Raw genomic sequence first — 56273 nt, 5'->3', positions numbered from 1 at the left:
GTCGCCCGGCGGGCGCTGACCGACGGCGACGTCGCGGTCGTGATGACGATGGGTGCCCTCCACGAAGGTCACGCGACCCTCATCGAGACCGCCCGGCAGCGCGCCGCCCACGTGGTCGTCACGATCTTCCTGAACCCCCTGCAGTTCGGGCCGCGGGAGGACCTGTCGCGCTACCCACGCACGTTCGACTCGGACATGGAGATCTGCCGCCGGGCCGGCGTGGACCTCGTCTTCGCGCCGACCCCCGACGTGATCTACCGCGACGGCGACCCCGGGGTGCGCATCTCGGCCGGCCCGCTCGGCAACGTGCTCGAAGGCCAGGCCCGACCCGGCCACTTCGACGGCATGCTGACCGTGGTCGCGAAGCTGTTCCACCTCACCCGCGCCGACTCGGCCTACTTCGGCCAGAAGGACGCCCAGCAGCTCCTGCTGATCCGCCGGATGGTCCGTGACCTCGACTTCCCGGTGCGGGTGGTGTCAGTGCCCACGGTGCGCGAGGCGGACGGGCTGGCGATGAGCAGCCGCAACACCTACCTCACCGACTCCGACCGCGAGACGGCGCTCTGCCTCTCACAGGGGCTGCGCGCGGGTGCGGCGGCCGCAGCCGAAGGCCCCTCGGCGATCCGCCGCGCAGCCCGCACGGTCCTGGTGCGCGAGCCGCTGGCCCTGATCGACTACCTCGTCCTCGTGCATCCCTACACCCTCGAGGACGTGCCCGAGTGGTACCGCGGTGAGGCGCTGTTGGCGGTCGCCGGTCGCGTCGGCACCACCCGGCTGATCGACAACCTGCCGATCAAGGTCGGTCCGGGCGGGGGAGCCCTCGAGGTGTTCACCGATGTCGACTCCGCAGGGGTGTGACCATGCAGCGCTTCATGCTCTACGCCAAGATCCACCGGGCGACGGTCACCCAGGCAGACCTGCACTACGTCGGCTCGCTGACGATCGACCGCGACCTCATGGACGCGGCCGGGCTGCTGCCCGGTGAGCAGGTCGACGTCGTCGACGTCGACAACGGCAACCGCCTCACGACCTACGCGATCGAGGGCGAGCGGGGTAGCGGGATCGTGTGCATCAACGGCGCCGCCGCCCGGCTGATCTCGCCCGGTGACACCGTCATCATCATCGCGTATGCCGCGATGGACGACACCGAGGCGCGGACCTTCGAACCACAGGTCGTCTTCGTCGACGAGCACAACCGGATCGTCGAGGTCGGCCACGACGGCGGCGACGTCCCCGAGGGGTTCGGGCTCAAGACCTCCGCGGTCACCCGCCGCCACCATGACTGACCTGGTGGTCCCGCGCCGTCTGGTCGCGGGCGAGCCGGGGTGGACCACCTCCGCCGACGTCGTCGTGGTCGGCTCCGGCATCGCCGGGCTGACGACCGCGCTGCGGCTGCGCCAGCGGGTCGACCGCGTGCTGCTGGTGACCAAGACGGTGCTCAACGAGGGCTCCACCCAGTGGGCCCAGGGCGGCATCGCCGCGGCGCTCGACCCGGGGGACTCACCCGAGGAGCACCTGCACGACACCTTGGTCGCGGGCTGCGGCATCTGCGACGTCGCCGCGGTGACCGCGCTGGTGCACGAGGGCCCGGCCCGGGTCCGCGAGCTGGTGGCCCTGGGCGCGGAGTTCGACCGCGACGCCGAGGGTGAGATCAAGCTGACCCGCGAGGGCGGGCACCACAAGGACCGGATCGCCCACGCCGGCGGCGATGCCACCGGCAAGGAGATCTCGCGCGCGCTCATCGCGGCCCTGCACCGGGTGCAGGACGACCCCGGCATCGAGGTCATCGAGCACGCCCTCGTGGTGGACCTGTTGCAGGACCAGGACTCTCGCGTCTGCGGGGTGACCTTGCACGTCATCGGCGAAGGCCAGATGGATGGTGTGGGGGCCGCCACGTCGCGCGCCGTCGTCCTGGCCACTGGCGGCCTCGGCCAGGTCTACTCGGCGACCACCAACCCGTCGGTCGCGACGGGTGACGGCATGGCGGCCGCCCTGCGGGCCGGGGCGGTCCTCGCCGACGTCGAGTTCGTGCAGTTCCACCCGACCGTGCTCTGGCTCGGCGAGGGGTCGAGCGGGCAGCAGCCGCTCATCTCCGAGGCGGTGCGTGGCGAAGGGGCGTTCCTCGTCGACCGCGACGGGGTGCGGTTCATGCAGGGCCGGCACCCGTTGGCCGACCTCGCACCACGGGACGTCGTCTCGCGCGCCATCGTCGACCGGATGCAGGAGACCGGCGAGCGGCATGTCTTCCTCGACGCGCGCCACCTCGGCCGCGAGTTCCTGGAGGCACGGTTCCCGTCGATCGTGGCGCGCTGTCGTGAGCTCGGCTTCGACCCGGCCACCGAGCTGCTCCCCGTCGCTCCGGCGCAGCACTACGCCAGCGGCGGGGTGCGTACCGACCTCATGGGTCGGTCCTCGCTCGACGGGCTCTACGCCTGCGGCGAGGTGTCCTGCACCGGGGTGCACGGGGCCAACCGGCTCGCCTCCAACTCCCTGCTCGAGGGGCTGGTCTTCGCGCACCGGATCGCCGACGACATCAGCGAACGGCTGGCGCGGGGCGAGCTCCCCCAGTCGACCCCGGGAGCGCCCAGTGGTGCGGCCGCGCTGCTCGACGGCTCCGCCCGCGTGCAGGTGCAGGCGGCCATGACCGACGGGGCCGGGCCGGTGCGCTCGGCGGCCTCCCTCGCCAGCACGGCGGAGGCCTTGCGCGACCTCGCCCTCGCGGCGACCTCGACCGAGCCCGACCCGGACTCGTGGGAGACGACCAACCTCCTGCACATCGGGCAGGTGCTGACCATGGCCGCCTCCCTGCGCGAGGAGACCCGGGGTGGGCACGTCCGCAGCGACCACACCGAGCAGGTCGACCCCCGGTGGCGCGGGCACACCCTGCTCGTCCGCGGGGCCGACACCCGCGTCACCACGACCTTCGAGCCCGTCGCCGAACAGGACCTGACGTGACCGACCAGGCCTTCCCCGAGACCGATGCCCTCACCGTCATCCGCACCGCCCTCGACGAGGACCTCGGCGGCCCTGACGGGGTGGATGTCACGACCGCCGCGACGATCCCGGTCGAACAGGTGAGCACCGCGCACGTGGTCGCGCGCGAGGGCGGCGCGCTGGCCGGCATACCGCTGGTCGCGATGGTCTTCGACCAGGTGGCGCGACGGATCGGCGCAGAGCCGCTCCAGGTCACGACCACGCGGTCGGACGGCGACGTGGTCGCGAAGGGCGACGTCGTCGCGGTCCTCGAGGGCTCGACCCAGGTCACCCTCGTCGGCGAGCGCACCATGCTCAACCTCGTCTGTCGGCTGTCGGGCATCGCGACGCACACCCACCGATGGGCCGAGCGGCTGGAGGGCACCGGCGCAACCGTGCTCGACACCCGCAAGACGACACCGGGGCTCAGGGCTCTGGAGAAGTACGCGGTCCGCGCGGGTGGCGGCACCAACAAGCGGATGGGCCTCTACGACGTGGCGATGATCAAGGACAACCACAAGCTCGCCGCCGGCTCGCTGAGCAAGGCGTATGCCGCGGTGCGGGCGCAGTTCCCCGACGTCCCCGTGCAGGTCGAGGTCACCACGACCCAGGAGGCGCTCGAGTCGGTCGCGGTCGGGGCACGGTTCCTGTTGTGCGACAACATGTCCGTCGACCTGCTGCGCGAGACGGTGCAGGCCGTGCGGGCGACCGCCGAGCACGTCGAGCTGGAGGCTACGGGCGGGCTGACCCTCGACGTCGCGCGCGCCTATGCCGAGACCGGGGTGGACTACCTGTCCGTCGGCGGGCTCACGCACTCCTCGCCGATCCTCGACCTCGCCCTCGACCTCGTCGACTGACCCCCTCGGTTCGATGTAAACGCGCCGGTGGTCGCCGGCGCGTTTACATCGAACCGGCTGGGCGCGGGGCACCGTATGCCGGTCGGTACCCTTTGCGGGTGAGCCAGACCCCCGAGAGCACCACCTCCGCCGAGGTGGCCCAGCCCGACACCGGCGCGATCGACACCGCCGTGACGGACACCGACCTGCCCGAGCAGATGCAGGTGCGTCGTGACAAGCGTGACCGGTTGCTGGCGGAGGGGAAGCAGGCGTTCCCGGTGACGGTGCCCCGCACCCACACCCTCGCTGCGGTCCGCGAGCAGTGGGGCCACCTCGAGACCGGCGAGGAGACCCAGGACGTCGTCGGCGTCGCCGGCCGGGTGATCTTCATCCGCAACACCGGCAAGCTCGCCTTCGCCACCCTCCAGGAGGGGATCGGCACCCGGCTCCAGGTGATGCTCAGCCTCGCGGAGGTCGGCGAGGACGCCCTCGCCGAGTGGAAGTCGACCGTCGACCTCGGGGACCACGTCTTCGTCGAGGGGCGGGTCATCTCGTCGCGTCGCGGCGAGCTGTCGGTGATGGCGACGCGGTGGGAGATGGCGTCGAAGGCGCTCCGCCCTCTGCCGGTGCTGCACAAGGACCTGTCCGAGGAGTCGCGCGTGCGGCAGCGCTACGCCGACCTCATCGTGCGCCAGGAGGCGCGCGACATGGTGCGCACCAAGGCCACTGCGCTCTCGGCGATCCGCGGGGTGCTGGAGGCGCAGGGCTACCTCGAGGTCGAGACGCCGATCATCCAGCTCGTGCACGGAGGCGCGGCGGCCCGGCCGTTCCGCACCCACATGAACGCGTTCGACCAGGAGATGACCCTGCGGATCGCGTTGGAGCTCAACCTGAAGAAGGCCGTCGTCGGCGGCGTCGACCGGGTCTACGAGATGGGCCGCATCTTCCGCAACGAGGGTGTCGACGCGACGCACAGCCCCGAGTTCACGATGCTCGAGGCATACCAGGCCTACGGGGACCAGACGACGATCGCGACCCTCATGCGTGACGTCTTCCTCGGGGTCGCCGACGCGCTCGGCTCCCGCCAGGTCGAGACCGCGGCGGGCACCGTCGACCTCGACGGTGAGTGGCGCTGGCTGCCGGTCTACCAGGGTGTGTCCGACGCGGTCGGTGAGGTCGTCACCATCGACACCGACGTGGAGACCCTGCGCGGGTATGCCGCGAAGCACGACGTCGCGATCGACCCCGCGTGGGACAAGGACAAGGTGTTCCTCGAGCTGCTCGGCGAGCTCGTCGAGCCGGGCCTGCTCCAGCCGACCTTCCTCTGCGACTACCCGGCCATCGCCCAGCCCCTGGCCCGCCCGCACCGCAGCGAGCCCGGGCTGATCGAGGCCTGGGACCTGATCATCGCCGGCGTGGAGCGCGGCACGGGGTTCTCCGAGCTCGTCGACCCGGTCGTCCAGCGCGAGGTGCTGACCGCGCAGTCGGTCAGGGCCGCGGGCGGTGACCCCGAGGCGATGCAGCTCGACGAGGACTTCCTGCGGGCCCTGGAGTACGGCGCACCGCCGATGGGTGGCCTCGGGTTCGGGGTCGACCGGCTCGTCATGCTGTTCACCGACGCGAGCATCCGCGAGACCATCCTGTTTCCCCACCTGAAGCCCGAGGTGTCCCGATGAGTGGCGTCTGGCCCTACATCGCCGCGCTCATCCCGTCGGCCGGCGTCGGTTTCCTCTTCTGGCTCGTCATCAAGAACATGATCGAGGGCGACCGCAAGGAACGCCTTGCGCATTCGCAATGGGACGCTGCCCACCCGGAAACCCCTCCTGTTTCGGACAATTCAAAGGACGCCGACAAATAGCTTTCGGCATTCATTTCCCCTTTTCTGTGCGAGCCGATAGTTTTGGCTCGTCCTCATAACTGCGGAAAGGATTCCGATGGCCCAGCGTGTCAACATCGTGCTCGAGGACGACCTCGACGGCTCCGAGGCCGACGAGACCGTCACCTTCGCCCTCGACGGTGTCTCCTACGAGATCGACCTCAACGCGAAGAACGCCGCCGCGCTGCGTGATTCGCTGGCGCAGTACGTTGGTCACGCCCGTCGCGCCGCCGGCCGTCGCCCCTCTGGTCGCCCGGCTGCCGCCAGCCGTGGTACCGGTAAGCGCGACCTCGCGGACGTCCGTGAGTGGGCCCGCTCCAACGGCCACCAGGTGAGCGACCGAGGGCGCATTTCCGCCGAGGTCCAGGCCGCCTACGACAAGGCGCACTGACCCTGCAGGTCAGCCACGTCCCGGAGGGTTCGCAGCCCCTTTCCTGGAGCTGGCGCGACATTGTCGAAAAGCAGCGTTCGGGAATCGACCCCCTGCACGAATGGCGGGAACGCCTGAGCATCTCGACCGCTCGTCAGTATGCCGCCGTCGTGCCCGAGTCGATGCCCTCCGCCTTCGTGCTGCAGTGGACCCTCGAGGTCGCGGCCGAGACCGGCGTGCACGCAGCCAGGCACGACTCCGTGGTGGTGCACCCCTTCGCCGCGGAGCTGAGCTTCGAGCTGCAGCCGAGCCAGCTCTACCCCGTCGCAGCCCAGTACGAGCGTGCGCGGGCGGTCGACACCACGATGCCCCTGGCCGACCGGCTGGAAGCCGCTCAGGCGGCATACCGGTCCGACGCGGTCGAGCTCGCGCTCGGCTACCGCTCGACGGTGAAGCTCGGCGAGCACACCCGACGGGCGATGGTCGACGACGTGTGGGCGATGACCCTCGCCCGCGCCAGCGGGCAGCGCCCGCCAGCGCGCGGGTCGTGCTGCTTCATCTACGTGCTGCCCGGCGTGCACGAGTGCTCCGGCTGCCCGCGGGTGGTCGGCTAGACCAGCAGGTCGGCGAGGAGGTCCCCGTCGGACTCGAGCCGGTCGAGCACCTCGTCGAACATCAGCTGCTCGAACTTCTTCCCTTCGGCGCCGGCCTCGACCTCGTCCCACGACCGGGGGGCGGCCACGGTCGGGGTCTCCTTGCCGCGCATGGAGTAGGGGCACACGGTCGTCTTGGCGGCGACGTTCTGGCTCCAGTCGAGGAAGATCTTCCCGGGACGCAGCGACTTGGTCATCTTCCAGACGATGAGGTCGGGGTGCTTCTTGGTGAGCTCCTGCGCGAGCTGCTGCGCCAGGTCACGGGTCTGGTCGGAGGTCAGGTCGCCGGGGAGTCCAGCGTAGAGCTGCATTCCCTTGCTGCCACTGGTGACCGGGTAGAGATCGAGACCGAGCGCGCCGAGTCGGTCGCGCACCATGAGGGCTACCCGGGCGCACTCCTGCAGCCCCGCCGGCGAGCCCGGGTCGAGGTCGATGACGAGCCGGTCGGGGTGCTGTCGCTCGCCGTCGAGCACCCGCCACTGCGGGATGTGCAGCTCGATGGAGTTGAGGTTGACCAGGTAGGTCAGGTGGGCCAGGTCCGCCACCATCGGGTAGGTCACGTCGTCGATCTTCACGCGGGGGAGCCACGAGGGAGCACCCGACGGCAGGTTCTTCTCGAAGAAGCTCTGGTCGCCGGTGCCGTGCGGCCAGCGCACCCGGGTCAGCGCCCGGTCGGCGAGGTGGGGGAGCAGCACGTCGGCGACCTGGGCGTAGTAGCTGAGCACCTCGCCCTTGGTGGTCTCGGTCGACGGGAACAGGAGCTTGTCGAGACTGGTCAGCTTGAGCGTGCGACCCGCGACCTCGACGCGCGTCGCCTGCGGGACGTAGCGCTCAGCCACCGTCCACCTCCTGGAGGTCGTCGGGCGTCAGGTCGGTGCGCATGCCGAGGTATGCCGGCTGGCGCAGCCTCCCGTCGCGCGTCACCTCCAGGGCGCGCGCCTCGACCACCACGACCGGGTCGACCCAGGTCGCGCCGGCGCGGTCGAGCCGCGGCACCTCGTCGCTGAAGGGTGAGTCGGCCCTGGTGTGCGGAGCCAGTGCCTCGGCGAGCTGGACCGCCGCACGTCCGGCGATCCCGCTGCCCATCCGCCCGGCGAACCGCCACCCGCCAGCGCCGTCGGGCACGCCCAACAAGACCGCGCCGAGTCGACCGGAGTCGTTGGTCTTCTCAGCCCGCCAGCCGCCCACCACGGCGGAGATCGCCGTGCGGTGCGGCGACTTGAGCCAGTCGGACGAGCGACGCCCCGGCAGGTACGGCGCAGACCGGCGCTTGCTCACCACCCCCTCCAGCCCCTGCTCGAGGGTGGCGGCGAAGAGCTCCCGGCCGTCCTCGTAGACCGGCGGCACCTGCCAGTGCCGGCCGGAGAGGTCGAGCCGTTCGAGCAGCTCGCGCCGCGCCGACAGCGGCTGGGCGGTGAGGTCGGAGCCGTAGAGCCGCAACAGGTCGAAGACCATCAGGGTCACGGGTCGCACCGCCGACAGGCGCTCGGCCTTGCGCCGGTCGCGCACGTGCATCCGGTCGGCGAGCGCCCCGAACGAGGGTCGGCCGCCGTCGAGGGCGACCACCTCGCCGTCGATCAACATGTCGTCGTAGGTCTCGGCCAGTGGCAACAGCTCGGGGAAGCTCACCGTCACGTCGTTGCCGATCCGAGAGGTCAGCGTCAGCACCCCGTCGTGGACGTCGGCAAGCACGCGCATGCCGTCCCACTTGACCTCGTGCAGCCACTCGTCACCGTCGGGGATGACGGTGGTGGGACTGGCCAGCATGGGGCGCATGGGGCCATCCTGACGCATAGGCTGGTTCCACGTGCGAGGCCCGAGGTGTCTCGTCAGGGACGGGGGCCTGTCCGCGGACAGGCCGATGGAGAGGACGACCAACATGCGAGCGATCTGGAAGGGTGCGGTGTCCTTCGGCTTGGTCAACGTGCCGATCCGCCTCTACTCCGCCACCGAGAACCACGACGTGCAGTTCCGGCAGGTGCACCGCGAGGACGGCGGCCGCATCAAGTACCAGCGGATCTGCAGCATCGACGGCGAGATCGTGTCCTACGACGACATCGCCAAGGGCTACGAGACCGAGGACGGCGAGATGGTCGTGCTCACCGACGAGGACTTCAAGGACCTCCCGGCCAGCAGCAGCAAGGAGATCTCGGTCGAGAAGTTCGTCCCGGCCGAGCAGATCGACCCGATGCTCTACGACAAGTCCTACTACCTCGAGCCCGACAAGGCGTCGACCAAGCCCTACATCCTGCTGCGCGACGCGCTCGAGAAGGAGAACCGCGTCGCCGTCGTGACGGTCTCGATCCGCACCCGCATGACGATGGCCGTCCTGCGGGTGCACGAGGGGGTCATCCTCATGCAGACGATGCTGTGGCCCGACGAGATCCGCAAGCCCGACTTCGCGACGCTCGACGACGACGCCAAGGCGACCAAGCAGGAGCTCGCCATGGCCGACCTGCTCATCGAGCAGCTTGCCGGTGACTACCAGCCCGACGACTACGAGGACGACTACGCCGCCGCGCTGCAGTCGCTCGTCAAGGCCAAGGTCGAGGGCGGCGAGGTCCAGTTCACGCCCGAGTCCAAGGACGAGTCGGGCGAGGTCGTCGACCTGCTCGCGGCCCTCAAGAAGTCCGTCGACAAGGCCAAGGCCTCACGAGGCGAGTCGACGTCGGACTCCAAACCGGCCGCGAAGAAGACGACGGCCAAGAAGACCACGGCCAAGACCACGGCCAAGACTGCTGCCAAGAAGGCGGCCAAGAAGGCCAGCTGACCGGGCCGGCAGGCGCGGCCCCGAGAGCTAGGCGTTCTCCTTGCGGAACGTCGCGGTGCCCCACCAGAGCGCGATGGCGAACAGCACGACGGCCCAGACGCTGCCCCACATCACGCCGTTGGCGCCGAAGTCGCCGAGGAACGACCCGCGGACCCCGTCGGTGATCCAGCGGAACGGCATGAAGTCGCTGGTGCGCTGGAGCCAGTCGGGGCCGATGGTCATCGGCAGGAGGATGCCCGACAGCAACAGCACCGGCATCATCACGACGTTGATGACCGGGGCCATGACGTCCTCGCTCTTGGTGGTGAGGGCCAGGGCGTTGGACGCCGCGGCGCAGGCCCCACCGACGAGGAGGGTGAGCAGCACCCCGAGGACGACCCCACCCAGGGGGGCGTCCATCCCGACCCAGTAGCCGAGGCCGACCAGCACGAGGGCTTGGACGAGCAGCTGCAGCAGGTCGCGCCACAGGCGCCCCATGAGCAGGGCGGTGCGGCTGGCCGGTGTCACCCGCTCGGCCTCGATGACGCCGTCCCGCCACTCGGAGATCAGCCCGAACCCGGCGAAGAACGCGCCGAACATGCCGAGCTGGACGAGCATGCCGGGGACGAAGAAGGTCCAGGTGTTCTGGACGCCGAGCTGCTCGGCCATCGGCTTGAGCAGCGGGCCGAAGAGGAACAGGTAGAGGATCGGCTGCATCAGGCCGATCAGCACCCAGGCGGGGTTGCGCAGGTTCATCCGCAGCTGGCGGCGGAAGACGATGAAGGACTCACGCAGGAACTGCACGTCACTTCTCCTTCGAGGTCGGGTCGGCCGGGGTAGACGACTCCGCGTCGCGCAGCGAGCGGCCGGTGAGGGTGAGGAAGACGTCGTCGAGGGTGGGCCGCAGGACCTCGATCGACTCGAGGTCGATGTCGGCAGCGCGGAGGTCGGCCAAGAGCCCGGGCACCGCCTTGCCGGCGCGCTGCACCCGGGCACGGACGTGGTTGCCGTCGATCTCCACGGCGTCCCGGCCATCGCTGCCGGTCTCGGCGATCGAGTCGAGCCGCTTGGCCGCCTCGGCGACGAGGTCGGGGTCGGCGACCTCGAGGTCGACGAGGTCACCGGACACCTGCGCCTTGAGGTTGTCGCTCGTGTCGGCCGCGATGATCTTGCCGTGGTCGATGACGATGATCCGGTCGCTCAGGGCGTCGGCCTCGTCGAGGTAGTGGGTGGTGAGGAACACCGTCGCCCCGCGCCGCTTGCGCAGGTCGGCGATGTGGGTCCACAGGTTGGCCCGGGCCTGCGGGTCGAGCCCCGTCGTCGGCTCGTCGAGGAAGACCAGCGTCGGCTCGTGGATCAGCCCCATCACGATGTCGAGGCGGCGGCGCTGGCCACCCGACATGCTCTTGGGCTGGCGCCCCCACAGCCCCTCGAGGTCGAGCTGGCCGAACAGCTCCTGGCCGCGACGCCGGGCGTCGGCGGCAGACATGCCGTAGAGCATCCCGTGGTCGACGACCTCGTCGCCGGCGCGGGCGAACTGCCCCGTGGCACCGCTCTGTGAGACGTAGCCGATCGACCGGCGGACCTGCTCCGACTCCTTGACGACGTCGAAGCCGGCCACGGTGGCCGTGCCCGCGGTGGGCCGCAGCAGGGTGGTCAGCATGCGCAGCGTCGTCGTCTTGCCCGCGCCGTTCGGCCCGAGGAACCCGACGACCTCACCCTCCGCCACGTCGAGGTCGACACCGTCCACGGCGCGCACCTCGCCCTTCTTCCTGCCCTCGCGCGTCTGGAAGGTCTGCACCAGACCTCGTGCGTGGATCATCGCTCGCTCCTGTTGGTATTCAAACTTGAATAAAGCCAGTGTTCAACATTGAACACGGAGACGTCAAGCCGCCCCCACGGATGGCTGTCAAGGTAGACCGGCGTACCGACAAGAACTCATCGGCAACCGCTCATCGCTGGCGGGCGATGAGCTCCACGTAGCGCTGGCGATCGGTGGCCATCTGCCAGCCGGGGTCGTCGGCCGGCGCCTGCCAGTCGGCCGGCTCGCCGCGCAGACCGAAGTCGCCACGATCCACCCGGGCGATCAGGGTGACCAGCCACTCACGCTCGGTCTGCCCCATGCCCATCCAGAGGTCGGCCAGGGCGAGCACGTGCGGCGGCACCGCGCCGGCCGGGACCTCGCGCGCCAGCTGGTCGCGCGTCGTGGCGTCGAGGTTCGCGAGCCGGGTCTGCAGGGCCTCACGGACTGCCGTCCGGCTCATCAGCGGCATCAGTGCCATGCCGGTGTGGAAGGGGAGCGGCGACAACAGGTCGGGCCTCTCCACCGCCTCGCGCCAGAGCTTCTCGAACTCGCGCCGGCCGAGCGGGGTGCTCGTGTAGACCGCCACCTCTCGGCTGCCGTCGACCAGGTCGTGCCGGTCGAGGTTCCCCTGCTTCGCCAGGGTGGCCAGGCCGGAGTAGATGGAGCCCGGGTTGACGTGGGCCCAGTCCTCGACCTGCCAGGACAGCAGCTCCCGACGCAGCTGGTAGCCGTTGACCGGCTCGAACAGCATGACGGTGCCGAGCAGCAGGAGTCGGGTCTCGGTGGCCGCCATGGGGTGCAGTGTAGGCAGCGCCCTCGATCCGTGATGATGGCTTCATGCCCGAAGGCCACACCCTGTTCGCGCTCGCCCGTGACCTCGACGCGGCATACCGTGGCACGCAGCCCACGGCGACGAGCCCCCAGGGCCGCTTCGCCGCCGGGGCGGCGCTGATCTCGGGGCGCACCTTCGTGCACGCGACCTCGTGGGGCAAGCACCTCTTCGTCGAGTTCGAGGGCGACGCGTGGCTGCACGTGCACCTCGGCCTCATCGGCACGTTCACCGTCGACCAGCACCGGTATGCCGGTGAGGCACCGGTCGTGGGCCAGGTGCGGTTGCGGCTGGCCACCGAGGACCACGTCGCCGACCTGCGGGGTCCCAACCTGTGCGCGGTCATCACGCCCGAACAGGTGGAGGCGGTGACGTCACGCCTCGGGCCGGATCCCCTACGGCCGGAACCGGATCCGGACCTTGCCTGGCGCCGGATCTCGCGCAGCAGCAAGACGATCGCCGAGCTGCTCATGGACCAGGCGGTGCTCGCGGGGGTCGGCAACGTCTACCGCAGCGAGGTGCTCTTCCGGAAGCGCGTCGACCCGTTCCGCCCGGGGCGGGAGATCCGGCGCTCGACCTGGGACGCCATCTGGCTCGACCTCGTCGACCTGCTCCCCCTCGGAGTGGCGACCGGGAAGATCGTCACCGTCGAGGAGCAGGTCGAGGAGGTCAGGGAGCGCATGGCGGTCGGCCAGGTGGACCGCCTCACGGAGCGCAGCTCCTACGTCTACAAGCGGCAGGGTGAGCCGTGCCTGGTCTGCGGCTCGCGGATCCGCACCCGCGTCGTCGGCGGGCGGAACCTGTTCTGGTGCGGCCGGTGCCAGCGCCGTCGGTGAGAACCTGAGGTCGTCCACGGAAAGCCGTCAGCCGACCGGGTGAGCGGCGGTCACTGGGGGTGCGCGGACCAGCGCCCTGCGAGCCAGAGGCCGAGCAGCAGCATCAGCGCCGCCACCCCGGCGAAGCCCACGCTGATCTCGACGTCGCGCTCTTGCAGGTCGACGTGCTTGGGCAGGTCGTTGAGCACTCCCTGGAGCTGGTCGGCGTCGCTGGCCTTGAAGTACTCGCCGCCGGTGGTCCGGGCCACCGCCTGCAGGGCCGCCTCGTCGACGACCAGGAAGTTGCGGCCGCCGGGCCCGAGCCCGCCACCGAAGCCGCCGGGCGGGCCGTCGAAGAGCCCACCCCCGAGCTGGTCGCTGGTGCAGACCATCTGGGTCGGCTCGGTCGTGCCGAAGCCGATCGGGAAGACCCGGACCCCGCGGGCCGCGGCCTGGACCGCCGCCTCCTCCGGGGTCACGCCACGGGTGTTGGCGCCGTCGGTGAGGAGCACGACGATCTCGGGCACCGTCGTGGCCTTCTCGGGCGCCGGCGTCGGCGTGCCCGGGGTGGGCGACTGCGAGTCAGGGCCCTCGCCGGTGCCGTCCCCGGTGTCGGCCGGGGCGACCGAGGGGTTGATCTCGGAGATGGCGTCGATCGACTTGAGGATCGCCGCGCCGATCGTGGTCCCCCGACCGGTGGTCAGCCCGTCCACCGCCTTCAGCAGGTCGTCCTTGTTCGTCGTCGGTGCCACGGCGACCTGCGCGAAACCCGAGAAGACCACGAGGCCGATCCGGGTGCGGTCGTCCTGCTTGTCGATGAACTGCCGGACCGCCTCCTGGGCGGCCGCGAGTCGGTTCGGGTCGACGTCGGTGGCGCACATCGACCCTGAGACGTCCACGGCGAGGATCACGGCCGAGCTCGAGATCGGCACCTCGGCGCGCACCTGCGGTCGCCCAGCGGCCAGTCCCAGCAGGGCCAGGCTGCCGAGCACCAGGGCCAGTGGCACGTGGCGTCGCCACCTCCGCTGGCGGGGGATGACCGCGCGGATCAGGGCCACGTTGGAGAAGCGCACGGCGTTGCGGCGGCGGCGCCGCAGCTGCCAGAGGTATGCCGCGACGAGCGCCGGGATGGCCAGCAGGCCCAGCAGGGCGTAGGGGAGGGCGAAGGACACCGCTACACCACCCGTCCCGACCGGACCACCGAGACCCCGGCGCCCAGCAGGAGCAGCAGCGCCGCGGCGGCGGCGAACCACGACGTGATCTCGCGCTCCTCCGTGCGGGCGGTCCAGGTCAGGTCGATGTCGGTGTAGACCTTGCTGAGGGCGGCCGTGTCGCTCGCGGCGTAGTAGGCGCCGTCCGTGGTCTCGGCGATCTGCTTGAGGGTGGCCTCGTCGAGGCGGGTCGCGACCTGGAAGCCGTCGACCTCGAGGACCGTGCCCTGGGGGCTGCCCAGCCCGATCGGGTAGATCCGCACGCCAGCAGTGGAAGCCAGCTGGGCGAGGACCAGCGGGTCCGGGTCGGTCGTGTTCTCGCCGTCCGACAGGAGCACCACCGCCGCGGACCCGTAGTAGCCGAGGTCCTCGCCCCCTGCGCTGCCGTCCTCCCCGGTCTCGTCGACGCTGATCGGCTTGCCGGCGATGGCACTGATCGAGGACACGATCCCGCGCCCGAGCGCCGTGCCGCCCTGGGGGGTGAGCCGCTCGATGGCGGCCAACACCTCGGCGCGGTTGTTGGTCGGCTGCTGGGCGATGACCGCTGAGTCGCCGAACGCCACGACCCCCAGCCGGATCGTCGAGGGCTGCTTCGCGACGAAGGCGCGGGCAGCAGCCTTGGCGGCGTCGAGCCGGGTGGGGGAGAGGTCCTTGGCGGCCATGCTCGTCGACACGTCGAAGGCCAGGATGACGGTGCCCTCCCGCCGGGGCTCGGCGACCGTGGCCGCAGGTCGGGCCAGCGAGACGAGCAGGAGCGTGAGGGCGGCGAGCAGCAGCAGCGGCGCGACGTGCCGCCACCGGTCCGGGCGGGCAGTCGAGGCGGCGACGAGTCCCTCGGCAGCGAGCCGGGCCCGCCCGAGCTCGCGCTTGCGCAGCTGGGCCCGGTAGGCGACGACCAGGACCGGCACGGCGAGGAGGGCGAACAGCATGAGCGGCCACGTGAAGGTCATCGCCGCCTCCGTCGCCGCAGCTCGGAGATGCGGACCAGGGCTCGCACGAGGTCGTCATCGGTCGCGACGGGGTGGATGTCGGTGCCGGCCCTCCGGGCGGCGGCGACGAGCTCCTCCTGGCGCTGCTGCGACGCTGCCGCCAGCCGCTCCCTGAAGACCGGGTCGTTGGTGTCGACGAAGATCTGCTCACCGGTCTCGGCGTCCTCGACGTAGACCATGCCGACTGCCGGAAGCTCGGACTCACGGGGGTCGACCACCTGGATGGCGACGACGTCGTGCCGCCGGGTCAGCAGCGACAGGGGCTGCTCCCACCCCGGCTGGGTGATGAAGTCGGAGACGATCACCAGGAGCGAGCGGCGGCGGGCCAGGCCGAGTGCTGCCCGCAGCAGCCGCGACAGGTCGGTCGTGTCCTTGGCCGGGCTGGGGGTTGGCGGGCGCAGCAGCGCCTGGCTGATCCGCAGCACCTGTTTGCGGCCCTGCCCGGGCGGGATGGTCGAGATGTCGCCGTCGAACATCGCCGCGCCGACGTGGTTGCCGCCCCTGGTCAGGATGTGGGCGATCGTCGTCGCGATCTCGGCCAGTACCAACGACTTCTGGCGGTCGACGGGTCCGAAGCCCATCGAGGCCGACCGGTCGAGCAGCAGCCAGGCGGTGACCTCGCGGTCCTCCACGTACTCACGGACGTAGGGAGTGTCCATGCGAGCCGTGACGTTCCAGTCGATGTGCCGCAGGTCGTCGCCCGGCTCGTACTCGCGCAGGTCGGTGAAATCGATCCCGGTCCCGCGGAAGAGTGTCCGGTAGTCGCCCTGCAACCGGCCGTCGAGCCGGCGCACGACGCGCCACTCCAACCGCCGGAGCAGGCTCTCGGCGGTCAGTGGCGTCGACGGACCGGACCCGGGTGGTCCGGTGCTCAGCGCTGTCCGGTCGTCCACGAGGTCTCGGTGGTCTGGGGCTGTCGGCGGTCGCGCAGCGGCACGTCCGGCATGGTCACCGCGTCGAGGATCGGGGTGAGCAGGTCGTCCGGGCCGATGCCCTCGGCGAGGGCCTCGTAGGACAGCACGAGGCGGTGGCGCATCACGTCGCGGGCGAGGTCGCGGACGTCCTGCGGACGGGCGAAGTCGCGCCCCCGCAGGAACGACAGGGCCTTGCCGGCGAGGACCAGGTTGATCGATGCGCGCGGGCTCGCGCCGAACGACAGGTAGCGGGCGAGGTCGGGCAGGCCGACCGACCCGGGCGAGCGGGTCGCGCCCGTCAGCCGCACGGCATACTCGATCACGGCTGGGTCGACGTAGACGGCGTCGGCCTGCTTCTGGAACTCGACCAGCTGCCCCGGCTCGAGCACCCGGTGGGCCACCTCGTAGTTCGTCGTCATCCGCTCGACGACGACGAACTCCTCTGAGGGAGTGGGGTATCCGATGAGGGTCTTGAGCATGAAGCGGTCGACCTGCGCCTCGGGGAGCGCGTAGGTGCCCTCCGACTCGATCGGGTTCTGGGTCGCCATCACGAGGAACGGGTCGGGGGCCTTGAAGGTCTCGCGACCGATCGTCACCTGGCGCTCCTGCATCACCTCCAGCAGCGCGCTCTGGACCTTGGCGGGCGCGCGGTTGATCTCGTCGGCGAGCACCAGGTTGGCGAAGACCGGCCCGAGGGAGACCTGGAACTCGCCGTCCTTCTGGTTGTAGATCCGGGTGCCGATGACGTCGGCGGGCACCAGGTCGGGGGTGAACTGGATCCGCTGGAACTCGCCGCCGACCGCCTGCGCCAGGGTCTTGATCGCCATCGTCTTGGCCAGACCGGGGACGCCCTCGACGAGCAGGTGGCCGCGCGCGAGCAGCGCCACGAGCATCCGCTCGAGCAGGAGGTCCTGACCGACGATGGTCTTCTTGACCTCGTAGAGCGCCTGCTCCAACGGGTGCTGCCGACCGAGATCGGGGCGGTGCGGTTCCATGCGCTCTCCTCGGGTTGCGATGCGCTACTGCGGTGGGCTGCCGGCAACGCCGCCGGCCGTGGCGATGGGCACGGCGAAGCCGATGCCGACGAAGAAGTTCTGTTCGGAGGGGTTCGCGAGCCCGGTGACGATCCCGATCACCTGTCCGCCCTTGTCGAGCAGGGGCCCGCCCGAGTTGCCGGGGTTGACGGCCGCATCGAACTGGATCAGGCCCTCGAGGGTCTGGCTGTCGTTGACCCGGATCTTGCGGTCGAGTGCGGAGACCACGCCTGCCGAGAGAGATCCGTTGAGCCCCAACGGATGTCCGAGGGCGAAGACCGGGTCGCCCACCTGCGCGCCGCCACCGAGGACCGCCGGGACGACGACCTGGGGGAGCCGTTGCGGGGTGAGCACGGCGATGTCGGTGGCCTTGTCCTTCTCCTTGACCCCGGCAGGCGACGAGCTGCCGTCGGAGAACGTCACCTCGATGCTCGTGGCCCCGTCGACCACGTGCAGTGCGGTCAGCACCGAGCCGTCAGCGCTCACGACCACCCCGGCGCCGGTGCCGCGTTGCGGACCTGAGGAGTTGGTGAGTCGCGTCGCGATGGTCACGAGTGAGGGCAGCGCGACCTGGTATGCCGCGGCCGCGTCAGGGGGTGCCTTGGCCTCCTCCTCCTGGGCCTTGGCGATGCCGTCCTGGACGGCCTTGTCGACGTCGGTGGCGGTGATCGGAGGAGTCTCCGGGCCTCGGGTCAGCGCGTAGGTGCCCACGACGAGCAGCGCCGCGACGAGGAGGACGGCCACCAGCCACCGCCGGTTTGCCCGGGCCAGCTCGGTGAGGCGGGCCCGCCGACCGGGGGCGCCGGAGTCCTCGTCGGCCACCCCCTGGGGCGGATCGACGACTAGGGGCGAGCCGAGCCGGTCCACCTTTGCGAGCGTACGTCCGATCCTCGTCGCGCGATATGGGAGACCGGGATTCACGGCCAACTCTCAGGTTGGCTCGTACCGTCGTCGTAGATTGCTCGACATGGACAACGTCGTCTCCACCGTCGAGGAACTGCGCGCGCTCCAGCTGGACCGGATGCGCTGGAGCCTGTCCCACGCCTACGCGAACGTGCCGCACTACCGAGCTGCGTTCGATGCCGCCGGCGTGCGGCCGGACGACCTCCATGAGCTGGCCGACCTCGCGCGCTTTCCGTTCACCGCCAAGGCGGACCTGCGTGACAACTACCCGTTCGGGATGTTCGCCGTGCCCCGCGAGCAGGTGGTCCGGGTGCACGCCTCCAGCGGCACGACGGGCAAGCCCACGGTCGTGGGCTACACCCGGGACGACATCGACATGTGGGCGCAGGTGATGGCGCGCTCGATCGAGGCGGCGGGCGGACGACCGGGCGACCTGCTGCACGTCGTCTACGGGTACGGCCTGTTCACCGGGGGGCTCGGCGCCCACTACGGCGCGGAGCGACTCGGCTGCACGGTGGTGCCGGTGAGCGGGGGCATGACGGAGCGGCAGGTGCAGCTCATCCAGGACTTCCGGCCCCGGATCATCATGGTCACGCCGTCCTACTTCCTCGGGATCCTCGACGAGATGGAGGCGCAGGGCATCGACCCGAAGACCACCTCGCTCGAGATCGGGATCTTCGGCGCCGAGCCGTGGACCGAGCAGATGCGCGCGGAGGTCCAGCGCCGCAGCAACATCCGCGCCGTCGACATCTACGGGCTGTCGGAGGTGATCGGCCCCGGGGTCTCCCAGGAGTCGGGCGAGACGCAGGACGGCCTGCACATCTGGGAGGACCACTTCTACCCGGAGGTGGTCGACCCGGTCACCGGCGAGGTGCTTCCGGACGGGCAGGAGGGCGAGCTGGTCTTCACCTCGCTCAGCAAGCAGGCGATGCCCGTGGTCCGGTACCGCACGATGGACCTCACGACCCTCCTGCCGGGGACCGCCTTCCCGCAGTTCCGCAGGATGGCGAAGATCACCGGGCGCAGCGACGACATGATGATCGTGCGCGGAGTTAACGTCTTCCCGTCGCAGATCGAGGAGCACCTGCTGAGCATCGAGGGGCTGACGCCGCACTACCTCTGCGTGCTCACCCGACCGGGGCGGATGGACGAGCTCACGGTCCGGGTCGAGGCCGCTGCCGCCGACACGACGCCGGAGCAGCGGGCCGCGATGGCCGGCGTGCTGCGGACGAGGGTCAAGGACCGGGTCGGCGTCACGATCGAGGTCGAGGTCCTCGAGCCGCATGCCCTCGAGCGCTCGCTCGGCAAGGCCAAGCGGATCAGCGACCAGCGGCCACGCTGAGCTGGGCCCGAGTTCGCCGTGAGCGGACAGCCGTTCCCTGGAGGGCGTTGCAGTGTAATCATCATTACATGACTACCAAGACAACGGCGGAAGCCTGGCTGGCCGGCCGACTCCCCACCGACTGGTTCACCGGCCCCGTCGAGGTCACCCGCGACCGCGACGAGCTCATCATCATCGGTGACCTCGCCGAGCCCGAGCTGGGCGACGACACCGACGACACCGACCGCACCATCGCCGCGCGGGGCCGGATCAAGTCGTTCCGGGAGGACACCCGCGAGCGCCGCATCGAGATCGCGCGGGAGCTGGAGCACCTCAGCGGTCGCAAGGTGTCGTGGGGCGTGCGGGTCGGCGAGACCGAGGCGCTCTTCACCCACCTGGCGGCCCCGGTCATGACGCGGCTGCGCCAGTCCGAGCGCCAGGTGCTCGACACCCTCGTCGAGGCGGGCGTCGCCAAGTCGCGCTCCGAGGCCCTGGCCTGGTGCGTCAAGCTCGTCGGCGAGAAGTCCGACAGCTGGCTCGGCGAGCTGCGCGAGGCGATGGCCCACGTCGACGAGGTGCGCAAGAAGGGCCCCGCGGCCTGAACCCAGCCCCGCGGCATATCCCGCGTCCGTCCGCCCACGGCGAACATGAGCCGACTCGGCTCAGGGCGGGGAACAGTCGGGGAGCGCCCCGCGTTCCCCCAACGAGTCGTACGACAGGGCCCTATTTCGTCCCGATCGGGTATCGGTCCACGAAAGGCTGACGCCGGGTCCGCGTCGCACGGATAGCATCGAGGTGATCTCGATAGGCAGGAGCAGAAGATGTTTGAACGGTTCACCGACCGGGCCCGTCGGGTGGTCGTGCTCGCGCAGGAAGAAGCGCGCATGCTCAACCACAACTACATCGGCACGGAGCACATCCTGCTCGGTCTCATCCACGAGGGTGAAGGCGTCGCCTCCAAGGCTCTGGAGAGCCTCGGCATTTCGCTGGAGTCGGTCCGCGAGCAGGTGCAGGAGATCATCGGCCAGGGGCAGCAGGCCCCGAGCGGCCACATTCCCTTCACGCCGCGGGCGAAGAAGGTCCTCGAGCTGAGCCTGCGCGAGGCGCTGCAGCTCGGCCACAACTACATCGGCACCGAGCACATCCTGCTCGGCCTGATCCGCGAGGGCGAGGGCGTCGCCGCCCAGGTCCTCGTCAAGCTGGGCGCCGACCTCAACCGCGTGCGGCAGCAGGTGATCCAGCTCATCTCCGGCTACCAGGGCAAGGAAGGCGGCTCGGGTGCCGGTCTGGCCGGCAACGTCCAGCAGGAGGGCACGCCCGCGGGCTCCCTCGTGCTCGACCAGTTCGGCCGCAACCTCACGATGGCTGCCCGCGAGGGCAAGCTCGACCCGGTGATCGGGCGTGAGAAGGAGATCGAGCGGGTCATGCAGGTGCTGTCCCGCCGCACCAAGAACAACCCGGTGCTGATCGGCGAGCCCGGCGTCGGCAAGACCGCCGTCGTCGAGGGCCTGGCCCAGGACATCGTCAAGGGCGAGGTGCCCGAGACCCTCAAGGACAAGCAGCTCTACACCCTCGACCTCGGCGCGCTCGTCGCCGGCAGCCGCTACCGCGGTGACTTCGAGGAGCGGCTCAAGAAGGTCCTCAAGGAGATCCGCACCCGCGGCGACATCATCCTGTTCATCGACGAGATCCACACCCTCGTCGGTGCGGGTGCCGCCGAGGGCGCGATCGACGCCGCCAGCATCCTCAAGCCGATGCTGGCCCGCGGTGAGCTCCAGACCATCGGTGCCACCACGCTCGACGAGTACCGCAAGCACATCGAGAAGGACTCGGCGCTCGAGCGCCGGTTCCAGCCGATCCAGGTCGCCGAGCCCACGCTCAGCCACGCGATCGAGATCCTCAAGGGCCTGCGCGACCGCTACGAGGCGCACCACCGGGTGTCCATCACCGACGGCGCCCTCGTCTCCGCGGCCAACCTCGCCGACCGCTACATCAACGACCGGTTCCTCCCCGACAAGGCGATCGACCTCATCGACGAGGCGGGCGCGCGGTTGCGCATCCGCCGGATGACCGCACCGCCGGACCTGCGCGAGTTCGACGAGAAGATCGCGGCCGTGCGGCTGGAGAAGGAGTCGGCCATCGACGGCCAGGACTTCGAGAAGGCCGCCAGCCTGCGGGACGACGAGAAGAAGCTGCTCACCGCCAAGGCGGAGCGCGAGACGCAGTGGAAGTCCGGCGACATGGACGTCGTGGCCGAGGTCGACGAGGAGCTCATCGCCGAGGTCCTGGCTGCCAGCACCGGCATCCCGGTCTTCAAGCTCACCGAGGAGGAGTCCAGCCGACTGCTCCACATGGAGGACGAGCTGCACAAGCGCGTGGTCGGCATGGACGACGCCATCAAGGCGATGTCCCAGGCGATCCGCCGCACCCGCGCTGGTCTGAAGGACCCGCGTCGTCCCGGTGGCTCGTTCATCTTCGCCGGTCCGACCGGTGTCGGTAAGACCGAGCTCGCCAAGACGCTCGCCGAGTTCCTCTTCGGTGACGAGGACAGCCTCATCCAGCTCGACATGTCGGAGTTCTCCGAGAAGCACACGGTCTCGCGGCTCTTCGGCTCGCCTCCCGGCTACGTCGGCTACGAAGAGGGTGGCCAGCTCACCGAGAAGGTCCGCCGCAAGCCGTTCTCCGTCGTGCTGTTCGACGAGGTCGAGAAGGCCCACCCCGACATCTTCAACACGCTGTTGCAGGTGCTCGAGGACGGCCGCCTCACTGACTCGCAGGGCCGGATGGTCGACTTCAAGAACACCGTCATCATCATGACGACCAACCTCGGCACCCGGGACATCACCAAGGGTTCGCTCGGCTTCTCGGCCGGCGCGGACACCCGCAGCGACTATGACCGCATGAAGAACAAGGTCACGGACGAGCTCAAGCAGCACTTCCGTCCCGAGTTCCTCAACCGCGTCGACGACATCATCGTCTTCCCCCAGCTCACGCAGGAGGAGATCGTCATGATCGTCGACCTCGAGATCGCCAAGCTCGACAAGCGGCTCAAGGACAAGGACATGGGCATCGAGCTCACCATCGAGGCCAAGAACGTCCTGGCCAAGAAGGGCTACGACCCCGTGCTCGGGGCGCGACCGCTGCGTCGCACCATCCAGCGCGAGATCGAGGACGTCCTGTCCGAGAAGATCCTCTACGGCGAGCTCAAGGCCGGCGAGCTGGTGCTCGTCGGGGCCGAGGGCGAGGGCAAGGCCGCGACGTTCACCTTCGTCGGCACCCCGCACCCGGGCAGCATCGAGCTCCCGGTCGTGGAGACGGTGGGCGACTCCGCCGACGCCGGCTGAGGCAGGACTCCAAGCACGATCGAGGCGAGGTATGCCGCGTGGTCACCACGCGGCATACCTCGCCTCTCTGTCGTGAGACCGGCAGGTCAGGTGAGGCGGTCGAGCATCTCGCGCATGTAGCCGATCTGCACCGACTGGGTCACGTGGATCTCGTCGCCCAGCTGGGTCACGACATCGTCGGTGCCGTCGCGGTGCTGCTGGACCACCATGCGCAGCGCGCCTTCGTGGTGCGCCGACATCAGGGTGAGCCAGAGCCGGTCGGCCTCCGCGCCCCTGGCGGCCTTGAGCTGTCGCAGCTGGGCCTGGGTCGCCATGCCGGGCATGCCCGCGTGGTCGTGGCTGCCCGAGCCGAGCTCGGGGTTGCCGGCCTGTGGCGGCACCTGCTCGCCCTTGGCCTCGAGCCACGTGGCCATCGCGTCGATCTCCGGCCGCTGCTCGTCGGCGATGCGGGCGGCCAGCGACCTGACCTGGGTGTCGGCGAGCCGGTCCTGCACGAGCGAGACCATGACGATGGCCTGGGCATGGTGCACGATCATGTCCTGCATGAACCGCACGTCGGCCTCCCTCGGGGAGCCGGTGCGCGACGGCAGCGCGGCGGAGCCGGTGAGCGAGGCGTTCGGCTCGCCCGGCCGGCCCGGCTGGAGCACGGGGGCGGTGGGTGAGGTGGCCGTCGTCGTGGGGGCCGGCGTATCGCCGGAGCACCCGGCGAGACCAAGGCCGAGGAGGGCGGCTGCGGCGAGGGCGGAGCCCCGGGCGGTGCGGTGGCTCGACACGCGAACAGTCCTCCCATGATGAATCGTCACAAACAGACCTTATAAGCAACTTTTTACCCTAAACGGGGCAGAAGACCCTTGAACGGTTCCGGGCCTCGACGACAGGGTGGACAAATCGTCACGATCTCGACACTGAAGGGGTGCCGGGACCGGCGATTCACCCAGGGAGCCAGAGATGAGAACCCGCCACGCGGTGCTCGCCAGCCTCGCAGCGCTCGCCCTCACGATCCCCGCCAGCGCGGCGTTCGCCGCTGACGGCGTGGGCAAGTCCGGTACCCAGCTGGGGCCGGACGAGATCGGGCGCAGCCAGAACGTCGAGCACCTGACCAACCTCCCCAGCAGCGGCCCACTGGCCGGCGCCACCGGGACCGACCTCGCCTTCCAGGACAACCTGGCGTTCGTCGGCAACTACAACGGCTTCGTGGTCTACGACGTGACCGTGCCCGCGAGCCCGCGGATGGTGACCCAGGTGAGCTGCCCCGGGTCGCAGAACGACGTGACCGTGTCGGGGACGCTGCTCTACCTGTCCACCGACTCCTCGCGGTCCGACGACTCCTGCCAGTCGGTCCCGCAGCCGGCCACGGAGAAGTCCTCGTGGGAGGGCATCAAGATCTTCGACATCTCGGACGTGGCCAACCCGAGGTACATCAAGTCGGTCGAGACGGCATGCGGTTCGCACACGCACTCGCTGATCCCGGGCTCGAAGGTGGACTACCTCTACGTCTCGAGCTACTCGCCCAACGCGACCTTCCCCGACTGCCAGCCGCCGCACGACTCGATCTCGATCGTCGAGGTGCCGAAGAAGCAGCCGACGAGTGCGAAGGTCGTGGCCACCCCGAACCTCTTCCCGGACGGTGGCTACACGAACACCTCGGGCTGCCACGACATCACCGTGAACCCGGCCCGCAAGATCGCCGCGGGCGCCTGCATGGGTGACGGGATCATCCTCGACATCAAGGACCCGGTGGCGCCGAAGGTGATCGATCGGGTGCGCGACACCACCAACTTCGCGTTCTGGCACTCTGCGACGTTCAACAACGCCGGCACCAAGGTCGTCTTCACCGACGAGCTCGGCGGCGGCGGTGCGGCCACCTGCAACGCGACGATCGGCCCCAACCGCGGAGCGAACGGGATCTACGACCTGAGCCAGGACCGCAAGCTCACCTTCCGGTCCTACTACAAGATCCCCCGGCACCAGTTCGACTCCGAGAACTGCGTCGCCCACAACGGCTCGCTGATCCCGGTCAAGGGACGCGACGTGATGGTGCAGTCCTGGTACATGGGCGGCACGTCGTTCTGGGACTTCACCGACTCGGACCACCCCCGCGAGATCGGCTACTTCGAGCGCGGACCGGCCGGCCCGGCCGGTGGCGGTGGCGGGACCTGGTCGTCGTACTACTACAACGGCCACGTCTACTCCTCCGACCTCGGCAAGGGGTTCGACGTCCTCAAGATCACCGACGCCGACCTGAGCAGGGCCGCCACCGTGAAGATGGACCAGCTGAACGTGCAGACCCAGCCGATCTACTCGGTGAAGTAGCCGGACGGCCCCACCAGCGAGGGGACGAGGTGGCCCGGACCGGATGGTCCGGGCCGCCTTGTCGTCCGCCCACCGCCACGGCGTCGCCGGTATGCCGTCTGCGAACCCGTCGCGGCGCACCGCGGACCGTTTCGCATCGTCCGCGCGCCGCGGCATACATTGGAGCGCGTGTCTGAGTCCTCCCTCCCCCGCCGCACCCTCCTCTTCGGGCTGGTCGCCGCCCCCCTGACCGTCGCCGCCTGCTCGAGTGACAAGCCGAAGCCGGCTCCCTCGAGCAGCACCACGACGCCGTCGTCGACGACGAGCAGCGCCACCGCCGCGCCGCCGAAGGTGACCGGAGCCGGCCTGCCCGCCGACCTGCTCTCGGCGATGTCCGCCCTGTACCTCGGGGGCCGGGTGTCCGTCACCACCGCCAGCGTGGGCGCGGCCCTGGGCAAGCGGAAGCCCCGCACCGCCTCCCTGAAGGTCGCCGGCTCCACCGGCACCTGGCAGGGGTCGCCGATCGCGACCGTCGTGCAGGGCAAGGACCTCACCCTGCTCGTCAAGGACGGCAAGACCTGGAAGGTGGCCGGCGGCTGGTGGCCGTCGCTCAAGGTCTACCGCCCGCCGTTCCCGACCATGCGGGTCCTCGCGATCGGCTCGGACGCGCGCAACCCGCAGCCGGTGACCAAGTGCCGCGGCGACGCGCTCCACATCATCGGGGTCGACGCCAAGAAGGGCGTCGGCGGCATCGTCGGCATCCCGCGCGACTCGTGGGTGCCCTTGTCGACCGGTGGGAACGCCAAGGTCAACGCCTCCCTGGTCTTCGGTGGGGTCGGCGGCATGGTCACCACCATCGAGCGGGCCAGCGGCGTGCCGATCGACGGCTACGTCATCACTGGCTTCAAGGGCTTTCGGGCGATGGTCCGCAGCCTTGGGGGCATCGTCTTCGTCGCGGCGCGCTCCGTGCAGAGCGTCGACGGCTACCGGATCGTCAAGCCGGGCACCAACAAGCTCGACGCCAAGCACGCGCTGGCCCTCGCGCGGGAGCGCAAGCACCTGCCCAACGGCGACTTCGGCCGGTCCGCCAACCAGGGCGCGCTGATCAAGGCCGGCATCGTCATGGCCCGCAAGGCCGGGCCGGGCGCCCTGGCCGGACTGCTGTCGAAGATGGGTCCCCACCTGAGCACCGACCTCACCGTCGGCGAGGTCCTCAACCTGTGCGCCAGCCTCTACGTGAACACCGCGGCCGGGGTGCCCAACAAGGTCGTCCCGGGCGCGATCGGCACCCGCGAGGGCCAGTCCGTGGTGCTGCTCGGCTCGGGGGCGAGGTCGATCTTCTCGGACATGAAGAACGGCCGCCTCGGTGCCTGAGGCCAGCGCGCCCGAGCCCACCGCGCCGGACGGCCCTCAGCCGGCTGGGCCGGTCACGATCCGCGCGGCGCGCACGAGTGACATCCGGACGATCCGCGAGATCGTCCGGCCGCATGCCGACTCCCGGGTCCTGGTGTCCAAGGACGCGGTGACCTACTACGAGGCGCTCCAGCAGTTCCGGGTGGCCGAGCAGGACGGCGTCGTCGTGGGCTGTGGCGCCCTGCACGTCATGTGGGAGGACCTTGCCGAGATCCGCACGCTGGCGGTCCGGCCCGAGGCCAAGGGCCATGGCGTCGGGTCGCTGCTGATGGAGGCGCTCGTCGCCGACGCCCGGGCACTCGGGGTCGAGCGGCTGTTCTGCCTGACCTTCGAGGTGGACTTCTTCACCCGGCACGGCTTCGAGGTGATCGAGGGGCAGGCGGTCGAGCCCGAGGTCTATGCCGAGCTGGTCCGCTCCTACGACGAGGGTGTCGCCGAATTCCTCGACCTCGAGCGGGTCAAGCCGAACACCCTCGGCAACACCCGCATGCTCCGCACCCTCTGACGTCCCGGTTCGATGTAAACCCGCCGGAGATCCCCGGCGGGTTTACATCGAACCGGGGGCGGGGGTCGGGTGCGGTCGGTGGTGCCGGGTCATCCTGATCCGCACCGAGGCGGCCAGCACCAGGAGCAGCAGCGCCGAGATGACGCCGAAGCCCAGGCGTGGGATCAGCGGAATCGCGATCCCGATCCCTCCGCCGACCACCCAGGCGATCTGCAGGACCGTCTCGGACCACGCGAACACCCTCGTGCGGACGGTCTCGTCGATGTCGCGCTGGACGACGGCGTCGCTGCTCAGCTTGATCAGCTGGGCGCCGAGGCCGGCGACCAGGCCGAGCACCAGCAGCGTCGTGAGCGAGTAGAACAGCGCCGCGGCGAGCGCTGCCAGCACGTCGGCGATCAGGGCCACCGCGATGATCAGGTCGGGTCGCAGCTGGCGCAGGGCGTTGCCGACCACGGTGCCGAGCGCGTTGCCGGTGCCGGCCGCGCCGACGACGAGGGCGAGGACGAAGGTGCCGCTGTGCCCGGGCAGGGGGTGCTCGCGCATGAGGAAGGCCATGAAGAGGGTGAGGAACCCGGTCAGCAGGCGGGCCCCGATGGCGCTGCAGAGGGCGGTGAGCACCGTCACCGGCAGGGCTGCGACCCGGGCCTGCAGTCGCTGGACGAGCCCGAGCCGTCGACCGTCGCGGCGCGGGACGGGCAGCGGCCCGGTGTCCTCGATGTCCTGCTCGCCGGTGCTGGAGTCGACCCTGGACGGGAGCCGGATCGCCAGCACGGTGCCGACGACGTAGATGACGAAGGCCAACCGCAGGGACCACTCGGGGCCGACCCGTGCGGCGGCGCCGGCGAGTCCGCCGCCGACCGCCATCCCCGCGACGCCGGCGAGCGCGTTGCGGGAGTTGGCGTTGACCAGGCTGAAGCCGGGTGGCAGCAGCCGGGGGACGGCCGAGGCCCGGGTGACGCCGTAGGCCTTCGAGGCGACGAGGCAGCCGAGCGCTGCCGGGAACAGCCAGGGCGAGTCGTTCGCGACGGCTCCGGCCAGCACCCAGCACAGGAAGGCCCGGAGCGCGAGGGTCGTGCCGATGGCCCAGCGCCGCCCGTGCCGGAACCGGTCGAGCAGCGGCCCGATGAAGGGGGCGAGCAGCGCGAAGGGTGCCATCGTGAGGACGAGGAACTGGGCGACCTGTCCACGGGCCTCGTCGGTCGGGATGGCGAAGATGGTGCCGGCCAGCGACACGGTGAGCGCTGCGTCGCCCATCAGGTTGACGAAGTGCAGCTCCACGAGCCGGGCGAGCCCGCTCTCGCCGGCTCCGGCCGAGTGGGTGTAGGCCCGGGCCCGGCGCGCCCCGGCCCGGCTGCCCCGCCCAGCCAGCCGCGCCCCGGCCAGGGTGCCTCGCCCGACGACCCGACCGGTGCGGGCGGCGCCGACGCGGAACGCGTGGGCGGCCCGGCGGCCGGCGGTCTTCGCGGCCGGGGTCGGGGTGGTGGGTGGCAGGTCGTGCGCCGCGGTGTCGGGGGCCGTCGGCCTGGGCGGCACGCCGTTGCCCGCGCCCCGGGCGGGGCGGGACGGGTCGCCGGGGGGCACGCTCACCTCAGCTCGCCTGCCGCGAGGCCGGCAGCCGGAAGCGATCGCGAGGGAGCGGCTCGACGAGGCCATCGGCCACCAGTGAGTCGAGGCAGCGCTCGCGCTGGATCTCGTCGTCCGACAAGGCTTCCAGCGCCGACCGGGGCACCGGGTCGGCACTCTCTCGCAGGACGGCCAGGAGCGCGCCGCGCAGCTGGCGGTCGGTGCCCTCCCACGCCTGGCCCTTGCGGGCCGGACCCTCGTGAGCCGGTCGGCCGGCGAGCTGCCAGGCGCACAGGTCGGCGACGGGGCAGTCCGAGCAGCGGGGCGCACGGGCGGTGCAGACGATCGCTCCGAGCTCCATGACCGCCACGCTCCACGTGCGGGCCCGTGGTGGGTCAGCGGGCACCAGCCCCGCGGCGACGGCGAGCTCGGCCCGGGTCGGCGACGGCGCGGCATACTCCTGACCCCCCACGACGCGGGCCAGCACGCGGCGCACGTTGGTGTCGACGACCGTGGTGCGCTCGCCGAAGGCGAAGGTCGCGACGGCGGCCGCGGTGTAGGTGCCGACGCCGGGCAGGGTGAGCAGCTCGGCCTCGGTCGCCGGGACCGCGCCGTCGTGGTGCTCGGCCATGGCGACCGCGGCGGCGTGCAGTCGCAGGGCGCGACGCGGGTAGCCGAGTCGACCCCACGCGCGCACCGCCTCGCCAGGGGAGTCGGCGGCCAGCGCGCTGGGGCTGGGCCACCGGGACAGCCACTCGCGCCAGACCGGCTCGACCCGGGCGACCGGGGTCTGCTGGAGCATGATCTCGGACACGAAGATGCCCCAGGCCGTGGCGTCGGGTCGCCGCCACGGCAGGTCGCGCGCGGACACGGCGTACCACTCCAGCACCTCGTGGTGCAGACGGGCGGGAGCGGTGCCGGTGCTCACACGTAGCGTTCGAGGATGCTCGACTCGGCCAGGCGGGACAGGCCCTCACGCACGGCCCGGGCGCGGCCCTCGCCGACGCCGTCGACGTCCATGAGCTCCTCGAGGTTGGCCGCCAACAGCTTCTGCAGGCTCCCGAAGTGCTCGACCAGGCGGTCGACGATGGCGCCCGGCAGGCGGGGCACCTTGCTGAGCAGCCGGTAGCCGCAGGGGCTCACGGCCGAGTCGAGGGCGTCTCCCCCGACGGCGAAGCCCACCGCCTTGGCTCCCGCGGCGAGGTCGAGCAGCTCGGTCGAGGTGAGCTCTTCGAGCGCCGCCATCGCCTGCTCGAGCGTGAGGTCGGCCTTTGTGACGGGCAGGTAGTCGCGGATGACGAGCTCGCGGTCGTTGCCCAGCCCGCCGGTCAGCTCCTCGAGCTGGAGGGTGAGCAGGCGGCCGTCGACGCCGAGCTCGACGACGTAGCCGGAGATCTCGTCGCGGATGCGTCGCACCATCTCGAGGCGCTGGAGGACGCTGGCCACGTCGCGGACCGTGACGAGGTCCTCGATCTCGAGCGCCGACAGGGTGCCGGTGACCTCGTCGAGGCGGGACTTGTAGCGCTCGAGGGTCTGCAGGGCCTGGTTGGCCCGGGAGAGGATCGCGCTGGAGTCCTCGAGGACGTGGCGTCCGCCGTCGACGTAGATGGCGACGATGCGCATCGACTGGCTCACCGAGATGACGGGGTAGCCGGTCTGCTTGGCCACCCGCTCTGCGGTGCGGTGCCGGGTGCCGGACTCGCTGGTCTCGATCGACGGGTCGGGCACGAGCTGGGTGGCGGCCCGCAGGATCCGCGACGCCTCGCGGTCGAGGACGATGCCGCCGTCCATCTTCGCGAGCTCGCGAAGCCGGGTCGCCGAGAACTCCACGTCGAGCGGGAAACCGCCGGTGGAGAGCTGCTCCACGGTGCGGTCGTGCCCGAGCACGATGAGCGCCCCCGTGCGCCCGCGGAGGATGCGTTCCAGGCCGTCGCGCAGCTCGGTACCCGGTGCCACGGCGGCGAGGGTGGCGCGCAGCGCATCGTCCTCGCGAAGATCCACTGGTCAAACCCCTTTGGTGCCGCCGGTCCGGTCTGGCGCGAGTCTAACCGTGCACCGGCTGCAGGGCGGCGCGCACCGCGCTGCGGATGTCGTCACACTCCACGACCTGCATGCCCTCGGGCGTCGGTCCGCTGCCCAGCACCCCCCGGGGGACGTAGGCCGTGCGGAACCCGAGCCGCGCCGCCTCGGCGAGGCGACGCGGCATCCCGGAGACGGGTCGGATCTCGCCGGCCAGCCCGAGCTCACCGAAGGCGATGGCGTGGTCGGGCAGCGGCTGGTCCTTGACGGCACTGGCCACGGCGAGGGCGATGGCGAGGTCGGAGGCGGGCTCGGTGAGGCGGACGCCCCCGACGGTGGAGAGGTAGACGTCGGCGTTGACGATCGGTGCCTGGGCCCGCTTGGCGAGGACGGCGATGATCATCGACACCCGGGCGGAGTCGAGCCCGCTCGTCGCGCGACGCGGGGTGGGGATCTCGCTCTTGGCGACCAGGGCCTGGACCTCGGTCATGAGGGGGCGGCGACCCTCGAGCGTGACCGTGACGCAGGTGCCGGGGACCGTCAGGGTGCCCCGGGAGAGGAAGAGGCCACTGGGGTCGGGAAGGCCCACGATGCCGACGTCGGAGAGGTCGAAGCAGCCGACCTCGTCGGTCGGGCCGTAGCGGTTCTTCACGGCCCGGACGAGCCTGAGCCGCGAGTGCCGGTCGCCCTCGAACTGCACCACGACGTCGACCAGGTGCTCGAGGACGCGGGGCCCGGCGATCGATCCGTCCTTGGTGACGTGCCCGACGAGGAGGGTGGCGATGCCGCGGGCCTTGGCCACCTGGATCAGCGAGGCGGTCACCTCGCGCACCTGGGTGACGTTGCCGGCGGAGCCCTCGACCTCGCCGCTGGCGATGGTCTGCACCGAGTCGACGATGACCAGGTCGGGCTGCACCTCGTCGATCTGGCCGAGCACCGTCGCGAGGTCGGTCTCCGCGGCGAGGAACAGGGTCGCGGCCATCGCCTCGATCCGCTCGGCCCGCATCCGCACCTGGGCGGCCGACTCCTCGCCGGTGACGTAGAGGACCTTGCGCCCCTCGCCCGACCGGGCGGCGCGGGCCGCGACGTCGAGGAGCAGGGTGGACTTGCCGATGCCGGGCTCGCCGGCGACCAGCACGACGGCGCCCGGGACCAGTCCGCCACCGAGCACCCGGTCGAACTCGCCGACGCCGGTGCTCCGCGCCTCGGCCCGCCGGGCGTCGACCTGGCCGATCGGCACGGCGGGTCGCTCGACGCGGGTGGCGGCGGTCGTGCGGACGGTGACCGCGCCGATCTCGCTGACGCTGCCCCACGCCTGGCACTCGCCACAGCGGCCGACCCACTTGACGGCGGTCCAGCCGCACTCGGAGCAGCGGAAACCGCTCGACCTGGTCGACGTCTTCGCTGCCATGGGCGACAACCTACGTGGGGCCGCCGACAAGCCGGCTCAACCCCGCCGGTTCGAGGTATTCCGCCACCGGATCCGGGTAGTGGAATACCTCGAACCGGTGGAGGGCGGGGGAGGGTCAGTGGCCCTCGGCGACCTTCTTGAGCCCGTCGAGCATGCCCTGCCAGTTCCGCGAGAACTCCTCGGCCTGCTTGGCGCTGTCGCAGCCGTCCTGGGTCAGCTTCACGGCCGTGCCGTCGCCGGACGGGGAGAGCTCGTAGCGGACCGTGTGGTAGTTCTCGGGCACGTCGTCGGCGCCCGTCATCGGGCTGTAGTGGGTGACCTCGAGCAGCCTGCCGGGCTCGGCCTGCAGCACCTCGCCCTTGTCCTGGTAGGGCTTGCCCTCCCACTCACCGCTCCACGTGATCGGGCTGCCGGGCTGCCAGTCGCTGGCCACCTCGCTGCCCATCATGTACTGGGCGACCAGCTTGGGGTCGGTCATCGCCTGCCAGACCCGGTCGGGGTCGGCGTCGACGGTGGTGTTGGCGGTGGCGACGTGCTCGGTCATGGTGCCTCCTGTGGTCCGGGTGTCCGGTTCGTTCCACCCTGTCCCGCCTCGGGAGCGGTGTCCACCCCAGCCGTCACGTCAGAACCGGCGCCACCACAGGTTGACCGCATAGTCGACGCCCGTCCCGTCATGCTCGGCCAGGATCCCCTCGGCAGCGGTCTCGGAGAACTCGATGCGCACGACTGCCTCGAAGTCCTCGCGGGTGTCGAGCTCCCAGGAGATCGTCAGGCGCTCGCGCTCCCAGCCCTGCCGCGTCCAGAACCGCTCGACGGCTGCGGCGTCGTAGGACGGGTTGGCACGGGAGAACCAGCGCCCGAACGTCGAGCGCGTCGCGTCGTTGTCGATGACGTATGCCGTGCCGCCGGGCCGCACGACGCGTTCCAGCTCGCGCAGGCCGGGTTCGCAGCCGGCGCCGAAGAAGTAGGCCCACCGGGCATGAGCGAGGTCGACCGACGCGTCGGCCAGCGGCAGCGCCTGCGCGACGCCCTCCAGGACCCGCACGTCCGGCAGTCCGGCGACGCGACTCTCGGCGATCGAGCGGAGCGGTGGGTGGGGTTCGACGCCCACCACGCTCGCGCACCCGAGGGCTGCGAAGCGGGGGAGGTGGAACCCGGTGCCGCAGCCGACGTCGACCAGGTCGGCGCCGGCGAACGGGTGCAGGGCAGCCATGGCCGACTCGAGGACCCCGGCCCGGTCGACCCCGAGGTTCTCGACCTCGTAGACGTCGGGGGAGTCCCAGATGTTCGGGCTGCGCGTCGGCTCGGGCCGACCCGGCTGGGTGTTCATCGGCCCTTGCGCGCCTCTTGGGCAGCGAGCGTCGCCGGGTGGACAAGGAGTGGCAACATCTTGCGGGAGTAAGCGTTTCGTGCGGCCTTCACGCTGGCGAGGTGGGCCTCGCAGCGGATCTCCAGCTCGCCATAGGCTTCCTCGCCCATCAGCTCGACGAGCTCGCCCCTGTTGCTGCGGAAGACCGGCTCACGGCCGACGTGCGCCTCGGGGTTGCTGGAGCAGTACCAGTCGAGGTCGTGGCCGCCCGGTCCCCAGCCGCGGCGGTCGTACTCGGTGATGCTGACCTCCTGCCAGCTCGAGCCGTCGGGGAGCTCGACCTTGCGGTAGGTGCGGCGGATCGGCAGCTGCCAGCAGACGTCCGGCTTGACCGTGTGCGGCTCCTTGCCGGTGAGGACGGCGTGCTGGTGCAGGGCGCAGCCGGCCCCTGCAGGGAACCCGGGCCGGTTGAGGAAGATGCACGCGCCGTCGACCACCTTGGTCTTGAGGGCGTCGTCCTCCTTCTCGGTCCAGGCGCCGACCTTGGTGGAGCCCGGGTGCAGCTGCCACTCGTCCTCGCCCAGCTCCTTGACGACCTTCTTGACGCGCTTGACGTCGTCGTCGTCGGTGAAGTGGGCGCCGAGGGTGCAGCAGCCGTCGTCCGGCCGGTCGGCGTAGATGCCCTTGCAGCCGCTGCCGAAGATGCACGTCCAGCTCGACGTCAGCCAGGTCAGGTCGCAGCGGAACCGCTGCCCCGAGTCGGCGGGGTCGGTGAACTCCACCCAGATCCGGGCGGTGTCGAGCGGGGTCTCTGCCACGTGGCTCACCCTACGTCGTGCGTTGCCGCTCCTAGGGATTGGCCCGGATGGCGGTCTGTCGCCGGCGTCGCCGCCACGCCACCGCGGCGATCACCACGAGCAGCACCGCCGTCGCGACCCAGTTCAGCCGGGTGAGGTCCTGGAAGGCGTCCTCCCACCGGACCCCGCGGCCGTGGCCCGACTTCGCCGGGTCGCCGCCCTCCCCGAGCATGCTCAGTCCCAGCGGGACGAGGAGCAGCCCGGGGGCCGCCAGCAGGGCCAGCCCCCAGCGTGACCCCGCCAGCCGGCCCAGGACCAGGAGGAGCGCCACGGGCACGAGAGCCGTCAGCGTGACCATGCCGGACTCGACGTAGCGGTCGCGGGAGGCGGTCTCACCGAAGAACGGCGCCGTGTTGATGGCACCGGCGAAGACCGTCCAGGCAAGCAGGCACCACCCGAGCAGGACGACCAGCGCGGTGAGCGGCCAAACCGGCCCTTGTCCGGTCCCCGACGGAGCTGCGGGCGTCGGTGCGCCCGGGTCGGCCGGAGTCGTCGCCGTGGTGTGGTGCGTGCGGTCGGTGCTGGACGGCATACGCCCAGTCTTTCAGGACTCGGCCGACCGCGGCCGGAGGGCGGTGATTCCCCGCGCACCGACCCGGCGGTGTCGTAGCGTGCAGCCATGCGCCTCGGAGTCATCGACGTCGGCTCCAACACGGTCCACCTGCTCGTGGTGGACGCGCACCGGGGCGCCCAGCCGCTGCCGGCCACCTCGCACAAGATCGAGCTGCGGCTCTCGGAGCACGTGACCGACTCCGGCGACATCGCCGGAACGGGGGAGGCGGCGCTCACCGGCTTCATCCACGAGTGCCTCAAGGTTGCGGAGGACCAGGGCGTCGAGGAGGTGATGGCCTTCGTCACCAGCGCCATCCGCGAGGCACCCAACGGCGAGGAGGTGCTCGCCCGCGTGCGGGCCGCCACGGGGGTCGCGCTCCAGGTGCTGTCCGGCGAGGACGAGGCTCGGCTGACCTTCCTGGCCGCCCGGCGGTGGTTCGGCTGGTCGAGCGGCACCCTGCTCGTCGTCGACATCGGCGGGGGCTCCCTCGAGCTCGCGGCCGGCATGGACGAGGAGCCGGACGCCGCGGTGTCGCTGCCGCTGGGGGCCGGCCGGCTCACCCGTGACCTCCTCCCGGGCGACCCGCCGGGTGCCGACGTGGTCCGCGAGGCGCGCCGGGTGATCCGCCAACGGCTCGCCGCCGCGATGCGCCCGCTGGCCAAGGCCGGCACCGCAGACCGCGCGGTCGGCACCTCCAAGACGATGCGCTCGCTGGCGCGCGTCACCGGCGCCGCCCCTAGCAGCGACGGCCCGTATGCCGCGCGCAGCCTCGAGCGCGCAGCGCTCGCCTCCCTGGTCACCGACCTCGGCGCGATGACCTCCCGCCAGCGCTCGGGGCTGTCCGGCGTCTCGTCCAGCCGGTCGCACCAGCTACTCGCCGGCGCGCTCGTGGCCGAGGCCGCGATGGACCTGCTCGACCTCGACCGCCTCGAGATCTGCCCGTGGGCGCTGCGTGAGGGAGTCATCCTCAGCAGGCTCGACACGATGGGCTGAGGACCGCTCGCTAGGCTCGGGGGCATGGCTGGAGCGGTGTCGATCCCTGGGGCCACGGTGGCTCTGTCGACCGCCTCGGTCTACCCCGACACGTGCGCCGCCGCCTTCGCCACCGCAGCGCGGCTCGGCTACGACGCCCTCGAGGTCATGGTGTGGACCGATCCGGTCTCGCAGGAGGCCGGCGCGGTCGCGGCACTCTCCGAGCTGCACGGCATACCGGTGGTGTCGGTGCACGCACCCACCCTGCTGCTCACCCAGCGCATCTGGGGGCCCGACCCGTGGACCAAGGTGGACAAGTCGATCGCCCTGGCCCAGGAGGTCGGGGCGTCCACGGTGGTGCTCCACCCGCCGTTCCGCTGGCAGAAGGAGTACGCGGCCGAGTTCGTCGAGGGGGTGGCGTTGCGCGAGCACGAGACCGGGGTCGCCCTGGCCGTCGAGAACATGTTCCCGTGGCGGGCCCGGCAGCGGGAGTTCGAGGCCTACCTGCCCCACTGGGACCCGGTGCCGCAGGCCTACGACAACGTCACGCTCGACCTGTCGCACACCTCCACCGCCGGCTCGGACGCGATGGCGATGGCGGCTGCCCTCGGTCCGCGCCTGCGGCACGTCCACCTCGCGGACGGCCTCGGCTCCCTCAAGGACGAGCACCTCGTGCCCGGCCGGGGCAGCCAGCCGTGCGCCGAGTTCCTCGAGATGCTGGCGCTGAAGCAGTTCTCGGGGTCGGTCGTCGTCGAGGTCGGCACCCGCAAGCTCACCCCCGAGCAGCGCGAGGTCGACCTGGCGGAGGCCCTCGCGTTCGCGCGTCTGCACCTCGCGACCGCGTCCACGGCCGAGGTCTCATGAGTCCCCGAGGGCGCCGGCCGGGCGGCGTCGACACCAGGCAGGCCATCGTCGAGGCGGCGCGGGTCGACTTCGCCGAGCAGGGCTACGACGGCACGTCCCTGCGCGGGATCGCCCGCCGGGCCGAGGTCGACCCGGCCCTCGTGCACCACTACTTCGGGGGCAAGCCGCAGCTGTTCGCGGCGGTGATGGACATCCCGGCCGACCCCGCGGCGCTGATCAGCGCGGTGGTCTCCGGCCCGCGCGACCAGGTCGGCGAGTCGCTCGTGCGCACCTTCCTCGCGGTCTGGGACTCCGAGGCCGGACGGCAGCGGTTCCAGGCGCTCGTGCGGGCGGCAGTCACCCACGAGGACGCCACCCGGATGCTGCGCGAGTTCCTCACCCGCGAGGTGTTCGGGCGGGTGGTCCGCGAGCTGTCCCACGACGGCGAGCCGTCCCACGAGCTGGAGGTGCGGGCCGGGCTCGCGGCCTCGCAGATGATCGGGCTGGCGATGATGCGCTACATCGTGGAGTTCCCGGCCGTCGTCGACGCGACGCACGACGAGCTGGCCAGGCTGGTCGGCCCCACCATCCAGCGCTACCTCGCCCCGTAGGGCGACCACGCGGCATACCCCCGCACCATCCCCCGCACCATCTCCCCGTTCGGGGTATTCGGCTACCGGTATCGGGTAGCCGAATACCTCGAACGGCGCGGTGAAAGGGGCTTGTCGGCGCGCCGTCCACGGGCTATATTCATCGCATGATGAAAAACGCCATCGAGATCGCGAACCTCCGCGTCGTGCGGGGCGGTCGCGAGGTGCTGCCCGACCTGTCCGTGACGGTGCCGGCGGGCCAGGTCGTCGGGCTGCTCGGCCCGAGCGGGAGTGGCAAGTCCACCCTGATCCGCGCCGTCGTCGGCGTCCAGGTGGTCGAGTCCGGCGACGTCACGGTGCTCGGCGAGCCGGCCGGTTCGCCGTCGCTGCGCCACCGCATCGGCTACGTGACGCAGAGCCCGAGCGTCTACGACGACCTGTCCGTGCGGGCCAACGTCCGCTACTTCGCCAGCATCCTCGGCGTCCGGGCCGCGGCCGCCGACGAGGCGATCGAGGCGGTGGACCTCACCAGCCATGCCGACGCACTGGTCGGCAACCTCTCCGGCGGCCAGCGGTCGCGGGTCTCGCTGGCGGCCGCGCTGGTCGGCGACCCGGAGCTGCTCGTGCTCGACGAACCCACCGTAGGGCTCGACCCGGTCCTGCGCCGTGACCTGTGGGAGCTCTTCAACCGCCTTGCGGCACAAGGCCGTTCGCTGCTGGTGTCGAGCCACGTCATGGACGAGGCGAGCCGCTGCGACCGGCTGCTGCTCCTCCGCGAAGGCGAGATCCTCGCCGACGACACCCTGCCGGCGCTGCTCGCACGGACCGGTACCGACGACGCCGAGCAGGCGTTCCTCGCCCTGATCGACCGCGCTGCCCAGGAGGCACGATGAACGCCCACCGCACCCTCGTCACCGCTGCACGGGTCCTCGCCCAGCTCCGGGCCGACCACCGCACCATCGGGCTCATGCTCGTCGTGCCCTGCGTCCTGGTCGGGCTGCTCGCGTGGATCTTCGAGGGCACCCCGGTCTTCGACGGGCTCGGTGCCTCGCTGCTCGGCGTCTTCCCCTTCGTCGTGATGTTCATCGTGACCAGCATCGCCACGCTCCGGGAGCGGACGTCCGGCACCCTCGAGCGACTCCTGACGACGCCGATGGGCAAGGGCGACTTCATGTTCGGCTACGCCCTCGCGTTCGGCGTGATGGCGGTGCTCCAGGCCCTCATCGCGACGGCCTTCGCCGTCTACGTGTGCGGGCTCGACGTCGCCGGGCCGCTGTGGCAGCTGGTCGCCGTGGCCGTGCTCGATGCACTGCTCGGGACGGCGCTCGGCCTGCTCGCCAGCGGGTTCGCCCGCACCGAGTTCCAGGCGGTCCAGTTCATGCCGGCGTTCGTCCTGCCGCAGTTCCTGCTGTGCGGACTGATCGTCGCCCGGGACCGCCTGCCGGACCTCCTGCGGTGGGTGTCCGACGTGCTGCCCCTGTCGTATGCCGTGGACGCGATGAAGTCGGTCACCGCCAGTGCCAGCCCGGGCGCCGACGTGGCCGGCGATGCCGCCGTGATCGCGCTCTGGGTGCTCGTCGCCCTGGTGCTCGGCAGCCTCACCCTGCGACGCCGGACCGCCTGACCTGCTCTGTTGGCGTTTCTACGTTCTTCGGCGGACCTCGGGTGGCCAGCGCGGCGTTACGGTGAATTTGTCCGACAGAGGGGCTCCTGCAGGGGGGCACTATGTGGCCGAGGTGGTTTGCCGGACCGGTGGCGGTGCGTCGTGCCCGCGACCGTGATCAGTGACGAGACGACCACGCGCGTACCCCGCTAGTCCGTCACCTGTGGTGGTCGGGGTGCACCATGTCGCGAAGCAACGTCCTCAGGTCCGTGACGAGCGCGGTGGGGGTGGTCGCGTTGTGCGTGGCCGCACTGGTCGGCGCGGCGACGTCGGCCTCGGCCGCGCCTGCGCCCGTGGTCCCGGTGCCGGTCTCGGCGGTCAGCGCCGACGCGCTGCCCACGGTCCAGGTCAACGGTGTGGTGTGGTCCCAGGCGGTCGTGGGCAACACCGTGTATGCCGCGGGGTCGTTCAGCACCGCCCGTCCAGCCGGCTCCGCGCCGGGGACCAACACCGTGGCGCGCAGCAACCTCCTTGCCTACAACATCACCACCGGTGCGCTGGTCACGACGTTCGCCCCCAGCGTCAACGCGCAGATCCTGTCGGTCGCGGCGTCTCCGGACGGCAGCCGCATCTACGTCGCCGGTGACTTCACGTCGATCAACGGACAAGCCCGCCGGCGAGTGGCGGCCTTCGACACCGCCACCGGTGCGCTGAGCACGGCCTTCAACCCCACGGGGGTCAACTCGCAGGCGCGGGCCGTCATCGCGACGGCCGACTCCGTATACGTCGGCGGTGGCTTCGCCGGACTCGGCAACGGACAGCTGCGCAACAACCTCGCCGCCTTCCGGGCGTCCGACGGCGCGGTTCTGCCGTGGAACCCCAACGCGGACTACACCGTGTGGGCGGTCGCGGTGTCGGGTGACGGCCAGTGGGTCTTCGCCGGCGGTTCCTTCCAGAACGTCGGTGGGCAGTCGGCCATCGGGCTGGCCAAGATCAACGGGGCGACCGGCGCTCTCGACCCGACCTGGGACCCCGCCGTCAACAACCGTGGCCCGGACACGGGGATCAGCAGCCTGCGGGTCCAGGGCAGCTTCGTCTACGGCACGTCGTGGTCGTTCGGGAGCGGGGCCAACCTCGAGGGGGCCTTCAAGCTCCCCATCACCAACTCGACGCTCGTGTGGGTGACCGCCTGCCACGGCGACAACTACTCCGCCTTCCTGATGGGCGGCGTCGTCTACACGGCGAGCCACGAGCACTACTGCGGAGCCATGGGCGGCGGCGCCCCGCAGTACCCCCAGTGGAAGTTCCAGCACTCCCAGGCCTGGACCGACGCGGTCGGTGGACAGATCCTCAGCGACAGCCTCGGCTACCCCAACTGGCGCGGCACCAACGCGCCGTCGATCGTCAGCTGGAACCCCGACATGACGATGGGCAGCTACACCGGCCAGTACCAGGCAGGGTGGAACATCGCCGGCAACGACGACTACGTCGTCTACGGCGGGGAGTTCCCGACCGTGAACGGCGTGGGCCAGCAGGGCCTCGTGCGCTTCGCGCGCCGGGGCCTGGCACCCAACAAGGAGGGCCCGCGCTTCGCCGGTGGGACGTTCGTGCCACGGCTCGTGCCGACCTCGTCCTCGACCCTGCGGGTGAGCTGGACGGCGGGCTACGACCGGGACGACTACACGTTGACCTACCGGGTGATCCGCAACGGGGCCACCGGCTCGCCACGCTTCACGACCACGGCCAACTCGACCTGGTGGTCCCTGCCTGCGGTCGGCTTCGTCGACACCGGACTGACTCCCGGGGCGACCTACACCTACCAGCTGATCGCCAACGACCCCAGTGGCAACACGGTGTTCGGGGCCAACGCGAGCATCACCATGCCGACCTCCTCGAGCCCGAGCAACGGCTACGCCCAGTCGGTCCGGGCCAACGGTGCCCGCATCTACTGGCCGATGAACGAGACCTCCGGGCTGACCATCAACGACCGCGCCGCCGGAACCGGCGCCTCCAGCGGGATCGGGGTGACCGACGGTCGCGGCGACACCGGCATCACCTGGAACCAGTCGGGTGCCATCGCCGGCGACAGCGCGGCGGCCCTGACGAACAACGACTTCAGCCGCGTCTATGCGCTCGGGTCGGAGACTGCCCCCGACACCTTCACCACCCAGGTCTGGGTCCGCACGTCCACCGGCAGCGGTGGCCGCATCCTCGGCTTCGGCGACCTCCAGAACGGCAACTCGGCCCACCGCGACCGGCACCTGTACATGGACAACGCCGGTCGCATCGTCTTCGGGGTCTATGGCCAGGACGGCACCCTGCGCACGGTCATCAGCCCCTCGGCCTACAACAACAACGTCTGGCACATGCTCACGGCGACGATGAGCAGCGCCGGCATGCGCCTCTACGTGGACGGCAACCTCGTCGGCTCTAACACCGGCACCACGGCGGGCGAGGCCTACCTCGGCTACTGGCGGCTCGGCGGCGACGTCCTCGGCACCGACAACGGTCGTCCCGGTTGGACCCCGCGACCGGCGTCCAACAACTTCGTCGGCAGCGTGGACGAGATAGCCGTCTACCCGACGGCGCTGTCGCAGGCGACGATCCAGGCCCAGTACGCGCTGCGCAACGGTGGGGGTGGCGGGAACCAGCCGCCGACCGCCTCGTTCACGTGGGGCGCCACCGGGCTGGCCGCGTCGTTCAACGGGTCCGGGTCGAGCGACCCCGACGGGTCCGTGACCGGCTACTCGTGGAACTTCGGGGACGGCACGCCCACGGGCAGCGGGGTGGCCCCGAGCCACACGTATGCCGCGCCGGGCACCTACACCGTGCAGCTCACCGTTACGGACAACCAGGGCGCGACCGGCAGCACCACGCGCCAGGTCACCGTCGCGGCTGCTGGGGTCATCGCGAACGACACCTTCAACCGCACGGTCGTCGACGGCTGGGGCCAGGCCGACACCGGTGGCACGTGGACGCTGACCACGGCGGCAAGCAACTTCGCAGTGGGGCAGCCGGTGGCTGGAGTAGGCACGATGCGACTCGCGGCGTCGTCCGGGCCGTCCGCGTACCTCTCCTCCACCTCGGCGCTGAATGTCGACCTGCGCACCGCGATCGGCTTCGACAAGCCAGCCACGGGTGGCGGCGTGTACGCCTCAGCGGTGGTCCGCCGGGTGGGTACCTCCGACTACCGGGTCAAGGTGCGGGTGACGGGCACCGACACCACGGCATACCTCGCTCGGACGGTCGGTGGGGTCGAGACGATCCTCACGTCGGTGCCGCTGCCCGGGGTCGTCGTGGCAGCCGGTGACGCGTTGTCGCTGCGCATCCAGGCTGTCGGTAGCGGCACCACGACCCTGAACGGGAAGGTCTGGAAGGTCGGGACCGCCGAGCCCTTCGCGTGGACGACCACCACCACCGACTCGACCGCCGGGCTGCAGTCCGCCGGCGCCGTCGGCACCTACGCCTTCCTGTCGGGTTCGGCGACCAACGCCCCCATCACCCTGAGCTTCCCCGACTTCAACGCCGTCGCGCCCTCGCCCTGACCCGTGGCAGCCGGACGCCGCGTGGGGCCACCCACGCGGCGGTCCGGCCTGCTGCCGGTTAGCCTTGTCGACGGTCGTGACCCCCCACGGCCGCCGGATGGAAGGACGCCCGTGGACGCCAGTGACCTGCTGCGCAACAGCCTGCTCCAGCTCTCCAAGAGCGATGCTGTGCGACAGACGATCGAGAAGGCGCCGGTGAGCCGCAGCGTGGTGCGGCGGTTCGTCCCGGGTGACCGCACCGAGGACGCCGTGTCGGCGACGGCGGAGCTGCGGGCGACCAACCGCCTGGCGACCATCGACTACCTCGGCGAGGACACCGCCGACCTGACCCAGGCCATCCGCACCCGCGACCACTACATCGACCTGCTCAAGGCGCTCGCCGACGCCGACCTGTCGCAACACGGCATGGGCGAGGTCAGCCTCAAGCTGTCGGCGCTCGGCCAGTACCTGCCCGGCGACGGCCACAAGATCGCGCTCGAGCACGCCCGCGAGATCTGCCAGGCGGCCGCGAACGCCGGGACCACGGTCACCCTCGACATGGAGGACCACACCACGACGGATGCCACCCTGGAGTCGCTGCGCGAGCTGCGTCAGGACTTCCCGTGGGTGGGGGCCGTGATCCAGTCCTACCTGCACCGCAGCGAGGGCGACTGTCGCGACCTGGCCCACGAGGGCAGTCGGGTCCGGCTCTGCAAGGGCGCCTACAAGGAGCCCGAGTCGGTGGCCTACCAGAGCAGCGCCGACGTCGACCAGAGCTACGTGCGCTGCCTCAAGATCCTGATGGGCGGCGAGGGCTACCCGATGGTCGCCAGCCACGACCCCCGGCTCGTCGAGATCGCCGGCGCCCTGGCCGCACACCACCGGCGGGAGCCCGACAGCTACGAGTACCAGATGCTCTACGGCATCCGCCCCGAGGAGCAGAAGCGGATCGCGGACCGGGGCAACCAGATGCGGGTCTACATCCCGTACGGCGAGGAGTGGTACGGCTACCTCATGCGCCGGATGGCCGAGCGCCCTGCCAACACGATGTTCTTCCTGCGCGGCCTGGCCACCAAGAACTAGACGGCGCGGGCGGATATCGCGCGCACCGGGACCGCCGCGGCTGGAAGACTGCCGCCATGGGAACAACTGTGGCGATCCTCGGTGCCGGAGTGATGGGCGAGACGCTGCTGTCCGGGCTGATCCGGTCCGGGCGCAGCGCCGACGAGCTGATCGTGACCGCGCGCCGACCCGACCGGGCCGACGAGCTCGCCCAGCGGTACGGCGTGCGGGCGATGTCGAACGTCGCTGCCGCCGAGGCGGCCGACACCCTGGTCCTCGTCGTGAAGCCGCAGGACATGGGCGGGCTGGTCGAGGAGATCGGCGACCACGTGTCAGCCGGCAACCTCGTCGTGAGCCTGGCCGCGGGCATCCCCACGCAGTACCTCGAGAGCCGGCTCCCCGCCGGGGTGGCTGTGGTCAGGGTCATGCCCAACACCCCCGCCCTGGTCGACCAGGGGATGGCGGCGGTGAGCCCGGGTCGCAGCGCCGACGCCGCGCACCTCGACGAGGCGGCCGAGCTGCTGCGGTCCTGTGGCCGGGTGGTCCAGGTCGCCGAGAAGCACCAGGACGCCGTGACCGCGATCAGCGGCAGCGGGCCGGCCTACATCTTCTACGTGGTCGAGGCGATGATCGAGGCCGGCGTGGTGCTCGGCCTGCCCCGCCCGACCGCGACCGAGCTCGTCGTCCAGACCCTCTTCGGCGCCGCGACGATGATGCGCGAGACCGGTCAGCACCCGACCGTCCTGCGCGAGCAGGTCACCTCGCCGGGCGGGACCACCGCCGCGGCGCTGCGCCAGCTCGACGACCACAAGGTCCGCGCTGCGTTCATCACGGCGATGGAGGCCGCGGCCAACCGCTCGCACGAGCTGGCGTCGGGGAATGACTGACCGGGACCCAGGGGTCGACTCCGGGCTCGACCCCGGGCTCGACCCCGGGCTCGACCCAGGGCTCGAGCCCGGCCTGGCCATCAGGCCGGTCGAGCCGTCGATCTGGCCGGTCTACCGCGCGGTCCGGCTGGCCATGTTGCTCGACACCCCGCTCGCCTACGGCAGCACCTTCGCCCGCGAGGTGGCCTTCCCCGACGAGCTGTGGGTCGAGCGGATGGGCGACAGCAACGGGTGGCTGGCCTTCGAGGGTGAGCTGCCGGTGGGGGCTGTCACGTCCTTCCATGCGCCCGCCCAGCCCGACGACGAGACCTACCTGGTGGCGATGTGGGTGGCCTCCCACGCGAGGGGTCGCGGCGTGGCGGACCAGCTCGTCCGGGCGCTGCTCGACCACGCCGCCGGCGCCGGTCTGCGGCGGGTCACGCTCGACGTGGCCGACGACAACGAGCGGGCGATCGGCTTCTACGAACGGGTCGGGTTCACCCGCACCGGCCGCACGGGCGAGCTGCCGCACCAGCCCGGTGTGACCGAGTTCGAGATGGAGCTCCTGCTCAGCGACCTGCCAGCCGGCTCTGGGTGAACACTCAGCAAACCCCTATGACGCCAGCCCCCTCCCTCGTGCGACAGTGGGGTCATGAGCGACATCACCGTGCGTGCCCTGGGTGAGGACGAGTGGGAGCAGTACCGATCGGTGCGACTGAGCGCGCTCGAGGAATCGCCGGAGGCCTTCGTGGCCACCGCCGAGGAGGAACGTGCCTTCGACGAGGACCTGTGGCGCACCCGCATGCGGCGCAGCCAGCGGCTGCTCGCCGAGCAGGACGGTGCCCCGGTCGGCGTCGCCAGTGTCGGTCAGGCTCGCCAGGAGGGCGAGAAGGAGAACACGAAGGTGGCCGAGCTGTTCGGCCTCTGGGTCACGCCTGCGGCCCGCGGCACCGGGGTCGCCAGCCAGCTGGTGCAGGCCGGCGCGGATGCCGCGAGGAAGCAGGGCCGCAGCCATCTCGCCTACTGGGTCGGCGCCGACAACGGTCGCGCCGTCGCGTTCGCGAGCGGGTTCGGGTTCCGACCGACCGACAGCCGTCGGCCGATGCGGGTCAAGGGTGCTGACGACGACGAGGACGAGGTGGCGATGGTGCTGCCGCTCGGCGAGGACCGCGGCGTCCCCACCCTCTGAGCGCCACCGGTATGCCGCGTGGGCGGCTCAGGGGCGTGACGCGAGCCGGTCGAGCAGGTCGGTCGGGCCGCTGACGATCAGGGTGTCGTGAGCGGTCACCTTCGTCTCGGGCACGGCATACGTGAAGTCGCTGTTGGGTGACTTCACGCCCACGACAGTGACGCCGTACTTGCTGCGAATTGCGCTCTGCTGCAACGTGAATCCGATGGCTTCCTGCGGGGGCTTCATCTTGACGATGGCGAACCCGTCGTCGAACTCGATGTAGTCCATCAGCTTGCCGTTGAGCAGGTGGGCGACCCGGCGCCCGCTGTCGACCTCGGGGGAGATGACGTGGTGCACGCCGATCCGGTCGAGGATGCGAGCGTGCTCGGGCGACAGGGCCTTGGCCCAGATGGTGGGGATGCCGGCGTCGACGAGGTTCATCGCGCAGAGCACCGATGCCTCCACGGAGGAACCGATGCCGACGACTGCGATCTGGAAGCTGCGGGCCTTGAGGTTGGCGACCGACTGTGGCTGCGAGGCGTCGGCCTGGACGATGCGGGTCACCTTGCCCAGGAACGACTCGGCGAGCTGGGGGTCGCGCTCGACGGCCACCACGTGGTGCCCGAGCTTCTGCAGCTCGATCGCGACGGCGCCGCCGAACCGGCCGAGACCGATGACGAGGACGTCGTCCTCGTAGAGCTTCTTCGCCACTGCGGTCCTCCGCGGCATCGGGGATGGTGAGACCTCCCACGCTAGCGCGTCCCTGCAGGTGGGACCGCGCTGTCGGGAATCGTCGCCCGACGGGTAGCGTCGGGCCCATGCCCTCACAGCTGCGGGTGGTCTGGGACCCCGGCTTCACCGCCTACGACTTCGGACCGGGTCATCCGATGAACCCGGTCCGGCTCGACCTGACCGCCCGGCTCTGCGAGGCGATGGGGGTCTTCGACCACGACGGCGTCGAGGTGTTCGCGCCCCCGGTGCCGGACGATGCGGTGCTGACCTCGGTGCACACCCCCGACTACGTCGCCGCGGTGCGCGCCGCGTCCGAGGACCCGGGCAGTGCCGACCCGGCCTACGGGCTGGGCACTGACGACGACCCGGGCTTCGCCGGCATGCACGACGCCAGCGCCCGGGTGGTCGAGGGCACCCGCCAGGTCTGTGCCGACGTGTGGGAGGGCCGCACCCAGCACGGCGTCAACTTCTGTGGTGGGCTGCACCACGCCATGGCCGGCAACGCCGCCGGGTTCTGCATCTACAACGACATCGCCGTCGGCATCCAGTGGCTGCTCGACCACGGCGCCCAGCGGGTGGCGTACGTCGACGTCGACGTCCACCACGGCGACGGCGTCGAGCGCATCTTCTGGGACGACCCCCGCGTCCTCACCGTCTCGCTGCACGAGTCGGGTCGGGCGCTCTTCCCGGGCACCGGGTTCGCCGGCGACATCGGCGGGGCCAGGGCGCAGGGAGAGGCCGTGAACGTGGCGCTCCCACCGGGCACCGGTGACTCGGCCTGGCTGCGGGCGCTGCACTCGACCGCTCTGCCGCTGGTGCGGGCCTTCAAGCCGGACGTGCTGGTCACCCAGCACGGCTGCGACACCCATGCCCAGGACCCGCTCGCCCACCTGGCCATGTCGGTGGATGCCCAGCGGTCGGCCGCCGACGCCCTGCACCGGCTGTCCCACGAGGTGTGCGACGGGAAGTGGGTGGCGCTCGGCGGCGGCGGCTACGAGCTGGTGCAGGTCGTGCCGCGGAGCTGGACCCACCTGACTGCGATCGCCGCGCACCAGCCGATCGCGCTCACCGAGCCCGTGCCACAGGACTGGCTCGACCACGTCCGGCAGGCCTTCGGTCGCGAGGGGCCGCGTCGGATGGGCGACCTCGACCCCGCCGCCGGCCCGATCTGGCACCAGCCGTGGGACATGGGCTACAACCCGCACGACGAGGTGGACCGGGCCATCATGGCGACCCGTCAGGCGGTCTTCGCGCTGCACGGCCTGGACGTCTGGTTCGACTGACCCGGTGGCTGACCTCCAGCGACGTGGTCGCGGCCGGAGTGACACCGCTGTGATTCGTCGGGACTTCGCGGCGTGTCGACTGGACAAGCGGGAAGAAGTTTTTCCATTGGCTTCCCCACGAGTCACATCAGCCCCTACAGTTCCTTCTGCACGCGAGTAGAGGTCCGCCGGAAGGGAAGCCGGCGATGCGCGCGTGTAGAAGATCGAGGTAACACATGTCCAACGAGCGACAGCTCGCCGAGGTGCGGTTCCTGACCGTTGCCGAGGTGGCCTCGATCATGCGCGTGTCGAAGATGACGGTGTACCGCATGGTGCACGCAGGAGAGCTTCCCGCCATTCGCGTGGGGCGGTCCTTCCGGGTCCCGGAGGACGCCGTGCACAAGTACCTGCGTACGTCTTACGTCGACACCGCCTGATTGGTGCTGACCGCACGACGACAGGGTGGGCCGGGACGACAGTCCCGGCCCACCCTGTCCGTGTCGCGGGCTCGGCAGCCCGTGCGTCAGCGGTTGTCGACCGCCGTGACCGCCACCGAGACGTTGGCACCGGTGTAGAGCTGGGTCAGCAGGTAGACCGAGCCGGGCGGGATGACCGCCGACTCGTCGGCGGCCGACGTGGCCACCGAGCCGGTGAGCTGGCAGGCGCTGTCCAGGAAGTACAGGTCCAGGTCGTGGCCCACCGTGGCGTCGGCGTCGCTGGTGCCCTTGACGGAGACCGAGTGCAGCCCGTCCGAGAAGCCGAGCGGGAACTTCGTCACCCAGCCGTCGGCGCCCTGGCTGGCCGGCGGGAACGTGCATGCGGTGTTCATCTCGGTCCCGGTCACGCCGAACACGTTCTGCAGACCCGTCGGGTCACCGGCGGCGGGGTTGGGCGCGACGATCGTGCCCGAGTCGCTGTAGGCCGGGTCCGGCGTCACCGAGCCGTTGGCCACGGTCGCCCCTGACCCGAAGACCTCGATGTCCGCGACCTGCGCCGACGTCGTGGTGTTGCCCTGCACCGAGTCGATGAAGAACCGCACGTACGCGGCCTTGACCGGCTTGGCGAGCGAGAACGTCGCGAAGTTGAGGTCAGGCGCGGTCGGTCGCGGCGCGGCATACGCGAAGCCACCGGTGCGAGCCGTGGTCCAGCTGACCCCGTCGGTCGAGGTCTGGACGGTGAAGTCCTTGAGCGCCACGAACCGCGAGGCGTTGGTGGCCTTGAACGCGCTGACCCGCAGGCTGCTCACCGTCGCCGGCGCCGCCAGCTTCACCGTCACGCGCTGGTCCGGACCGGCGTTGTATGCCGTGGTGCCCGGCTTCGTGGACCACACCGAGGCTGCGGTGTCGTCGAAGGCGAACTTCGCCGGGGCGCCGTCGTCCTCACTGGAGACGTTGACGACCTGTGCGCCGGCAGCCGTGGAGGCCAGGTTGGGGGCGAGCTTGATCGTCCGGGCCGGGTTGCGGCCGGCCGTCACGGCGAACGCGTCGATGGTCTGGACGCCGAACCCGGGTGCCTGGATGGTCAGGGGGTAGGTGCCGGCCAGCGCCTTGATGCTGGCGCCGCCGGACGAGCCGGTCCGGACCAGCGGGGTGACCCGGGCCTCGAAGCGACCGAGGATGACCTTGGCGTTGCTGATCGGCTGGCCCGTCGTCGCGTTGAGGAGCGTGAGCGCGGCGGTGCCGTTCTTGGCGGCCACCGGGTGGTCGAACGCGGGCGTCGGGTCGGTGTCGTCGCCGGTGTCCGAGTGGGCGCTGGCGCCGGCCCCGCGCTTGGCGAAGACCGACCAGATGAGGTCGGTGTCGTCACCGTGGTAGCGGTCGAGGTCGGCGGAGAGGATGCCGTCCCGGGCGTCGAGGAAGCTCGGGTCCGGGGCGGTCAGTGGCATGCCGTCGGTGATGAGGCGTGCCGCGACCTCGGCTCCCTGGGCCGCGCCGTAGCGGGCCACGAGGGCCTTGCGCAGGTCCCAGAGGGTCGCCGTCCAGATCTCACCGTCGGCGTGCACCTCCGGTCCGGTCAGGTCGTAGCCGATGTCACCGAACGTTGTCGGGTTCTGGTCGTAGTTCCAGTTGCGGATGCCTCGGGTGGGGTTGCCGGTCACGTAGTCGCCGACGATGGGCTTGGTGAGCAGCCCGGCCTTGAAGCCGTGGTTGAGGGCGTACCAGTCGGACCAGCCCTCACCCATCGAGCCGGCCTGCTGCGAGCCGAGGGCGCTGCCGCCCGCGACGTAGCGGGTGGACAGGCCGTGGGTGTACTCGTGCTGGATGACGCTCATGTCGAACGAGCCGTCCCGGTAGGGACCCTCGAAGGCGTCGTCGATGGGCTCCCACAGGAACATGCCGCTCCACGGCGGGATCCCGTCGTCGAGGGTCAGCATGTAGGCGTTGTCACGACCGGTGTAGGTCGGGCTGCCACCGGACGCGGCGCCGGCCTGCACGAGCCCGCGGATCGGGTCACCGCCCGAACCGCCGTTGCTGCCGTTGTCGAGCTGGAAGTTGCCGGCCGTCTCGGTGAACCCGAGGGCGTAGTACTCGTCGTGGATCCGGTTGTGCTGGAAGAACAAGTTCGTCGCGGCCGGGTCGAGGTCCTGGGCGTAGGAGGGCGGGACGGTCTGGCCCTTGGTGGCGGCCCACTGGTTCGTGTAGGTGTAGCTGAAGTTCCCGGTCGGGGCCACGGGACGCGGCGCGTTGTCCACCGGCCCGATGAAGTTGGACCAGTTGGCGTAGGTGTCGGCGTTGTTGCCGTAGGTCGTGACGCCGGTGCCCGCGAGCCCGGTGGGGTCGACCCAGCCCTTGGGCGACTGCGCGGTCGGGCCGAAGGACTGCTGGCGCGGCTGGCCGCCCTTGGCCGCTCCCGGGTAGTTGTCGTAGACCGTGCCCTGCGGGTCGCCCTCGAAGTCGACGACCGAAGTCCGGTAGAGGGTGCGCCCGGTGGTGCCGTCGACGACGACCTCCCAGGCCTCCTGCGGGCTCTTGATGAAGTACACCTTGTATGCCGCGACGGGGCCGGCCTTGGTCCCGAAGGTCACCTTCTTCACGTAGGACGGTCCACCGAAGGGGCCGTTGGCGTAGGTGGTGTAGCCGGCCTGGGTGCCGTTCGCCTTGGGGGCGTAGGCAACGCCCGGCGCGAGGCCGCCGGCGACCTTGAGCAGTGCGGCTGCCTCGCCGAGCAGCCAGCCGCCGGTGAGGTTCGCACCCGGGGTGGGGTCACCGGCATACGAGAGCACCCGGCCGTCCCTGGTGACGGCGACGTTCAGGCGACCGCCGCGGGCCGCCGCGACACCGTCAGCGGTCTGGACGAAGTCCACGACGTGCGTCCCGGTGGTGGGGAGGGTGTGGTCGCGGACCACGGCGAGCGAGTCGACCTGGGCGGTGCTCAGCCCGAAGGCCGCCGCGTTCGTGCGCAGCCAGCCGCGGGCGACCTCGACGGCGGAGCCGCCCGTCGCGGCGGTGAGGTAGCCGTCGGTGCGGACCGACCGCAGCGTGCCGAACCGCTCGTCCCAGGTGGCGCGGGTGCCGCTGCCGGCCTTGGCGAGCAACGCCGACGCGGCGGTGCGCGCGGCCGTCGTCGGTGCGACGGCGTCCTTCACCAACCGGGTGTCCACCGTCTTGGTCAGCGCATCGACCGTGTCGCCGAGGGCGGGCAGGACGGGCGCGGCGGGAAGGGCTGCCGAGGCGGTCGAGAGGGGGAGGGCGGTGGCGGCTGCGGTCAGCAGGCACACCCCGATTCCCAGTGGTCGGACAGCGGGGTGCTTACGGGACATGGTCGACGTCTCCTGCGCTCTGCGGGCTCTCACCGGCCCGGGTGGCCTGACAACGAGGCCCCACCACAGGGGGTTACTGGCGAGTTGTGTCGGGCTCGCGACCCGGCCGTGGCGGATCCCCGCCACGAGCCCGGTGACGGTGCACGTGCCGACGCGGGTTTGGGTGGTGGGGGCGCGGGCCGCTAGAGTGACGTCCACAGTTCGGCGTGGTGCGTTCGTTGCCCCGTCCGGCAACACGACCACGACCAAGAGGACATCATGGGCTCTGTCATCAAGAAGCGCCGCAAGCGCATGGCGAAGAAGAAGCACCGCAAGCTGCTTCGCAAGACGCGCCACCAGCGACGCAACAAGAAGTGACCGAAGGCCCCCGCCGTGCGGGGGCCTTTGTTCTGCCCGCACCCGGCCGCTGGGATGGACGTCACCCTCACGCCGGTGAGTCCGGTCGGTAGGGTCTGCACTGTGGCTGAAGTCGTACTCGTGACGGGCGTCTCGAGGTATCTCGGGGGGCAGTTCGCTCGCGCCCTCACGGCCGACCCCTCGGTCAAGCGGGTCATCGGCGTCGACGTGATCCCGCCGCCCGGCGACATCGGCCGGGCCGAGTTCGTGCGCGCCGACATCCGGAACCCGATGATCGGCAAGATCATCGCGCAGTCCGAGGTCGACACCGTCGTGCACATGAACGTGATCGCGACGCCGACGCACGCCGGCGGACGGACCTCCCAGAAGGAGATCAACGTCATCGGCACGATGCAGCTGCTCGCTGCGTGCCAGAAGGCGACGAGCATCAAGCGCCTGGTCGTGAAGTCGTCGGCTGCGGTCTATGGTTCCAGCCCGCGCGACCCGGCGATGTTCACCGAGGAGATGGGCCCGAAGTCGTTGCCCCGAGCGGGATTCGGCAAGGACTCGGTCGAGGTCGAGGGCTACGTGCGCGGCTTCTCACGCCGTCGCCCCGACGTCGAGATCTCCATGCTGCGCTTCGCCAACATCATCGGTCGCGGCATCCGCACCTCGCTGACCGACTACTTCGCCCTCCCGGTCGTCCCCGTCCCGTTCGGCTACGACGCCCGGCTCCAGTTCGTCCACGAGAGCGACGCGATCGCCTCGCTGCTCGTCGCCACGACGGGCGTCAGCAGCGGCATCACGAACATCGCCGGCGACGGCGTCATCACGATCGCGCAGGCCGCCGGCATGGCCAGACGCCCGATCGTGCCGGTGCCCATGCCCGCCGCCGGCATCTTCGGCAACCTCGTCAAGCGCTCGGGCCTCGCCGACTTCAGCAGCGACCAGATCCAGTTCCTGGCCTACGGGCGCGGGCTCGACACCCGGCGGATGCGCGAGGTGCTGGGCTTCGAGCCCGCCTACACGACGCGGTCCGCCTTCCAGGACTACGCCCACGGCGTCGGGTCCGCGATCCCCGGGGCGGGGATGTTCGGCGCGGCTGTCACCGGTGCCGCCGGGAGTGCCGCCAGCGCGATCAGCCACGTGTGGGCTGCAGGGAGGAACGACTGATGGCCTCGACGTCAGGCGCCAAGGCGTCGAAGAAGCCGACCGCCCGCAAGGGCGCGCTGGCAGCCGGGGCCGCGCGCGCCTCAGGGGAGCGGGCCAAGCGACGCAGCACGCCGCTCATCGCGGCGGTGGACCCGACCGCGGCCCCCTCGGGGACCACGGCGGGCACCGCACCCGTGACGGCAGGAGTCGAGACCGCTGCCAGCGGGGCGACGCAGGACCGCCCGGCCCCGCCGACCTCGAGTGGCAAGCACCGTCCCCGTCCGGTCGCCAAGGCGGTGCCGACCCGCAAGGCCGTGTCGCGCTCCGGCGCCCGAACCGCCAACCCCACCAGGTCGAGCGGGTCCACCGGGCCCGCGCGCGAGGCGACCGGCGCTGGGAAGCCGGCCGCGCGGCATACCGAGGCGCCGAAGGTGCGCGCGCTCAAGGCGGTCACGGACGACGTCGTCCCCGAGGTCGTGGACCCGAGCGCAGGCGCTGGTGCTGGTGCTCGGAGCGTGGCCCCCGGGGTCGAGGAGCTGCTGACCGCCGGGATCGCCGCGGTGCGGGTGGCGTCGGAGGCGGCGGGCATCTCGCCGGACGACGTCGAGCGCCACATCGCCTCGCTGCTGTCGTTCGTGCGGCGACGGGTGACCGGGGACTACACCGTCGACGAGTTCGGGTTCGACGAGGACTTCACCCGGCACTTCTACCTGCCGGTGCTGCGTCCGCTCTACCGGTCGTGGTTCCGGGTCGAGGTGCGTGGCATCGAGAACATCCCCGCCGAGGGCGGCGGGCTGGTGGTGGCCAACCACTCGGGCACCATCGCGATGGACTCGCTGATGACCCAGGTGGCGGTCCACGACGAGCACCCGTCGCACCGGCACCTGCGCATGCTCGGCGCCGACCTCGTCTTCCAGACCCCCGTCATCGGGCAGGTCGCCCGCAAGTCCGGCTCGACGCTGGCCGCCAACCCCGACGCCGAGCGGCTGCTGTCCGGCGGTGAGCTCTGCGGTGTGTGGCCGGAGGGCTTCAAGGGTGTGGGCAAGCCGTTCAGCGAGCGCTACAAGCTGCAGCGGTTCGGGCGCGGCGGGTTCGTCTCGGCCGCCCTGCGCACCGGTGCGCCGATCATCCCGTGCTCGATCGTCGGCGCCGAGGAGATCTACCCGATCATCGGCAACATGAAGACGGTCGCGCGGCTGCTGGGGGCTCCCTACGCGCCGATCACCCCGACCTGGCCCTTGCTCGGACCGCTCGGCCTGATCCCGTTGCCCAGCAAGTGGATCATCGAGTTCGGGTCGCCGGTGGAGACGGCCGACCTCGGCCCCAACGCCGCGGACGACCCGATGCTGGTCTTCGACCTCACCGACCAGGTGCGCGAGACGATCCAGCAGACGCTCTACTCGCTGCTGATGCAGCGGCGTTCCGTCTTCTTCTGACCGACCTCGGCCGTCAGGGGAGGGTCAGCGTCACGCCCGGCAGGGTGACCGGGCCGAGGGTGCTGCTCGGGACGGTCGCGCTCACGCTGCCGGTGCCCAGGCTCACCGTGGGGAGCGGCACCGTGGCCGTCGCCGACGGGACGACCGGCACCGAGACGCTCAGCGTCGGCAGCCCCACGCTGGCGCCGGTGGTGCCCACGCTCGCGCTGCCACCACCTCCGCCGACGACCGGGCCGGACGAGCTCGAACCGCCGGGCACGGGCACGCCGCCCGGCACGGTCACCGCGGTGTCGGGGACGGTGACCCCACCCGAGGAGGACGCGGTGGGGGAGCCCGAGGGGACCGTGGTCGCGGACCCGGGCAGCGACGACGGCCCGAGCGGTGAGGAGGCGAAACCGCTGCAGGCGCCCCCGCAGGCGGCGATCCGCCGGGAGGTGCTCTGCTCGGTGTCGCGCAGGAGGGCTTCGAGGGCGGCCAGCTGGGGCAGCGTCGCCGGCGGCAGCTCGGTGCGCAGGGCGTCGAGCTGCGGGAGCGTGCGGGCGGTGAAGTCGCGCATGGCGAGCAGGGCCTGCGGGTTGCCGGTGGTGGCGTAGGCGGTGTCGAGCGCCTGGCGGCCCTTGCGCACGGAGTCGGTCGCGGCGGTCAGGGCGGTGTCGAGGTCGCCGATGTCCCTGCTGCCCTCGGCGAGCGTGCGGGCGTCGGAGACGTGGTCCTGCGCCTGCGAGAGGTAGGTCTGGCCGCGCTCGAGGTCGCTGTCCGCGAGCCGCACCGCGACTCCGTCGAGCCAGCCCTTGACGGGGTAGAGCGCCTGGCCAGGGACGGCGCTGCGTGAGGCGACGCCGACGACCCCACCGACCAGGAGCACCGAGGCGGCGGCGCCGGCCAGCAGCCTGGGCAGCCCGCGACCGACCACGACGACGACGGGAGTGGTGCGGGACGCGGCGCGGCGCGCTGCGGCAGCCTTCGCGGCCACCGGGCTGGGCGCCGGCATCCGGGCCGCCTCGGCCATCAGCCGCTCGCGCAGGGTGGCCACGAACGCCGCGTCGGCGGCCGGGACTGCCGAGGTCATGGCCACGAGGTGGCGGCTGGTCTCGACGAGCTCGGCGAGACCCTCGTCCGTGATGCGCTCACCCTCCAGGGCGCGCTGGAAACGGTCCGCCGAGCGGTTCAGTACTGGCATGCCGGCTTCTCCCTCCCCAGCCCTGCGGCGACCCGTCCGGGGATCGTGCTGATCCGGGCGGCGGTGTCGATGACGGTCTCTCGCGCTGAGAACGAGCGGCGACCCCGGAAGTTACGCGTCGACACGTAGCGAAATGCGCGGGAACCCCGGCCCGGCCCGACGGACCTCGCGCGCACGGCGACCGCCTCAGATGTCGACATCGCCGAGCTCCCGGTGCAGGGCGCGGACGGCGCGCAGCTGGAGCTGCTTGACGGCCCCTTCGGACTTGCCGAGCACCTTGGCCGTCTCGGCGAGGGTGAGGCCCTGGAGGAACCGCAGCACCACGCACTCGGCCTGCTCGGGCTTGAGTCCCTTCACGGCCGCGAGCAGCCGCTCGTTGCGGAGCCGGTCGAGCACCTCGTGGTCGGGGGCGGCCTCCACACGCGGGTCGGCGTCGAGCATGTCGGCGGTCGAGACCTCCATCCGGAACCGCGCCGACTTGGCGTTGTCGGTGATCAGGTTGCGGGCGATGGTGATGAACCACGCCGCGATGTCGCGCCCCTGCCAGGAGAAGGAGTCCATCCGGCGCAGGGCGCGCAGGAAGGTCTCGGAGGTGATGTCCTCGGCGAGCTGCCGCCCACCCACGCGCACGTAGACGTAGCGGTAGACGACGTCCACGTAGCGCTCGTACAGCAGGCCGAACGCCTCGCTGTCGCCGCGCTGCGCGAGCTCCACCAGCGCAGAGATCCGTTCGAAGTCCTGCGGGGCCTCGCCCGGCCCGAACCCGGCCCGCGCGGCCGACCCACCCTGGCCGGACCCGCCTCCGGACAGCGTGCCGGCGTCGCCGGCGATGGTGAGCAGCACCCGGAGGCTGTCGAGGAAGTCCGCGGTCGCGGGGCCCATCCCGTGGTTGCCGGCGCCGGCGTAACCGATCGCCGGGGCGCTCGTTGCCCAGACCGGGACGCTTCGGGCAGGACGGAGCACCGCGAGTCGACTCGCGGCGCTGCGACGTGCACGGATCCGGATGGGGGCCTCCTGACCGGGACAGTTTCCCCGATATCGGGCAGATTGTCAGGAGACCTGCGCCACACCCCGCAACCATCGCGCCAGACGGCAGGCCAGTGGCCCCGTCCGCAGGCAAACAGAGGTATACCTCGGGCTAGCGGGACCGGCGGCGAGCCGCGGCCGCGGCCAGCGCCCCCGCGAGCGCGGTGGCCCCGACGGCCTGGACCCCGACCTTGGCCGCGCGACGCCCCGTGCGG

55 protein-coding genes (2 of these 55 running past the window's edge) are annotated in these 56273 nt (G+C 71.1%); 31 read left to right on the top strand and 24 right to left on the bottom strand.

The features are described from left to right. From panC to ASG95_RS18500, 8 genes are all read left to right on the top strand, one after another. Nucleotides 1-858 carry the 3' portion of a pantoate--beta-alanine ligase gene (gene panC, locus ASG95_RS18535; RefSeq protein WP_057378414.1) on the top strand. The gene continues 93 nt to the left of window position 1, outside the view, so the window shows 858 of its 951 coding nt (coding positions 94-951); the start codon falls outside the window, past its left edge; the stop codon is at nucleotides 856-858. Nucleotides 859-860: 2 nt separating this feature from the next. After that, complete coding sequence (panD, locus tag ASG95_RS18530) at nucleotides 861-1286, top strand: aspartate 1-decarboxylase (protein WP_057378413.1); 426 nt, start codon at nucleotides 861-863, stop codon at nucleotides 1284-1286. Then, nucleotides 1279-2955 carry an L-aspartate oxidase gene (locus tag ASG95_RS18525; RefSeq protein WP_057378412.1) on the top strand — a complete coding sequence of 559 codons (1677 nt, stop codon included), beginning with the start codon at nucleotides 1279-1281 and terminating at the stop codon, nucleotides 2953-2955. The genes panD and ASG95_RS18525 overlap by 8 nt, the downstream gene beginning before the upstream one ends. Then, nucleotides 2952-3830, top strand: a complete 879-nt coding sequence (gene nadC, locus ASG95_RS18520) for a carboxylating nicotinate-nucleotide diphosphorylase (RefSeq protein ID WP_057378411.1) — start codon at nucleotides 2952-2954, stop codon at nucleotides 3828-3830. Before ASG95_RS18525 ends, nadC begins: the two co-directional genes overlap by 4 nt. A gap of 197 nt (nucleotides 3831-4027) precedes the next feature. Continuing rightward, nucleotides 4028-5485 carry a lysine--tRNA ligase gene (gene lysS, locus ASG95_RS18515; protein ID WP_200961382.1) on the top strand — a complete coding sequence of 486 codons (1458 nt, stop codon included), beginning with the start codon at nucleotides 4028-4030 and terminating at the stop codon, nucleotides 5483-5485. After that, a complete protein-coding gene (locus tag ASG95_RS18510; protein ID WP_057378410.1) occupies nucleotides 5482-5667 on the top strand; it encodes a hypothetical protein in 186 nt (61 codons plus the stop codon). The genes lysS and ASG95_RS18510 overlap by 4 nt, the downstream gene beginning before the upstream one ends. Nucleotides 5668-5743: 76 nt before the next feature. Further along, nucleotides 5744-6076, top strand: a complete 333-nt coding sequence (locus tag ASG95_RS18505) for an Lsr2 family protein (RefSeq protein ID WP_057378409.1) — start codon at nucleotides 5744-5746, stop codon at nucleotides 6074-6076. A gap of 149 nt (nucleotides 6077-6225) precedes the next feature. Continuing rightward, nucleotides 6226-6669, top strand: a complete 444-nt coding sequence (locus ASG95_RS18500; RefSeq protein WP_057378408.1) for a (2Fe-2S)-binding protein — start codon at nucleotides 6226-6228, stop codon at nucleotides 6667-6669. On the opposite strand, the gene ligD (ASG95_RS18495) is transcribed toward ASG95_RS18500, so the two are convergent. Together ligD (ASG95_RS18495) and ligD (ASG95_RS18490) are read right to left on the bottom strand one after the other, a co-directional pair. Then, nucleotides 6666-7547, bottom strand: coding sequence for a non-homologous end-joining DNA ligase (gene ligD, locus ASG95_RS18495; protein ID WP_057378407.1), 882 nt, complete (start codon nucleotides 7545-7547; stop codon nucleotides 6666-6668). The two genes, ASG95_RS18500 and ligD (ASG95_RS18495), sit on opposite strands and share 4 nt — an antisense overlap. Continuing rightward, nucleotides 7540-8484, bottom strand: coding sequence for a non-homologous end-joining DNA ligase (ligD, locus tag ASG95_RS18490; RefSeq protein ID WP_057378406.1), 945 nt, complete (start codon nucleotides 8482-8484; stop codon nucleotides 7540-7542). The genes ligD (ASG95_RS18495) and ligD (ASG95_RS18490) overlap by 8 nt, the downstream gene beginning before the upstream one ends. 103 nt (nucleotides 8485-8587) lie before the next feature. Between ligD (ASG95_RS18490) and ASG95_RS18485 the strand changes: the two genes are divergently transcribed. Further along, nucleotides 8588-9478 (top strand): Ku protein, encoded by an 891-nt coding sequence (locus ASG95_RS18485; RefSeq protein WP_057378996.1) that lies wholly within the window; start codon nucleotides 8588-8590, stop codon nucleotides 9476-9478. A 27-nt stretch (nucleotides 9479-9505) separates the two neighbouring features. Here the strand turns inward: ASG95_RS18485 and ASG95_RS18480 are convergent, their stop codons facing one another. From ASG95_RS18480 to ASG95_RS18470, 3 genes are all read right to left on the bottom strand, one after another. Beyond that, nucleotides 9506-10261 carry an ABC transporter permease gene (locus ASG95_RS18480; RefSeq protein WP_056924382.1) on the bottom strand — a complete coding sequence of 252 codons (756 nt, stop codon included), beginning with the start codon at nucleotides 10259-10261 and terminating at the stop codon, nucleotides 9506-9508. Between the two features lies 1 nt (nucleotide 10262). Further along, complete coding sequence (locus tag ASG95_RS18475) at nucleotides 10263-11279, bottom strand: ATP-binding cassette domain-containing protein (RefSeq protein WP_057378405.1); 1017 nt, start codon at nucleotides 11277-11279, stop codon at nucleotides 10263-10265. A gap of 130 nt (nucleotides 11280-11409) precedes the next feature. After that, complete coding sequence (locus ASG95_RS18470; RefSeq protein WP_057378404.1) at nucleotides 11410-12054, bottom strand: PadR family transcriptional regulator; 645 nt, start codon at nucleotides 12052-12054, stop codon at nucleotides 11410-11412. 44 nt (nucleotides 12055-12098) lie between these two features. On the opposite strand from ASG95_RS18470, the gene ASG95_RS18465 reads away from it, so the two are divergent. After that, nucleotides 12099-12926: an Fpg/Nei family DNA glycosylase gene (locus tag ASG95_RS18465; protein WP_057378403.1), complete on the top strand. Its 828-nt coding sequence runs from the start codon at nucleotides 12099-12101 to the stop codon at nucleotides 12924-12926. A gap of 50 nt (nucleotides 12927-12976) precedes the next feature. Here ASG95_RS18465 and ASG95_RS18460 read toward each other — a convergent pair whose 3' ends face one another. The 5 genes from ASG95_RS18460 to ASG95_RS18440 are packed head-to-tail and all read right to left on the bottom strand — an operon-like array spanning nucleotide 12977 to nucleotide 17920. Beyond that, complete coding sequence (locus ASG95_RS18460; RefSeq protein ID WP_057378402.1) at nucleotides 12977-14077, bottom strand: VWA domain-containing protein; 1101 nt, start codon at nucleotides 14075-14077, stop codon at nucleotides 12977-12979. A gap of 2 nt (nucleotides 14078-14079) precedes the next feature. Continuing rightward, entirely contained in the window at nucleotides 14080-15066 is a 987-nt protein-coding gene (locus ASG95_RS18455; RefSeq protein WP_057378401.1) for a VWA domain-containing protein, read from the bottom strand. Beyond that, entirely contained in the window at nucleotides 15063-15998 is a 936-nt protein-coding gene (locus ASG95_RS18450; protein WP_235544021.1) for a DUF58 domain-containing protein, read from the bottom strand. The genes ASG95_RS18455 and ASG95_RS18450 overlap by 4 nt, the downstream gene beginning before the upstream one ends. Beyond that, nucleotides 15977-17014, bottom strand: coding sequence for a MoxR family ATPase (locus ASG95_RS18445; protein WP_057378400.1), 1038 nt, complete (start codon nucleotides 17012-17014; stop codon nucleotides 15977-15979). Before ASG95_RS18445 ends, ASG95_RS18450 begins: the two co-directional genes overlap by 22 nt. A gap of 24 nt (nucleotides 17015-17038) precedes the next feature. Next, nucleotides 17039-17920: a S1C family serine protease gene (locus ASG95_RS18440; protein ID WP_235544019.1), complete on the bottom strand. Its 882-nt coding sequence runs from the start codon at nucleotides 17918-17920 to the stop codon at nucleotides 17039-17041. 100 nt (nucleotides 17921-18020) lie between these two features. On the opposite strand from ASG95_RS18440, the gene paaK reads away from it, so the two are divergent. From paaK to ASG95_RS18425, 3 genes are all read left to right on the top strand, one after another. Then, a complete protein-coding gene (gene paaK, locus ASG95_RS18435) occupies nucleotides 18021-19298 on the top strand; it encodes a phenylacetate--CoA ligase PaaK (RefSeq protein WP_057378399.1) in 1278 nt (425 codons plus the stop codon). A 68-nt stretch (nucleotides 19299-19366) separates the two neighbouring features. Continuing rightward, complete coding sequence (locus tag ASG95_RS18430) at nucleotides 19367-19879, top strand: hypothetical protein (RefSeq protein WP_056924376.1); 513 nt, start codon at nucleotides 19367-19369, stop codon at nucleotides 19877-19879. A gap of 219 nt (nucleotides 19880-20098) precedes the next feature. After that, nucleotides 20099-22621 carry an ATP-dependent Clp protease ATP-binding subunit gene (locus ASG95_RS18425; RefSeq protein ID WP_056924375.1) on the top strand — a complete coding sequence of 841 codons (2523 nt, stop codon included), beginning with the start codon at nucleotides 20099-20101 and terminating at the stop codon, nucleotides 22619-22621. Between the two features lie 86 nt (nucleotides 22622-22707). Here the strand turns inward: ASG95_RS18425 and ASG95_RS18420 are convergent, their stop codons facing one another. Further along, nucleotides 22708-23394: a DUF305 domain-containing protein gene (locus ASG95_RS18420; RefSeq protein WP_057378398.1), complete on the bottom strand. Its 687-nt coding sequence runs from the start codon at nucleotides 23392-23394 to the stop codon at nucleotides 22708-22710. Between the two features lie 175 nt (nucleotides 23395-23569). Between ASG95_RS18420 and ASG95_RS18415 the strand changes: the two genes are divergently transcribed. The 3 genes from ASG95_RS18415 to ASG95_RS18405 all read left to right on the top strand — a co-directional run bounded on the left by ASG95_RS18415 (nucleotide 23570) and on the right by ASG95_RS18405 (nucleotide 26831). Next, the gene (locus ASG95_RS18415; RefSeq protein ID WP_057378397.1) at nucleotides 23570-24934 is read left to right on the top strand and encodes an LVIVD repeat-containing protein; all 1365 of its coding nucleotides are present in this window, start codon (nucleotides 23570-23572) and stop codon (nucleotides 24932-24934) included. Nucleotides 24935-25102: 168 nt separating this feature from the next. Beyond that, nucleotides 25103-26287 carry an LCP family protein gene (locus ASG95_RS18410; RefSeq protein ID WP_057378396.1) on the top strand — a complete coding sequence of 395 codons (1185 nt, stop codon included), beginning with the start codon at nucleotides 25103-25105 and terminating at the stop codon, nucleotides 26285-26287. 58 nt (nucleotides 26288-26345) lie between these two features. Next, entirely contained in the window at nucleotides 26346-26831 is a 486-nt protein-coding gene (locus ASG95_RS18405; protein ID WP_056924413.1) for an amino-acid N-acetyltransferase, read from the top strand. Nucleotides 26832-26873: 42 nt separating this feature from the next. On the opposite strand, the gene ASG95_RS18400 is transcribed toward ASG95_RS18405, so the two are convergent. From ASG95_RS18400 to ASG95_RS18365, 8 genes are all read right to left on the bottom strand, one after another. Then, entirely contained in the window at nucleotides 26874-28418 is a 1545-nt protein-coding gene (locus tag ASG95_RS18400) for an MFS transporter (RefSeq protein WP_235544011.1), read from the bottom strand. A 1-nt stretch (nucleotide 28419) separates the two neighbouring features. Then, nucleotides 28420-29322, bottom strand: coding sequence for an A/G-specific adenine glycosylase (locus ASG95_RS18395; RefSeq protein ID WP_057378395.1), 903 nt, complete (start codon nucleotides 29320-29322; stop codon nucleotides 28420-28422). Beyond that, entirely contained in the window at nucleotides 29319-30395 is a 1077-nt protein-coding gene (disA, locus tag ASG95_RS18390; protein ID WP_056924370.1) for a DNA integrity scanning diadenylate cyclase DisA, read from the bottom strand. Before disA ends, ASG95_RS18395 begins: the two co-directional genes overlap by 4 nt. Before the next feature lie 43 nt (nucleotides 30396-30438). Further along, on the bottom strand, nucleotides 30439-31824 hold the full coding sequence (gene radA / locus ASG95_RS18385) for a DNA repair protein RadA (RefSeq protein WP_057378394.1): 1386 nt from the start codon (nucleotides 31822-31824) through the stop codon (nucleotides 30439-30441). 115 nt (nucleotides 31825-31939) lie between these two features. Further along, entirely contained in the window at nucleotides 31940-32368 is a 429-nt protein-coding gene (locus tag ASG95_RS18380; RefSeq protein WP_057378393.1) for an SRPBCC domain-containing protein, read from the bottom strand. A gap of 78 nt (nucleotides 32369-32446) precedes the next feature. Next, the gene (locus tag ASG95_RS18375; protein ID WP_057378392.1) at nucleotides 32447-33154 is read right to left on the bottom strand and encodes a class I SAM-dependent methyltransferase; all 708 of its coding nucleotides are present in this window, start codon (nucleotides 33152-33154) and stop codon (nucleotides 32447-32449) included. After that, nucleotides 33151-33951 carry a hypothetical protein gene (locus ASG95_RS18370; protein ID WP_056924366.1) on the bottom strand — a complete coding sequence of 267 codons (801 nt, stop codon included), beginning with the start codon at nucleotides 33949-33951 and terminating at the stop codon, nucleotides 33151-33153. Before ASG95_RS18370 ends, ASG95_RS18375 begins: the two co-directional genes overlap by 4 nt. A gap of 31 nt (nucleotides 33952-33982) precedes the next feature. Then, complete coding sequence (locus tag ASG95_RS18365) at nucleotides 33983-34522, bottom strand: hypothetical protein (protein ID WP_057378391.1); 540 nt, start codon at nucleotides 34520-34522, stop codon at nucleotides 33983-33985. Between the two features lie 87 nt (nucleotides 34523-34609). Between ASG95_RS18365 and ASG95_RS18360 the strand changes: the two genes are divergently transcribed. The 10 genes from ASG95_RS18360 (at nucleotide 34610) to ASG95_RS18310 (ending at nucleotide 45192) form a co-directional block, all read left to right on the top strand. Further along, on the top strand, nucleotides 34610-35536 hold the full coding sequence (locus ASG95_RS18360) for a Ppx/GppA phosphatase family protein (protein ID WP_057378390.1): 927 nt from the start codon (nucleotides 34610-34612) through the stop codon (nucleotides 35534-35536). A gap of 24 nt (nucleotides 35537-35560) precedes the next feature. Further along, nucleotides 35561-36379: a sugar phosphate isomerase/epimerase gene (locus ASG95_RS18355; protein WP_057378389.1), complete on the top strand. Its 819-nt coding sequence runs from the start codon at nucleotides 35561-35563 to the stop codon at nucleotides 36377-36379. Next, nucleotides 36376-36969: a TetR family transcriptional regulator gene (locus ASG95_RS18350; RefSeq protein ID WP_057378388.1), complete on the top strand. Its 594-nt coding sequence runs from the start codon at nucleotides 36376-36378 to the stop codon at nucleotides 36967-36969. Before ASG95_RS18355 ends, ASG95_RS18350 begins: the two co-directional genes overlap by 4 nt. Nucleotides 36970-37115: 146 nt before the next feature. Next, complete coding sequence (locus ASG95_RS18345) at nucleotides 37116-37841, top strand: ABC transporter ATP-binding protein (protein ID WP_057378387.1); 726 nt, start codon at nucleotides 37116-37118, stop codon at nucleotides 37839-37841. Beyond that, nucleotides 37838-38572 carry an ABC transporter permease gene (locus ASG95_RS18340; protein ID WP_056924360.1) on the top strand — a complete coding sequence of 245 codons (735 nt, stop codon included), beginning with the start codon at nucleotides 37838-37840 and terminating at the stop codon, nucleotides 38570-38572. The genes ASG95_RS18345 and ASG95_RS18340 overlap by 4 nt, the downstream gene beginning before the upstream one ends. Before the next feature lie 221 nt (nucleotides 38573-38793). Continuing rightward, a complete protein-coding gene (locus ASG95_RS18330; protein ID WP_082592852.1) occupies nucleotides 38794-42096 on the top strand; it encodes a PKD domain-containing protein in 3303 nt (1100 codons plus the stop codon). Between the two features lie 111 nt (nucleotides 42097-42207). After that, the gene (locus tag ASG95_RS18325) at nucleotides 42208-43158 is read left to right on the top strand and encodes a proline dehydrogenase family protein (protein ID WP_082592851.1); all 951 of its coding nucleotides are present in this window, start codon (nucleotides 42208-42210) and stop codon (nucleotides 43156-43158) included. 56 nt (nucleotides 43159-43214) lie between these two features. Further along, nucleotides 43215-44024 (top strand): pyrroline-5-carboxylate reductase, encoded by an 810-nt coding sequence (gene proC / locus ASG95_RS18320; RefSeq protein WP_056924357.1) that lies wholly within the window; start codon nucleotides 43215-43217, stop codon nucleotides 44022-44024. Continuing rightward, on the top strand, nucleotides 44017-44601 hold the full coding sequence (locus ASG95_RS18315) for a GNAT family N-acetyltransferase (protein ID WP_082592849.1): 585 nt from the start codon (nucleotides 44017-44019) through the stop codon (nucleotides 44599-44601). The genes proC and ASG95_RS18315 overlap by 8 nt, the downstream gene beginning before the upstream one ends. Before the next feature lie 54 nt (nucleotides 44602-44655). Next, nucleotides 44656-45192: a GNAT family N-acetyltransferase gene (locus ASG95_RS18310; RefSeq protein ID WP_056924355.1), complete on the top strand. Its 537-nt coding sequence runs from the start codon at nucleotides 44656-44658 to the stop codon at nucleotides 45190-45192. A 27-nt stretch (nucleotides 45193-45219) separates the two neighbouring features. Here the strand turns inward: ASG95_RS18310 and ASG95_RS18305 are convergent, their stop codons facing one another. Continuing rightward, entirely contained in the window at nucleotides 45220-45903 is a 684-nt protein-coding gene (locus ASG95_RS18305; RefSeq protein ID WP_057378384.1) for a TrkA family potassium uptake protein, read from the bottom strand. Between the two features lie 89 nt (nucleotides 45904-45992). On the opposite strand from ASG95_RS18305, the gene ASG95_RS18300 reads away from it, so the two are divergent. Both ASG95_RS18300 and ASG95_RS18295 read left to right on the top strand, forming a co-directional pair. Then, nucleotides 45993-47189 (top strand): acetoin utilization protein AcuC, encoded by a 1197-nt coding sequence (locus ASG95_RS18300; RefSeq protein ID WP_057378383.1) that lies wholly within the window; start codon nucleotides 45993-45995, stop codon nucleotides 47187-47189. Between the two features lie 215 nt (nucleotides 47190-47404). Next, nucleotides 47405-47605, top strand: a complete 201-nt coding sequence (locus ASG95_RS18295) for a helix-turn-helix domain-containing protein (RefSeq protein WP_056915613.1) — start codon at nucleotides 47405-47407, stop codon at nucleotides 47603-47605. A gap of 86 nt (nucleotides 47606-47691) precedes the next feature. On the opposite strand, the gene ASG95_RS18290 is transcribed toward ASG95_RS18295, so the two are convergent. Further along, the gene (locus tag ASG95_RS18290; RefSeq protein WP_057378382.1) at nucleotides 47692-50928 is read right to left on the bottom strand and encodes a M36 family metallopeptidase; all 3237 of its coding nucleotides are present in this window, start codon (nucleotides 50926-50928) and stop codon (nucleotides 47692-47694) included. A gap of 258 nt (nucleotides 50929-51186) precedes the next feature. Here ASG95_RS18290 and ASG95_RS21005 point away from each other — a divergent pair, with 258 nt between their 5' ends. From ASG95_RS21005 to ASG95_RS21000, 3 genes are all read left to right on the top strand, one after another. Next, nucleotides 51187-51285: a 30S ribosomal protein bS22 gene (locus tag ASG95_RS21005; RefSeq protein ID WP_003792170.1), complete on the top strand. Its 99-nt coding sequence runs from the start codon at nucleotides 51187-51189 to the stop codon at nucleotides 51283-51285. Nucleotides 51286-51387: 102 nt separating this feature from the next. Further along, on the top strand, nucleotides 51388-52437 hold the full coding sequence (locus tag ASG95_RS18285; protein ID WP_056924351.1) for an NAD-dependent epimerase/dehydratase family protein: 1050 nt from the start codon (nucleotides 51388-51390) through the stop codon (nucleotides 52435-52437). Beyond that, nucleotides 52437-53852 (top strand): lysophospholipid acyltransferase family protein, encoded by a 1416-nt coding sequence (locus ASG95_RS21000; RefSeq protein WP_082592845.1) that lies wholly within the window; start codon nucleotides 52437-52439, stop codon nucleotides 53850-53852. The genes ASG95_RS18285 and ASG95_RS21000 overlap by 1 nt, the downstream gene beginning before the upstream one ends. Before the next feature lie 13 nt (nucleotides 53853-53865). On the opposite strand, the gene ASG95_RS18275 is transcribed toward ASG95_RS21000, so the two are convergent. The 3 genes from ASG95_RS18275 to ASG95_RS18265 all read right to left on the bottom strand — a co-directional run. Next, nucleotides 53866-55032, bottom strand: coding sequence for a DUF5667 domain-containing protein (locus ASG95_RS18275; protein WP_057378381.1), 1167 nt, complete (start codon nucleotides 55030-55032; stop codon nucleotides 53866-53868). 186 nt (nucleotides 55033-55218) lie between these two features. Continuing rightward, nucleotides 55219-55995 carry a sigma-70 family RNA polymerase sigma factor gene (locus tag ASG95_RS18270; protein WP_235544009.1) on the bottom strand — a complete coding sequence of 259 codons (777 nt, stop codon included), beginning with the start codon at nucleotides 55993-55995 and terminating at the stop codon, nucleotides 55219-55221. A gap of 175 nt (nucleotides 55996-56170) precedes the next feature. Continuing rightward, a protein-coding gene (locus ASG95_RS18265) for an HAD family phosphatase (protein ID WP_057378379.1) crosses the window boundary here: on the bottom strand, nucleotides 56171-56273 show its 3' end. 707 nt of this gene lie beyond the right edge of the window; 103 of the gene's 810 nt are visible here — the last part of the coding sequence; the start codon falls outside the window, past its right edge — the gene reads right to left on this strand; it ends in the stop codon at nucleotides 56171-56173.

The organism is Phycicoccus sp. Soil803 (assembly GCF_001429685.1).
Classification (GTDB): domain Bacteria; phylum Actinomycetota; class Actinomycetes; order Actinomycetales; family Dermatophilaceae; genus Pedococcus.
The sequence above is the reverse complement of the archived record's forward strand: the minus strand, read 5'-3'. Positions and strand labels throughout refer to the sequence as shown.

Excerpts from the sequence above, each read along its gene's own strand:
- panD (WP_057378413.1), top strand. The coding sequence starts at position 861 with ATGCAGCGCTTCATGCTCTACGCCAAGATCCACCGGGCGACGGTCACC.
- ASG95_RS18525 (WP_057378412.1), top strand. The coding sequence starts at position 1,279 with ATGACTGACCTGGTGGTCCCGCGCCGTCTGGTCGCGGGCGAGCCGGGG.
- lysS (WP_200961382.1), top strand. The coding sequence starts at position 4,028 with ATGCAGGTGCGTCGTGACAAGCGTGACCGGTTGCTGGCGGAGGGGAAG.
- ASG95_RS18510 (WP_057378410.1), top strand. The coding sequence starts at position 5,482 with ATGAGTGGCGTCTGGCCCTACATCGCCGCGCTCATCCCGTCGGCCGGC.
- ASG95_RS18505 (WP_057378409.1), top strand. The coding sequence starts at position 5,744 with ATGGCCCAGCGTGTCAACATCGTGCTCGAGGACGACCTCGACGGCTCC.
- ligD (WP_057378406.1), bottom strand. The coding sequence starts at position 8,484 with ATGCGCCCCATGCTGGCCAGTCCCACCACCGTCATCCCCGACGGTGAC.
- ASG95_RS18485 (WP_057378996.1), top strand. The coding sequence starts at position 8,588 with ATGCGAGCGATCTGGAAGGGTGCGGTGTCCTTCGGCTTGGTCAACGTG.
- ASG95_RS18475 (WP_057378405.1), bottom strand. The coding sequence starts at position 11,279 with ATGATCCACGCACGAGGTCTGGTGCAGACCTTCCAGACGCGCGAGGGC.
- ASG95_RS18470 (WP_057378404.1), bottom strand. The coding sequence starts at position 12,054 with ATGGCGGCCACCGAGACCCGACTCCTGCTGCTCGGCACCGTCATGCTG.
- ASG95_RS18465 (WP_057378403.1), top strand. The coding sequence starts at position 12,099 with ATGCCCGAAGGCCACACCCTGTTCGCGCTCGCCCGTGACCTCGACGCG.
- ASG95_RS18455 (WP_057378401.1), bottom strand. The coding sequence starts at position 15,066 with ATGACCTTCACGTGGCCGCTCATGCTGTTCGCCCTCCTCGCCGTGCCG.
- ASG95_RS18445 (WP_057378400.1), bottom strand. The coding sequence starts at position 17,014 with ATGGAACCGCACCGCCCCGATCTCGGTCGGCAGCACCCGTTGGAGCAG.
- paaK (WP_057378399.1), top strand. The coding sequence starts at position 18,021 with ATGGACAACGTCGTCTCCACCGTCGAGGAACTGCGCGCGCTCCAGCTG.
- ASG95_RS18430 (WP_056924376.1), top strand. The coding sequence starts at position 19,367 with ATGACTACCAAGACAACGGCGGAAGCCTGGCTGGCCGGCCGACTCCCC.
- ASG95_RS18425 (WP_056924375.1), top strand. The coding sequence starts at position 20,099 with ATGTTTGAACGGTTCACCGACCGGGCCCGTCGGGTGGTCGTGCTCGCG.
- ASG95_RS18415 (WP_057378397.1), top strand. The coding sequence starts at position 23,570 with ATGAGAACCCGCCACGCGGTGCTCGCCAGCCTCGCAGCGCTCGCCCTC.
- radA (WP_057378394.1), bottom strand. The coding sequence starts at position 31,824 with ATGGCAGCGAAGACGTCGACCAGGTCGAGCGGTTTCCGCTGCTCCGAG.
- ASG95_RS18380 (WP_057378393.1), bottom strand. The coding sequence starts at position 32,368 with ATGACCGAGCACGTCGCCACCGCCAACACCACCGTCGACGCCGACCCC.
- ASG95_RS18375 (WP_057378392.1), bottom strand. The coding sequence starts at position 33,154 with ATGAACACCCAGCCGGGTCGGCCCGAGCCGACGCGCAGCCCGAACATC.
- ASG95_RS18365 (WP_057378391.1), bottom strand. The coding sequence starts at position 34,522 with ATGCCGTCCAGCACCGACCGCACGCACCACACCACGGCGACGACTCCG.
- ASG95_RS18360 (WP_057378390.1), top strand. The coding sequence starts at position 34,610 with ATGCGCCTCGGAGTCATCGACGTCGGCTCCAACACGGTCCACCTGCTC.
- ASG95_RS18355 (WP_057378389.1), top strand. The coding sequence starts at position 35,561 with ATGGCTGGAGCGGTGTCGATCCCTGGGGCCACGGTGGCTCTGTCGACC.
- ASG95_RS18350 (WP_057378388.1), top strand. The coding sequence starts at position 36,376 with ATGAGTCCCCGAGGGCGCCGGCCGGGCGGCGTCGACACCAGGCAGGCC.
- ASG95_RS18345 (WP_057378387.1), top strand. The coding sequence starts at position 37,116 with ATGATGAAAAACGCCATCGAGATCGCGAACCTCCGCGTCGTGCGGGGC.
- ASG95_RS18340 (WP_056924360.1), top strand. The coding sequence starts at position 37,838 with ATGAACGCCCACCGCACCCTCGTCACCGCTGCACGGGTCCTCGCCCAG.
- ASG95_RS18330 (WP_082592852.1), top strand. The coding sequence starts at position 38,794 with ATGTCGCGAAGCAACGTCCTCAGGTCCGTGACGAGCGCGGTGGGGGTG.
- proC (WP_056924357.1), top strand. The coding sequence starts at position 43,215 with ATGGGAACAACTGTGGCGATCCTCGGTGCCGGAGTGATGGGCGAGACG.
- ASG95_RS18315 (WP_082592849.1), top strand. The coding sequence starts at position 44,017 with ATGACTGACCGGGACCCAGGGGTCGACTCCGGGCTCGACCCCGGGCTC.
- ASG95_RS18310 (WP_056924355.1), top strand. The coding sequence starts at position 44,656 with ATGAGCGACATCACCGTGCGTGCCCTGGGTGAGGACGAGTGGGAGCAG.
- ASG95_RS18305 (WP_057378384.1), bottom strand. The coding sequence starts at position 45,903 with ATGCCGCGGAGGACCGCAGTGGCGAAGAAGCTCTACGAGGACGACGTC.
- ASG95_RS18300 (WP_057378383.1), top strand. The coding sequence starts at position 45,993 with ATGCCCTCACAGCTGCGGGTGGTCTGGGACCCCGGCTTCACCGCCTAC.
- ASG95_RS18295 (WP_056915613.1), top strand. The coding sequence starts at position 47,405 with ATGTCCAACGAGCGACAGCTCGCCGAGGTGCGGTTCCTGACCGTTGCC.
- ASG95_RS18290 (WP_057378382.1), bottom strand. The coding sequence starts at position 50,928 with ATGTCCCGTAAGCACCCCGCTGTCCGACCACTGGGAATCGGGGTGTGC.
- ASG95_RS21005 (WP_003792170.1), top strand. The coding sequence starts at position 51,187 with ATGGGCTCTGTCATCAAGAAGCGCCGCAAGCGCATGGCGAAGAAGAAG.
- ASG95_RS21000 (WP_082592845.1), top strand. The coding sequence starts at position 52,437 with ATGGCCTCGACGTCAGGCGCCAAGGCGTCGAAGAAGCCGACCGCCCGC.
- ASG95_RS18275 (WP_057378381.1), bottom strand. The coding sequence starts at position 55,032 with ATGCCAGTACTGAACCGCTCGGCGGACCGTTTCCAGCGCGCCCTGGAG.